Raw genomic sequence first — 57,411 nt, 5'->3', positions numbered from 1 at the left:
CTCCCGCACCTGTTTTTTCAGCTGCCGCACCTTGTCAAACTGCAGGTAGTACTGCCCCAGCAGATCCTCTAGCTGGCCGTACCTGTCCAGCACCTCTACGTGGCGGCTCTCATCTAAGAGCTGCTGGCTGTCGTGCTGGCCGTGTACGGTGATCAGCGTCTCCCCCAGCTCTTTTAAAATGGTCACGTTGGCCGGTCGACCGCCGATCTTGCAGATATTGCGGCCGTCCTTGAGTATTTCCCGGGTAATGAGCAACTGCCCGTCCTCGCACAGGTAGCCCAACTGTTGCACCTTGGCTATCGCCGCCGGCGAAATGTCCTCGAATACGGCACTGATGAGCGCGCGGTCGGCACCGCGGCGAATGATATCCTTAGAGGTGCGGTTGCCCAGGATAGCGTTGACCGCTCCGATCAGCATCGACTTGCCGGCGCCGGTCTCGCCGGTCAACACGTTGAGACCGGCGATCAGCTGTAAGCTGGCCCGCTCGATCACTGCTATATTTTCGATGTAGAGTTCCCGCAGCATCTAAATCCCCCCATCGGTGGTGTGGCGGCAGGTCCACTTTTTGATCTCTTGTCTTATCTATCGACTGATATATTTCTTTAATTCCTGGCACAGGTCTTTGGCACACTGCTCGTTGCGCATGAGGATAAAAAAGGTATCCTCTCCCGCCAGCGAGCCCACAAAACCGTTCCAGTGCATCTCGTCAAAGGCGGCGCAGGCGGCCTGGGCCAATCCCTTATAACAGGTCACACACACCATATTCATGGCGTAATCTACCTCTCGCAGGGCCTCCGAGATGATCACCGAGTAATTGAAGTCGGTGGCCTTGCTGTCGGTGCCCCGGTGTGGGACCGAGTAGCGGTAGGTCCCGTCCGACGACATCGATTTGACCAGGCGCAGTTCCTTGATATCGCGGGATATCGTGGCCTGTGTCACCTCAAAACCCTCTTTTTGCAAAAGGCCCAGCAGCTCTTCCTGGGTGTTGACGGCGTACTGTCCGATCAGTTCCAGTATTTTTGCATGGCGTTTGGCTTTCATTTACCGCCACCTCCCTATAAATTTTGTCTTGAGTACCTTAAAAAATTCCCGGTCCGAGAGCATGATGAACTGCAGTTTTTTCTTGGCCGCCTTCACCACCACCGCATCGGCGTTCTGCAACTGGACCGAGCGCTCACCGTCGATGGTCACGTACATGTCACCGCCCCGGCTGATGGGCCGTATGGTCAGCGCGTCGTTTTGCGAAAACAGGATGGGCCGCGAAAACAGCGAGTGGGGCGAGATGGGGGTGAGCTGCAGTGTGCGGATGGTCGGGTCGATGATGGGGCCGCCCGCCGACAGCGCATAGGCAGTCGAGCCGGTGGGGGTCGAGACGATGATGCCGTCGGCCCGATAGCTGGTCACCAGCTCCTCACCTGTATACACGTCCAGGTCCAGGATCTTCGACACCGTGCCGTTGGAGACCACTGCGTCGTTTACGGCGATATAGTGCTTTTTGCCGTACTGGCTGCAGATGCAAACGTCCAGTACCAGCCGCTTTTGGATCGAGAACTCGCCGGTGCACAGCTTTTCGAGCATATCCAGCTCATCGGGCTCTATCTGCGCTAAGTAGCCCAGCCGGCCGGTATTGATACCGATGAGCGGTTTGTCGTGCTGCAGCGCGTGTTTGGCCTGGTGCACCACCGTACCGTCTCCGCCGATACAGATGATGGCATCACATTTTGCCAGCGCCGTCTCCGCCGCGACATACTTTACCCCGGCAATGGGCAGCACCTCCTGCATGGCTTTAGCCATGTACAGGGTACTGCCGTGCTGTAGCAGCACCGCACAGGCGTCTGGCGTACACTCGGCAGTGCCGGTTTTTTCCAGGTTGGGCACCACAAAAAAGGTAGACATCTTCATAGCAAATCGCTCCGTATGTACAAAAAGAGTCAGTGAACAAATCAGGCCAGCACCTGGTGCGACTGCTCCACCACCTGCGCCGGGGCACCCAGATCAAACGGTGACACCTCTCCCTCGGTGCGCTGCAGCCACAAGAGGTACTCGATGTTGCCCTCCGGCCCCTTTACCGGTGAAAAGGTTAGTCCCTTTACACAAAAACCGTGCGTCTGCGCAAAGGCGACCACTTTCTCGATCACTTCCCGGTGGGTGCTCTGCTCCCGCACCACTCCTTTTTTGCCCACCTTTTCCCGCCCCGCCTCGAATTGGGGCTTGATCAAGCAGACGATCTGTCCTGCCGGGGCCAAGAAGTCGCGGACCACCGGCAACACCAGCGTCAGCGAGATAAACGACACATCGATACTGGCCAGGTCTACCGGCTCGGTCACCTGCTCGTGGGTCAGGTGGCGGATATTCTGCCGCTCCAGATTCACCACTCGCTCGTCGGTGCGCAACTTCCAGGCCAGCTGTCCGTACCCCACGTCGATGGCATAGACCTTTCGCGCGCCGTTTTGCAGCATACAGTCGGTAAAGCCGCCGGTAGAGGCCCCCACATCCATGCACACGCTGTCTTGCAGGTCGATAGCAAAGCAGGCCATAGCCTTTTCGAGCTTTAAGCCGCCCCGGCTCACGTAGGGCAGCGCAGTCCCGCGCACCTCTACCCGGTCGCCTTCCTTTACCACGTCACCGGCCTTGTCGGCTTTCTGTCCGTTTATATATACGGTGCCGGTCATGATGTAGGCCTGGGCACGCTGCCGCGACTCGGCCAAATTGTTCTGAGCCAGATATACATCCAATCTGGTCTTCTGCATGCTCTTCCCCCCTATTGCCGCAAAAAGTCTGTTAGGCTCGCGGCATCCAGTCCCAGCTGGCAAAAGTTTCGCTCCACCGCCGCCTGGGGCACGATGCCGTTATCGATCGCGCGGATGCGCACCTCGCCGCGGTAGCCGCGCTCCATCAGCGCCGCCGCTATGGCTGCGGCAACACCGCCGGCGCGAATGCCTTCTTCCACCAAATACAGGTGGTCATACTGCTGCATCATGTCCAGCATCTCGTCACTTACCGGCCAAATGCGGCACAGCCGCAAAATATCAGCCGGCTGCTCGGCCGTAGCTGCCAGCACCTGCGAAAAAACACGCCCGTAGGTGACGACCAGCCGATCGCTGCCGCATTTTTGCAGCTGATAGCCCTTTTTCAGATCGGTATCGCTCACCGGCAGCGACTCATCCTCCTTGCCGCGGGGGTAGCGCAGCGCACAGGGCCCCTCGATCTCGTAGATACAGTGCCGCAAACACTGCGAGAGCTCACGGTAGTTGACCGGCGAAAAGATCTGCATCCCCGGCACCTGAGTGAGCAGCGACACATCGTAGATGCCCTGATGGGTCTCTCCGTCCTGTCCCACTAAGCCCGCCCGGTCGATGGCGAACACCACGTGTGCCCCCTGTAGCGCCGTGTCGTGCAGGATCTGGTCAAAGCTGCGCTGCAAAAAGGTAGAGTACACCGCAAATACCGGCAATAGCCCGCCGGTGGCCAGCCCCGAGGCAAAAGTCACTGCGTGTTGTTCGGCAATGCCCACATCGTAAAACCGGTTGGGGTACTTGTGCTTAAAAAACTGTAAGCCAGTGGCGTATTTCATGGCGGCGGTGATCGCGCAGATGCGACTATCCTTTAGCGCCAGTTTTACCAAACTCTTGCCAAAAGCCGAGGAAAACGAGTTTTCCAGGGAAATATCGGGGTTTCCTTTTTCCAGGTCAAAGCTGGGCACACCGTGGTAGGCTCCGGGGTTCTCCTCGGCCTTGCTGTAGCCTTTTCCCTTCTGGGTAGCCACATGGATGACCACCGGCCGCGCCAGCCGCTTGGCCCGCTCCATCGCGGCGCACAGCTTATCGATGTCGTGGCCATCGATGGGCCCCAGATAGTCAAAGCCCCAGTCCTCAAAAAAGGTGGTGTGATAGATCATGGTCTTCAGCCGCGACTTGGAATTCTGCAGCACTTCCTTTACCTGCTTGCCCACTACCGGCGTGTGCTCCAGCGTGTTCGAGAGCCGGTCTTTAAATCGGTAATAGGCCGGCTTGGTGCGGATGTCCGACAGGTAGTTGGCCACCGAACCCACGCTCTTGGAGATAGACATCTCGTTGTCGTTTAAGATCACGATGAGGTTTCCCGGCGTCTTGCCAGAATTGTTGAGCGCCTCATAGGCCATACCGCCGGTCAGTGCCCCATCGCCGATGACCGCCACCACATAGCCCTCGTCGCCCTGCAGGCGCTTGGCCTCCGACAGGCCCAGCGCCGCCGAGATGGAGGTGCTGGCGTGGCCGGCCACAAAGGCGTCGTGTTCGCTCTCATACGGCTTGGGAAAACCCGACAGTCCGCCTTCGGTGCGAATGGTGTCGATGCGCGACAGCCGGCCGGTGAGCATCTTGTGGGTGTAGCACTGGTGCCCAACATCCCAGACGATGGCATCTTTGGGGGTGGTAAAGGTCTTGTGCAGCGCCAGCGTAAGCTCCACCGCTCCCAGATTCGAGGCCAGGTGCCCACCGTTTTGCGACACCACCTGAATAAGCTTTTGGCGTATCTCACCGGCCAGAGCGTAGAGCTCGGCAGTATTGAGTTTTTTTACGTCGGCCGGACTGCCGATCTTCTCTAATCTAGACAAAAGCGTCACCTTGTTTTATATAGTCACCGGCGGCAAGATCCTCTTGGGGCAAAACCGCAACCCAAATCCGCCAGCACTCTTTAAAATACTGCGCTGCAGCCTAGGGCTGGGCGCGCAGGGCGCACCAGATCGGTGCGCGGGCCGCGGGGATCCGCCGTGTTTCGGGTCGCCACTGCGCAGTGGTCATCAGTTCTCTCTGTCGGTCAGCCGCCAGCACAGCGAGGCCAGATATTTGCCGTTTTCCGGAGCTACCACCTGATATAGCCTCTCGATGGCGTCGCTGGTCAACTGGCGCACTGCCTCCTGTGAGCGCTCTAAGCCGTACAGGGTAATAAAGGTTGTCTTGCCCTGTTGGGCGTCGCTGCCAATGGGCTTACCCAGCTTTTGCTCGTCGCCGGTGGCGTCCAGAATATCGTCTACAATCTGAAAGGCCAGCCCCACCTTGCGGGCAAAGTCGCCCAGTATCTTCAGCTCTTCATCACCAGTATGGTCGGCGGCCACTGCACCCAACTGGGCGGCCACCGCGATAAGCGCCCCGGTCTTTAACCGGTGCATCTGCTCCAGTACCTCGGCCGGCGTGTCGCGGTTTTCCCACCCCAGATCGATGACCTGACCGCCGATCATGCCGTGGCAACCGGCAGCCTCAGCCAGCAGCTTTACCGCCAGCAGGCCCTGCCGGGCTCCGGTGTCGGCTGTGGCCAGCGTGTAAAAGGCGTGGGTGAGCAACCCGTCGCCGGCCAGCAGCGCATTGGCCTCGCCAAAAACCTTGTGATTTGAGGGCTTGCCCCGGCGCAGATCGTCGTCATCCATACAGGGCAGGTCGTCGTGGATGAGCGAGTAGGCGTGCACCATCTCCACCGCGGCGGCAAACGGGAGCGCCGCCTCCACTTTGCCGCCCAGCGCCCGGCACACCTCCATACAAAACAGCGCCCGCACCCGTTTGCCACCCGACAGAAGGCTGTAATTCATGGCGTCTATCACATCCCGGTACAGCGGGCTGCCGGCACTGATACTGCCGCGCAGATAAACTTCCAACAGGTCTAGGTCGGTCTTGGTGATGGTGTCAAAGTCCATTGGTACCCTCCCCCAGGGCCACTTCTTCTATCTTTTCCTGCGCTTTCTGCAGTGTGCTGTAACAGCTGGCAAGCAGTTTCGCCGCCTGGGCGTAAGCCGCAAGCGACTCATCCAGCTCCATCTCTCCCTGCTCCAAACGGGCTACGGTCTGTTCCAGCTGGACCAGATCCTCTTCAAAACTGGCTTTTTTCTTGGCCGGCATCAATCTTCCCCCTTCCAGGTCTGCTGCACTGTACAGTCGGCGCCGCCGCGGGCAAAGCGCAACAGCAGCTTGTCCCCCGGCTGCAGTGTCGCGGCATCGGTGATGGTCTTTCCATCTTTGCTGGCAATAGCCCAGCCCCGCGCCAACACACCGGCTGGGTTTAAGCTCTCCAGCTTGCCGGCTGCCGCCTGTAGCTGCAACTTCTTTTTTTCGGTCAAGCGCGCCACCGCCAATGCCAAGCGCTCCTTTTGCAGGTCCAGCTGCCGGCGGTAACGGTCGATATCCTTTTGTGGGTGCTGGGTCTGGCAGCGCCGGCGCAGTGCGTCGGTCTGCTGCACACACAGCTGCAGTTTCCCCTGTATAGCCGCCTGGGCCCGTCGCCCCAGCTGTTCCAGCTGCAGGCGAATATCCCCCAGATCGGGCACCGCCAACTCCGCTGCCGCCGACGGGGTGGGGGCCCGCATATCGGCTACCAGGTCGGCCACTGTAAAGTCGATCTCGTGTCCAATGGCCGAGATGATGGGTACCGGGCAGTTGTAGATAGCCCGGGCGATGCGCTCGTCATTAAACAGCCACAGGTCCTGCTGGCTGCCGCCGCCCCGGGCCAGGATCGCCAGATCAAAGTCCGGACGCTGCGACAGGTATTCGACGGCCCGCACGATTGTCGGCACCGCCCCCTCCCCCTGTACAGTGACCGGCAAAAGAGACAGCTGGCACAGATCGTACCGGCGGCCGATCACCTGCAAGATATCCTGCAGAGCCGCCCCGGATTTAGAGGTGATGAGCGCAATGTGGCGGGGGAACGCCGGCAGCGGCTTTTTGTGGGCCGCATCAAAAAGCCCCTCTGCCGCCAGCCGCTGCTTGAGCTGCTCAAGTGCCACCTGCTGGGCGCCGACCCCGTCGGGGATGATCTCTCTGGCGTACAGCTGGTAGGCGCCGTCGCGCTCAAATACGGCTATATCGCCGCGCACGATGACCTGCATGCCGTCCTGCGGGTCAAACTGCAGCTGGGCCGCCGCCGAGCGGAACATCACCACTTTCAGCGAGCTGCCCCCATCCTTGAGCGAGAAGAACAGGTGCCCGGTCTTAAAATGCCGGTGAAAGCTGTGTATCTCGCCCCGAATGAGCACGTCGTGCAGCTTGCGGTCCCCCTCCAGCAGCGACTTGATATAGCGGTTGAGTTGAGTGACGGTGAGCGCAGAGCTAGGCATAAACGTTCTCCCCCTCGGTATCGCGCCGCCCGGCATGGGCGCGGCGCGCCAGCAGCGCCACGCCGGCCGCGTTGTCGGCCGAGAAATCAGCCGGGGCAAAATAGCCGTCGTACTTCTCCCCCATCGCCGCGGCGATCAGGCTGTTGCTCATCACGCCGCCGGCATACACCACCGGCAGGTCGCCGTAATGCTGCAGCAGTCTCGCAGTCATGCCGTCCAGCGCAGCGCATATGTACTCGATGCAGTAGCGAGCCACGTCCTCTGCCGGCGCCCCCCGGTCCACCATTTTCTGGCACTGGTTCTGCACACCCGAAAGGCAGCAGTCAAAGCCTTTGAGCACCGGCTTTATATGAAAGCGCGCCATGCTCTGGCAGGCCAGCGCATCCAGCTGCTTCCCGGCGGGAAACGGCAATCCCAGCATACCGCCCACCCGGTCTACCGCCTGCCCCGCCTTTAGGTCGAGCGAACCCGCCACCTGGCTGGTCTTTAAAATGCGCGTGTCGTCAGGGGTCACCAGCACCGCCTCGGTGGTGCCGCCCGACAGGTGAAAAGCCAAAAACGGTGCCTCTAACAGGGGCATGGCCCCCGCCCCATACAGGGCGGCCATAATGTGCCCCTGCTGGTGCGCCACCCGGTATACCGGCCGGCAAAGCAGCTTGCCAAAAACGTTGGCCAGCCCCTCCCCCACCAAAAAGCAGGGCATGTACGAGCCCTCGATATCCCGCGGCCGGGCCGATACGCCGATAGCAGAGATCTCCCCGGCGGAGAGATCAGCCATCAGCTCCTGCTGTAGCAGCGAGAAGTTCTTGGCGTGCAAAAAGCAGGCGTCGCTCTGGCGCAGCCCCAGCTGACCGTCTTTGACCGGCAGCGGCAGTCGAACGTTTTTGCACACCTGCCCGCCCTCATCACACAGCGCCAGCGAGGTGGTGTAGTTGCTGGTGTCGATCCCCAAAAAATAGCGCATCGCCGGTCACTGCTCGCCGGCAGTTGCGGGCTCCGGCTGTTCATCGGCCTCTGTGGCTGCCGACTGGGGCAGCTCTTTAGAGATTGCCCCCAGTATCCCGTTGACAAACGAGAAGTCCTCGTCGTTGCCGTATTTTTTAGCCAGCTCCACCGCCTCGTTGATCGCCACCCCGACCGGGGTCAGCGCAAAGGTCATCTCGCACACGGCAATGCGCAAGATCGCCAGGCACACGTGCGAGAGCCTGTCCATTTTCCAGGCCTTCAGGTGGCTGCTGATCTTCTCGTCGATCTGCTCCTGATGGTTATTGAGCTCGCTGAGCACCGTGAGCGCATAGGTGCTCATCTGCAGTTCTCCGCACTCCTCAGCTTTCTGCACGATCTCGTCGATGGTCTCCTCGGTGAGAAACGACTTCTCAAAGGCCAGTATAAAGGCGGTCTCTCGCGACTGGGTACGGGACATGGGTAAGGTGGTCATAATCATTTCCTCGCTTGATGGGTTTTGGTTTACAGGCGATGCGCGCCACCGGCCGGCAGGTCCCCACATAAAACACACCCCCCGGTCAGCTTCGGCGGGAGGGTGGTTTTCTAGGGTGCCGGCGCACCTCAGGCGCAAAATACACTTCCGGCCCACCGGGCGTTGTGCCGTCAGGCGGCGTCGCATCCCATATATTCTCTGTTTTTATGTCTGCTGGCAGCGGTCCGCTCTAGCTCTGAGGAGCGGCGTCAGCGGGCTGGGCGATGCCCTGCACCACGATATCCACTTTCGATACAGTGATGCCGGTCATGTTCTGGATGGCGCTCTTCACGCCGTTTTGTACCGCCAGCGACACGTCGGGGATGCTGGCCCCCTGGTACAGGTCCAAAAACAGCTCCACGGTGGCGATGTCGCCGTTTAGCTCAATGTGCACCGGGTGCTGTTTAGCCGCCTTGGCCAGCAGCCCGGAAAAATTTTTGTTCTCGGTGGTGACTGCGGCCACCCCCTCGACCTCCTGGGCGGCGAACTGGGCAATAGTGGCCAGCACGTCCTCCGAGATCTTCAGGTTGCCAACGGTCTCTCTGGTGACATTTTCATTCATGAAGGTAGTCCCCCTTTTTGATCGGCGTCATCCGCCCGACGCACAGCGCGGCGGTCCGCCCTTTACTGGCAGCAGTCGGGCCCAGCCCAACACGGCACTATACAGCTGCTGTGTATAGATTTTGTCAAAAATGCATACAGGCCCACTTGGGGCCATGTCTACAGCCGGCTATCTGCATAAAGTACGGCTGTATGTATGCAACTATTATACCACAAAAAGCACGGGAGACAACTAATTTACCTCAACAATTGAAATATTTTCTGCCTCCACGCTGGCCTCTCTGATCACGATCTCCTTGATCTGATTGGCGGTCTCCGGCGTCAGGCCCTCGGTCTTTACCACGATATCGGCCTTTTCGTCGTTTAAATAGACCAGGCAATCCTCAAAGCCTTTGGCCTTCACCAGCGACTCGATCTTGCTCTCGCTCTCGATGGCCTTCACAATGTACGAGAGCTCGGCGGTGAGCTTCTCCTTCTCGTCGGCGGTGATCGAGGCGTCTTTCAGCGACTTCTGCAGCTTATCCAGCGCCTCGTCGCGGGTCTTGGTGCGGTTGGTGCGCGCCTCGGTAAAGTACTTGGTGCTGCTCTTGGCGGTGCTGGCCTGTTCTTTGGTGCCCATGTTCTCGTCTTTTTCACTCTTCTTCGAGCTGGCTTTCGACTTGGAACTGGACTTTTTGGCCGCGGTCTCCTCGGCCTCTTTCGAGCTGCCGTCGGCACTGGCGGTACCGTCTTTTTGCTCGTCGCCGTTTTGCGTGTTCACGTACTCGGCCTCCCCGTAATTGGCACTTACATCCAGCGAGTCGGTGATGGAGAAATCGTTATCGGCTTTGGCAAACTGCCAGTTCAGATAGATCGCCACGCTGAGCGCCAGCACCAGCGCCCCCAAGATGACCTGCTTTTTTCCTGCTTTCATAATCGAGCTCCTTTCTTTCCAGCGGCGTTTTCAGGGTGTGATACCGCGCCCGATCGACCGCCGCTGGGGACAATCGGAACAATCTATGCCAAAAGCGGGAGAGACCCGCTCCGAGGCCGGTGTTTGATCGCCTATTTTTTCTGGGTGATGCACACCCGGTTCGAGGGGATATCCAGCAGCGTGGTCACCGCGTCGAGCACCTGGCTCACCACCTCGCTGTCGCCGCCGCCGGCGCACACGATGAGCACGCCTTTTACCAGCGGCTCCGAGGTGCTCTGGACCAGCGCGTCCTTTTGCCCGTTCTCCCCGTCGATGAGGATACAGCTCTTCTCCAGGCTCTCGCGGCTCGACACCCGGCTGCCGTCCGAGGAGTCGGTCGACTTTTTCTCCTCGTACACGTAATTTTTTTCCTCCGAGCGCTCCAAAGTGATCATGATCTCCACCTCCCCCACGCCGTCGATATGCGAGAGGATATCCTGCAGCTCGGTCTGGGTCTTATCCAGGTAGCCCTGCTGGCTCTGGCCCGTTTCTGCCGTGTCGCCGGCGGATGTCTTTTTGCCCGCTCTCTCCCCGCCGAGCACGCTCGACAAAAATATGAGGAGGATGCCCACGATGCCCAGCAGCACGATGAGCTTGGTCTTATCTGCCTTTTTAAAGAGAGCTGCCAGTTTACCCGTCATCATCTTGCACATCCTCCTGTACCGCCGTGGGGATCGAGAAGTGATCCTGTACCTTTTGGGCAGTCTGTCCGCCCTGCCCGTCCGGGGCGGTGATTTTGATTTCTCTAATATCTATGCTGCCATCCTCTAAAGCATGAACAGACACCTCTACTTTTTCATAATCGAGCCCCTCCTGCTGCAAATAGCGCTCTACCTGTCCCGCCAGGTTTTGGGCGGTCAAACGGGCGATCTGGTCGCTCACAGCGGTGGTGTCGGCGCTGATGGTGCCGTCCTGGTACACCGCCGGCATATCCGGCAGCTCGCCGTTTTTCAGGTACACCAGCGGCTGCAAAAGGCAGGTGATGAAAAAGATATTGACCGCCACCTTGTATATGGTCTCCATCCCCTTAGAGGGGGCGATAATGTGCAGCGTGCCGGCACAGATGCAGGCGATGCACAGAGAAAATCCCCACTGCTTAACGGTCTCGATCATGTCAGTCCCCCCTGTCTATCCGCTCACTGCCGTCATCATAATGGTGGTGGTGATGACGATGAGCAGACTGTATGTCACGCACAGCGCCGTCACCACCGACAGGCAGTTGCCAATGCCCTGTAAGCTCTCTTTCATGCTGTTTACCCCCAGCGTGTCACAGAAGAACCCACCGATCCACAGGGCCAGCTTGTACAGCAGACAGCGGCACAGCAGCGGCAAAAAGGTGATAAGCACCGCCAATATGCCAAATACCCCCACCCCGTTTTTGAGCAGGTGCAGGCAGGAGTAGACCGATGTCATCGCGTCGCTGACGGCGCTGCCCACGATGGGCACCAGATTGCCCACCAGCAGTTTGCCGGTCTTTAGCGCCAGCGAATCAGAGGCCCCGCCCACAAAGGTCTGCATCGAGAGGATCCCACAGAAAATGGTCAGCAGCGCCGACAGCAAAAAGATGATGGTGTTTTTGATGCCCCGGGTCAAGCTGGCGATGTGCAGCCCATCGTATAGGCTGCCGGTCACCGAGAAAGCCAAAAATAGTCCCAGCAGCGGCACGATGGTGTTGGTGCAGATCGCGCTCACCCCCTGCACCACCAGCATGAGCAGCCCTGAGTAGGCCGAGCCGGTGATGGGTTGCCCCGAAGCGGCGATGACCGTCCCGTATACCGGCACAAAACTGGCGATGAACTGGTTGCAGGAGCTCAGCGCCTGCTGCAGGTCCTTGATGAGCGAGAACACCGGCGCAATGGCCGAGGTGGCCACGCACAGCGCCGCCACCGCCGAGATGACCGAGGAGTAGTTGGCCGAAAACAGTGTGGTCTTCATGCTCTCGGCCACCGCACACACCAAAATGGTGATGATGACGATAGCCAGCAGGGCCAGCGGTTGGGTCACCGCCTCTTTTAACTGGGTGTAGATGGTGTCGAGCACCTTTCCCGGCTGCAAAAAGTCCAAAAAACTGCCGCTGTCCGCGGGGTCGTCCAGCCCCTGCTCATCCAAAATATCTCTGGTCTGGTCGGGCAGCTGGTCAAACAGCTCGCCCACACCGGTGTCGTCATACTGCTGCTGTAAAATATCCTGGGTGTCGGGGGCGGTATCTCCCTGCTCCCCGGCGGCCGCCACCCGGCAGCTGCCGGCCGCCCCCAGTACCAGCAGCAGTAGCAGCACTGCCAGCTGTCTTACGGCTCTCTGCATCGCGGGGTCCCCCCTCTTTGGTCGCTTACACATCTTTTGCTATTAAAAGATCAGGTCGTCCATCAGCCCGGCTATCGTGCCCAGCATCGGCATCGCAATGGCCAGTACCGCCACCTTGCCCGCCAGCTCCACCTTGGTGGCGATGGCCTGCTGACCGGCATCTTTGCAGGTGTCGGCAGCCAGCTGGGTGATGTAGCAGATGCCCAGCGCCTTTAAGAGCACCTGGATGCCCTGACTCACCTGTTCGCTCAGCTGTGCCACCGCCAGTACCTGCCGAATGACCGGCAGCAGTGTCAGCAAGATGTAGCCGAATATCAGCACCCCGGCGCCGATGGTGATGGCCAGCGAGGTCTCGGGGCTGTACTTTTTTAAGGTGAGCGCTAAAATGGCCGCCACCAGCCCAAACATCGCCACAGAAAAGATGTTCATAGCCCCTACCTTACAGGTCAAAAATGCTCTTGACGGTATCAAACAGCGTACTGATCTCGCCGATGAGCATCATCAGCACCACGATAAGGCCGGCCAGTGTGGTGAGCATGGCCTGCTCCTCCCGCCCCGAGCGTATAAGTACCTGGTTGAGCACCGCCACGATGATGCCGATGGCAGCGATTTTAAAAATAAGATCTACATCCACTGCTTTGCTCCTTTTCTCCCGCCGCCCCTTACAAAATGACGATGGCGGCTGCCAGCCCGCCCAACACGCCCAGCGTGCGGTACATCTTCCCGTTTTTTTCATAGCGCTGGCGGCTCTCCGCCAGCAGCTGCTCCAGTCGGCTCACCGCCAGCGCCGTGCGGTCTACCTCCACCTCGCTGATCTGCGAGCCAAAGCTCTGTCCAAACTCCCGCAAAATGCCCCGCAGCGCCTCGGGCTGTCCCTGCAAACAGCTGCAGCTGTCAAGAGCCTGTAAAAAACTGCTGTCAAAAGGCTCCTCCCGCATGTACTGCAGCGTCAGCGGCAAAAAGTCCAGCGCGTCAAAGCGCTCGTCTTCCCGGCACCGCTGCAGCAGCGATGGGGCCGGAGTGCCGCCGTATCGCAGCTCGTCTTCGATCTCGCGAAAAAACTTGATGAGCGTTTGCACCAGCGCCACCTGCCGCCGCAGCTTGCCCGAGCACTGGATGCCCCACAAGCTGCCGCACAGCAGCAGGCAAAAGCCGCCGGCCAGCCGCATCACGATGCGCCCTCCAAAAAACGCCCGGTCACGGCAAAGCTGCCGGGCTCCACCTGCAAGATGCGCTGAAAGTAGCCCTGCCGCAGCAGATCGCGCAATACCGGGTTGCGCTGTAAGTCCTCCAGGTCACGGCCGTGGGCGGTGGCGATGACCTGCACCCCCGATACTGCACACCGCTGTAGCGGCAAAATGTCCTGCTGGCTGCCGATCTCATCGCAGATAGCAATATCCGGCGACATGGTCCGCACCGCCTGCTCCAGCCCCCGCACCTTGTCAAAATAGCTGAATACAAAAGCCGAGGCGCCCAGGTCGTTTTGCGGCTGACCGTAAAAACAGTTGGCGATCTCCCCCCGCTCGTCGATCACCGCCACCTTGTAGTAGCGCTCCTGCCCCCCACACAGCCAGCGGATGATGCCCCGCAGCAGGGTGGTCTTGCCGCTGCCCGGCGGGCCCACTACCAGCGTGCTGCCCATGCCGTAACGGCGGTAAAAGGCGGGCACCTCTTGGCAGAGGGGGATATCGCCGCGGGCGATGCGGATGTTGACGGCCGAAAATTCCTGCATGCTGTGCTCGCCGGCTGCCGTCTGTATGTATTTACCGGCCAGACCGATGCGGTGCCCGCCCTGGATGGTCACGAATCCCTGCGCGATCTCGCGCTGGTAGGAGTAGAGCGAGTACTCACAGGCGGTCTTTACCGTCCCCTGTATCACTTCAGAGCGCGCCACCGGCCCATCTGGGTGGGGCCGCGGCAACACCCGGCTGTCCGGCCCCAAAAAGTAGAGGCCTTGTCCCATAAATAAGCCCACTGGGGCCCCCATCTGCAGCCGCACCTCTTGGCAGCGCTGTCGCCACTGGGGCTCTATGTCCAAAAGCTGTTGCCGCAGCGCCCGGGGCACGACGCGCACTGCCTGGGCAAATGCCTGTACGTCACACATCATTCATCGCTCCCCTCTCTGGTAGTACTAACAATATATGTACAAGCCCTCAAAATAGAACTGGTACCGGCCCCGCGCCTGTCTGGTATTTCGCTGTATCCTGTCCCGGGTGTGCCCTGTACCGGTGTATCTTTCGCATGCAAGGCCTGTCTTTCTCCCCATATTTATGCTGCGATGGGCCCACAGATACCTGCCAAAAAGGTCCGTATCGCGGCCGGCCATCTCTTTTCCCTGCCGGCGTCGCGGCCTGCGCCCATCGCCGCCTGCGCCCCTGTCTCCATTCGGCAAAAAACGGTCGGCGCAGTACTGCTGGGTACTGTTGGGTGCTGCTGAGTCCGGCCTGTTTCACAGTCTTTCAGCTGTTCACCCGGCCGCTGTTCTACTTGCTACAAGCAGTCAGCTGGTCTTGTACTGCCTCCCACAAAGCGGCCGGTGCTCTGTTGGGTGCTGCCCGCGCTCCCGGCCGACCTGTTCCAGGAGCGTTGCTGCACTACCCGTTTATGCGGCTGCTCTTTAAAAGCGCCCCCACAATATGGCCGGTCCGGCCCCAACAGACGGCGCGCCGACCACTGCCCACCGCCCACGGGGCCTCTGCCGCCAACTCTCTTGGCCCTGGTCACGGTGCGGTCGAGTCGGTCTCTCCGGCGGGGCTGCAGTTCCTCACCGCCAGTTTTCCGGCTCTGCCAACGTCGCTGCCGCCAGCGGCACCTTAGCGCTGGCCGGGGCCGAGCGCCTTTTTAACATCTCCATCTGGCCGGGTATGTCGGAGCTGATACGGCAGTGGGTATCCCGGCACAAGCCACTGTCACCGCTGGGCTCCGCTAAACTGGTATCGTTCCCCACCCTGTCGAGGGAGCCGTCGTCTCTTCGCCGCTATCGCGCTCTGTTATGCCTTTAAGCTCTGCTGCCGTCGAGGATCTCCTTAAAAATTCTTTGCAAACTATCCGCGTGCCTCGCCTATCTCACCTACAGTCTGGCCCTGCTGTGTGCCGCTCGCCGTCCAAATCGCCCGCTGGTCTCACTGAAGGGCAGGTGCCCGCCCCCAAAAGTCGTCTCACAGCTCTTGGCGACTGATTACCAGAGGAGTGCCGGCTGCTCTCGCGCCGATCTATCCACCCAGCCGGGTGCCGCCGCTCTGCAACGGGTATTGGGCAGTTTAAAGCCCTGCCGATCCACTGCCATCAGCGGTGTTCACGGCGATCACACCGGCGATCACGGCGATGGCCGCACTGGTCTGGTGGCATGTAAATAGCCGTGCCGCCCACATCATCAATAGCGACAACGGCGGCGATATTTGCGGCCTGTATCTGAAGTAAATATGCCTTTTGCTGTAAGATCAGGACCGGATCTCTGCCAAACACAGCGCGCGCTTTGAGACTACCGGCCCCACGCCCCAACCGGTTTCCCAAGCAGCGCCGCGCTTTACCCCCCTTCACTGTCGGCGATCAGCGCCGCCCCTATTGGGTCGCCCGGCAAAGTGGCGAAAATCTTACCACATGCTCTATAGCCGCCCTATAAAGGCGGTGTAGATCTGCCGGCCATACCGTAAAGCTATGTATCCAGGTGTGATCTGCCCCCATGAGGACTATCCACGAAAACGCAAAAAACACAGCGTGCATCTCGCATTTTTAAAGCTGTTTTCAGGTTACTTTGTGGCTGCTTTCAGGTCGGGCAATTTCCCCCAAAACAGTTGCCGCTGTCCCCGGCACCCCCCATGTCGGCCATCCCGCCAAACTGCCCGTAAAGCCCAATGGCCACCGCTCCTTTAGCCGTGTTTCATTATTTACATTTACTTCCCCCGGCGGCTACCCTCCCGCCCCTTTTATCCAGACGATACCCCACCTGCGGTCGCTTCGGCCCTTGCCGCCATTTGGGCCAGCCAAAGCGCCCACGATCTCATCCAAAAGCACACCCGCCACCAGGTACACCTCTATCGGGATTTTTAATATAGGCAGGTATCCGTGCCCCGCACCGCATCTCACCGCTTTCCCTTTAACAACAAAAAAGCGGCGAGCTCACGCTCGTCGCTTTTTACATTCTCGGTATGCTCTTTCAGTACAGCTGTCAGATCTTTTTCTCCAGCAGCTCGCGCAGCACCGCAGGGTTGCCTTTGCCTTTCGACAGCCGCATGCATTGGCCCACCAAAAAGCCCAGTACATTGGTCTTGCCGTTATGGTAGTCCTCCACCGCTTTGGCATTGTCGGCCAATACCTGTTCCACCACGCCCTCCAGAGCGGAGGTATCGCTGATCTGGGCCAGCCCTTTTTCTTTCACAATAGCCGCCACATCGGCGTCGGCACAGTCGATGATCTCCTCCAGCACCGTCTTGGCAGCGGTGGACGAGATGGTCTTGGCCTCTGCCAGCTTGATCATCTCGATGAGCGCCGTCGGCTGTAGCGCCAGCTCATCTATCTCGCAGTTTCGCTCGTTGAGTGTTTTCGAGATATCGCCCAGTATCCAGTTGGAGATCGAGCGGGGGCTCACGCCGCCAATAGCCAGGCAGGCCTCAAAGAACTTGGATTTCTGGATGTTTTCTGCCAGCAGCGTGGCCTCGATCTGGGGCAGCTGGCAGTCTTTCATGTAGCGCTCTATTTTCTGGTTGGGCAGTTCGGGAATCTGCGCTTTCAGCTCCGCCACATGTTCCTCGGTCACATAAATGGCCCGCAGGTCCGGCTCGGGGAAATAGCGGTAGTCCTGGGCGTCCTCTTTCGAGCGCAGCAGCACGCTCACACCTTTGGCGTCATCCCAGCGGCGCGTCTGCTGCTCCACAGTGCCGCCGCTCTCCACCAGTTCTATCTGCCGGGCGATCTCGTACTCAATGGCCCGCACCGCGCCGCTAAAGGTGTTTACGTTCTTCATCTCGCACCGGGTGCCAAACTCCTTCGATCCCTTGGGCATGATGGAAACGTTCACATCGCAGCGCAGCGAGCCCTCCTGCATCTTGCAGTCCGAAATATCCAGGTACTGCAGGATCGACTTGATGGTCTCCAGGTATGCCTTGGCCTCCTCCGAAGAGCGGATATCCGGCTCCGACACGATTTCGATGAGCGGTACACCGCAGCGGTTGAAGTCCACCAGCGATCCCGAGAATTTCTCGTCGTGGATGAGCTTGCCGGCATCCTCCTCAATGTGGATGCGGGTGATGCCCACCCGCTTTTTTTCTCCGTTTAGCATAAAGTCCACGTAGCCGTGCTCACAGATGGGTATGTCGTACTGCGAGATCTGGTAGGCCTTGGGCAGGTCGGGGTACATGTAATTCTTGCGGTCCTGCTTGGTGATGTTGTTGATCTTGCAGTTGGTCGCGTGTCCCATAAGGATGGCGTAGTCCACCACCTGCTTGTTCAGCGTGGGCAACGTCCCGGGCATGCCCAGGCAGATGGGGCACACCTGTGCGTTGACCATACCGCCAAAGGCGTTTTTACAGCTGCAGTAGATCTTCGATTCAGTAGAGAGCTCGGCGTGAACCTCAAGACCGATAACTACCTCGTATTCCATATTCTCTCTCCTCCTCTAACCGATCTGGGGCAGCGCATAGTGCCAGCCGGTCGCTTTTTCATAGGCGTGTCCCGCCGACAGCAGCTTGTCCTCGCCAAATTTGGGGCCGATCAGCTGCATGCCGATCGGCAGCCCGGCGGCGTCCTTGCCGCAGGGCATGCTCAGTGCCGGCAGCCCGGCTATGTTCACCGTCACCGTACAGATATCCGATTTGTACATGGCCACCGGGTCGTCCACGTTCTCGCCTAACTTAAAGGCGGTGGTGGGCACGGTGGGGGTGATGAGAAAATCACACTGTGCAAAGGCCTGCTCAAACTCGCAGCACAGCTGCCGCTGAAAGGCTTTGCCCTTTTTGTAATAGGCGTCAAAGTAACCCGAGCTCAGCACATAGGTGCCCAGCATGATGCGGCGCTTTACCTCATCGCCAAAGCCCTCGGTACGCGAGTTGACGTACATATCCGTCAGGCTCTCATACTCCTTGGCGCGGTAGCCGTACTTCACCCCGTCAAAACGGGCCAGGTTCGAAGATGCCTCCGCCGACGAGATGATGTAATAGGCAGACAGCGCATGTGCCGTCGAGGGGATCGATACCTCCACCACCTCGGCGCCCAAGCGGCGATATGTATCGGCCGCTGCCAGCACCGCGCTCTGCACCTCCTGCGACACGCCTTCGCCAAAGTACTCTTTTGGCAGGCCAACGCGCATCCCGGCCACGTCTTGATCCAGGTAAGCGCGGTAGTCGTCGCGGTGCGCACAGTCTGTCGAGGTGGCATCCAGCTCATCCTTGCTGGTGATCACGCTCAGCAGCATAGCCACGTCCTCACAGCTGCGCCCCATCGGGCCGATCTGATCCAGCGAGGAGGCAAAAGCCACCAGCCCGTAGCGGGATACCGCCCCGTAGGTGGGCTTTAGCCCCACGACACCGCAAAACGCAGCCGGCTGGCGAATCGAGCCGCCGGTGTCCGAGCCCAGCGCCAGCGTGGCCTCGCAGGCAGCCAGCGCCGCCGCGCTGCCGCCCGAAGAGCCGCCCGGCACTCTCGTCAGGTCGTGGGGGTTCTTTGTCTTTTTAAAGTGCGAGTTCTCGCAGGAAGAACCCATGGCAAACTCGTCCATATTCACCTTGCCAATGGTGATGAGTCCCGCCTGGCGCAGCTTGTCCACCACCGTGGCACTGTAGGGGGGCACAAAATTTTCCAGCATCTTCGAGGCACAGGTAGTGCTCACCCCCTCGGTGCAGATGTTGTCCTTCACCGCAATGGGCACCCCGGCCAGCGGCGGCAGTTTCTCCCCCGCCGCCCGGCGGCGGTCGATCTCGGCCGCCTGGGCCAAAGCGTCCTCCCGGCACAGGGTCAAATAGGCGTCTACCTGTCCCTCTACTGCGTCGATCTGCGCGTAGATGTCCTCCACGATCTCGGTCGCCGTGCAGCTGCCGGCAGCGAGCATCTCGGCCAGTTCGGCCGCTGTCTTTTTATAAAGTTCCATCTCGGTCTCTCCTCCCTACTCGCTCACCGTCTTGGGCACGACCACACAGCCGGCCTCTACCTGCGGCGCACCGGCCAGCAGCTTTTCCCGGGGCATCGAGGGCTTTACAATGTCCTCGCGCAGCTCCATGGCATCGGCCGGGTCGGGCCGCTGGTCAAAGTCCTTTTGCTCCGGCAGTGATTCCACCATGGCGATAATGTCCTGCATCTGTTTTTGGTAGCGGGCAAAGTCTTTTTCCTCGATCTTCAGGTTTGCCAACTTGGCGATATGCCGAATATCGATATCCATACATAGACCTCCTGTATTTTGTGCACGCAAACGCGGCCTTGAGACTGCCAGCACTACTGCTGGCCGATCATCTGCAAAAATTCATCCTCGCTCAGCACCGGTACGCCCAGTGCCTGGGCCTTCTCCAGCTTGCTGCCGGCGTCCTCTCCGGCGATCACGTAGCTGGTCTTTTTCGATACGCTGCTGGCTGCGGCACCGCCGTTTTGCTTAATAAAGGCGGTGATCTCGTCGCGGGTGTAGCGCGATAGCTTGCCGGTGACTACAAATTTCTGCCCGGCCAGCGCATCGCCTTTTTGGCTCTGTGCGGCAGTGGTGTTCACCCCGCCAGCCCGCAGCCGCTCTATCAGTTGCCGATTTTTCTCCTGAGCAAAGTAGGCGACGATGTTCTGGGCCATTATGTCGCCGATGTTGTCGATGGCGCTCAGCTCCTCCTCGGTGGCTGCCATCAGCTGGTCGATATCGCCATACCGCTCACATAGCAGCTCCGAGGCCCGGTGCCCTACATTTTTAATGCCCAGCCCAAACAGCAGCCGCGGCAGATCGTTGTGGCGCGAGCGCTCGATGGCGTCGATGAGGTTTTGCGCCGCTTTCTCTTTAAAGCCCTCCAGTGCCAGCACCTGATCAAAAGTCAGTCTATAGAGGTCGGCAAAATCGCGCACCAGTCCCGCCTCCATCAGCGCCTTGACGATAGCCGGTCCCAGCCCGTCGATATCCATGGCCGCCCGAGAGGCAAAATGTACCAGACTGCGGTAGATCTTGGCCGGGCAGTCGGGGTTGGGGCAGATAATGGCCGATTCCTCTTCACTGCGCCGCGTCTCGGTGCCGCAGGCCGGGCAGTGGTGGGGGATGGTATAAACCTGACTGTCGGGCGCGTGCTCTTTTACCGCCACCACCTCGGGGATGATCTCCCCCGCCTTGCGCACCACGATGGTGTCGCCGATACCGATCTCTTTTTCAGAGATAAAATCCTGGTTGTGCAGCACCGCCCGCGACACGGTGGTGCCCGCCAGCTCAATGGGGTCAAACAGCGCCGTTGGCGTCAGTGCACCGGTGCGCCCCACATTGATCTCAATGTCCCGCAAAACAGTCTCTTTTTCCTCGGGCGGGTACTTGTAGGCCACCGCCCATTTGGGGCATTTGGACGTCGAGCCCAGCTCCTCGCGCTGGTGCAGGTCGTTTACCTTTACCACCGCGCCGTCGGTGTCAAAGGCCAAACTGCCGCGCAGCTGGCCGATCTGCTCAATGCGGTCGACGATGTCGTCAGTGCTGCGGCACACCACAAACTCGGGCGATACCAAAAAACCCTGTTCGGCCAGCCATTCCAGTGTCTGGCTGTGGGTGGCAAAGGTCTTCCCCTCTATCCGCTGCAGGTTAAATACAAAGATCGACAACTTGCGCGCTCTGGTGATCGACACATCTTTTTGCCGCAGCGAGCCCGCCGCCGCATTGCGGGGGTTTTTAAAGGGCTTTTCCTCGTCCTCCAGCTGCTGTTTTACCAGCGCCGCAAATACCTTTTTGGGCATGTACACCTCGCCGCGTACCTCCAGCGGCCCCTTGAACGCGATCGTCTTGGGGATACTGCGGATGGTGCGCAGGTTCACCGTGATGTCCTCGCCGACTACGCCGTTGCCGCGGGTCGAGCCCCGCACCAGTTTGCCGCCGTCGTATTCCAGCGAGACCGACAGCCCATCGATCTTCATCTCCACCACATAGTCGCCGTCATAGCTCTCCTGCAGCTTGTCGCAGAACTCCCGCACCTGCTCCACCGAGAACACATCCTGCAAGCTCTCCATCTTTACTGCGTGCGTTACCTTTTCAAACTGCGACGAGCTCTCTCCCCCCACCATCTGGGTGGGCGAATCTTGGCTTTTCAGCGCGGGGTATTCCTCCTCCAGCGCGCGCAGCCGCTGGGTCAGCTGATCGTAGTCGTAGTCGTCTATCTCCGGGTCATCTCGGTTGTAATAGCGGTCGTTGTGGTAGCGGATCTGCTCCTCCAGCTGCCGCATCTCCTGCTGTATCTTTTCGGTATCTGTCATGGCTGTGCCTCCCTGCGTACATACTTGTATAGTATATCATAAGCAGTATGGTTTTTCCAGTGGCCCAGTATACCAAAAATACCGTGTGCAGCACCGCTCGCACCTATCTGTGCCCACCCGCCTAAAAGCCGCCTGCAATCGGTCCGGCAGGCGGCTAAAAAGGCGTTATTTACAATTTAGTAACAATTTCACTGCTGCTGCGGCCGGTTGGCATAGTCGTTTATTTTGCCGATCGTCGAGCTCTCGTCCCCAGTCACATGGGTAAACTGGCTGGGTGCCGCGCCCACGATGACCGTCTCTACCAGCGGGTAGCTGGTGGTAAATTCGGTGGTGGTGATGTAGCCGGGAATGACCGCCGTCAGCGATATATTCACCTTTAACACCATCTGATGGCGCGTCTGGTTGATGCCCGCCGAGTCAAACTGGTCCACCACTTCGCTCTCCACATAGGTGGCCGGCTGTACCCGCAGGTTCACTTTGGGCCCTACGCCCTGCAAGATCTGGGTCCCCAGCAGCGACCCCACCGGTATCTGGATGTTCTGCATTTCCAGCTGGGCCATCCCCTCATTGATCTTTTTGACGATGTTGGCCTTAAAGGTGTTGATAGCCACCGAGTTGGCCTCGATGCCGATGATCTTGTGGTCTTCATCGTACAGGATCTCCGAAAATTTGTCGTAGGTCAAGTGCTCCTGTTGGGTGTAGTAGAGGATGGCATCGTTGACCACGTCGGTGGCGTAGCTCTTGGCCTGGTAGGCGGCAAACGACTGGACCACCGGCCGCAACTGTCGGTCGATCAAAAAAATGCCCACTCCCAAAATGCCAAATAGCAAAAGTAAGCGGCACAGCCATGCCCGGCGATGTGCGCGTTTTCTCCGCTGCAATGCGATCCCTCCCCACTGGTGTTTTTATACCCCAGTCTATACAAAAACACAAAGTTTGGTACCGCTTTTTTGCATTTTTCTCCCCTTAATGGCTCAAAACTGCTCTCAAACTGCCCCAGATCACACAAAAGAGCCCCGGCGCTCATGCCCGCCGGGGCTCTTTTTGGCTCTATATTTTAGATAGAGATGCAGTGAGCGATCTCCAGCAGCTTGGTCTCGATGCCCTTTTTCATGGACAGTGCCTCGTTGATCTCGTAATCGACGATCTCACCGTTTTTCATGGCCACTACCCGGTTGCCGATGTTCTGGGTAAGCAGCTCCACTGCGTGGTAGCCCATCTGGGTCGCCACAACGCGGTCGCGCAGCGTGGGGCTGCCACCGCGCTGTACGTGACCGAGCACGGTTTTGCGGGTGTCGATACCGGTGTTGTCGCGGATGATCTGAGCGATCTCCTCCGCCTTGCCCACGCCTTCGGCCACCATCACGATAAAGTGGTGTTTGCCGCACTCCTGGGCGTAACGGATGCGTGCCAGCAGGTCGCGCTCGGGGTCAAAATCCTGCTCGGGAACTAAGATCACCGCGGCGCCGCAGGCAATGCCGGTATTCAGGGCGATATGCCCCGCCCGGCGGCCCATTACCTCTACTACGCTGCAGCGGGAGTGAGAGTTGGCAGTATCACGCAGTTTGTCCACCATCTCAACGACAGTGTTCATGGCGGTGTCATAGCCGATGGTATACTCTGAGCAGGCGATATCGTTATCGATGGTGCCGGGAATACCAATACAGGGGGTACCTACATTAGAGAGGTCCTGGGCGCCGCGGAAAGAACCGTCGCCACCGATGACCACCAGGCCGTCGATGCCGTTTTTCTCGCAGATCTCGTGTGCCTTGATCACGCCGGCCATCTCTTTAAATTCTAAGCAGCGGGCAGTGTAGAGCACCGTGCCGCCGCGCTGAATGATTTCCGAAACCGAGCGCATGCCCATATCGATAAACTCTTCGTTGAGCAGACCGGCATAACCGTGCATGATGCCCTTGACCTTTAAGCCCTTGGACAGAGCAGTGCGCACCACTGCGCGGATGGCCGCATTCATGCCCGGCGCATCTCCGCCACTGGTGAGAACGCCAATGGTCCCAATCTCTTTGTTGCTGTTCATTTTAAATACCCTCCTATAAGGTATAACATTATCCCATAGAATTTATTGTACACTGTGAAAAATCATACTGTCAAGATGGACGACTGCGAATTCACTTGCATTTGACAAATTTTTCACCAAATTGCCGCCCCATCTCCTGCAGCAGCGCATCCGACAGGTCCACAAACAAGTTGCGGCTGGCCTTGAGCGCCTTGCGGGTATCGGCAAAACAGATGATCAGGGGGTGTGCGCCCCGATGGCGCAGTGCGATCTGCCGCACCTGCTCCACCCCCTCCGGCGTGTTCTGCGGCAGCATCACATACAGCGCCTTGGCCGGGACCGTTTCCACAGGTACCTCTGCCGGCCCGGCGCGCCACTGTCCTAGTGACCGGCCCTGCCTGGCGCCGGCAGGTGCCGGGGTGCGCTCAGCTTCCTCGGTCGTCTGCACATACTCACAGATGATCTTGGGAGATTCCTCCTCCCTGATCGAGAGCCGCCCCCCCACCACCAGGATCGCATTCTCCTGCAGCAGGCCTTTACAGCGCTGCACCACGTTGGGAAAAACCAGCATCTCCAGGCTGCCGGTACGGTCCTCGATGTTGCAAAACATCATGGTGGTACCGCTCTTGGTAATTTTTGTGCGGGCGGTGTCGATTACTACCAGCAGCTTGACCAGTGTGTTATCGCGGCTGTCGTCGGCGTCCAAAAGCGGGGCGATCTGCTGAAAACGGTGCTTTTTTACGTAGTCGCGGTACTCATCTAAGGGGTGCGCTGACATGTAACAACCCAGTATCTCCTTTTCCATGCGCAGTTTTTCGTGCAGTGGATAGTCCTCAAGCTCCCGATGGATAAAGCTGTCCTCCAGCCGGTCTCCTTCAGCTCCATCTTCTGCCGGCACCTCGAACAAGTTCAGCTGCCCCTCTACATTTTTGCGGTCCCGCTCCTCGATGTAGTCAAAGATCGGCTCGATAGCAGCCGCTTGCGCACGGCGGTTGGGTTCCAGGCGGTCAAAGCAGCCGCATAGCACCATGCTCTCTACCGATTTGCGGCTAAGCTGCCTGGTCAGCACTTTTTTCATGCGATTTATAAAATCATAGAGCGACAAAAAAGGGCCGCTGATCTGGCGCTGGGCCACGATCTCCTCGATAATGCCCCGACCAAGCCCCTTAATACCCAGTAAACTGTACTGGATAGCCTGCTGGTGTACAGCAAAGCCGAGGTCGCTCTCGTTGACCGTGGGCGGCAATACCTGAATGCCCAGCGTGTCGCACTCGGCAATATATTCAGCCACCTTGTCGGTGTTGCCCAACACGCTGGTCAGCAGTGCCGCCATAAACTCCCGCGGGTAGTGGCATTTTAAGTAAGCGGTCTGGTAGGCCAAAAAGGCGTAAGCTGCCGCATGTGATTTATTAAAGGCATAGGAGGCAAAGCTCTCCATCTCGCTCCAAATATCCAGCGCTGTCTGCTCATCGATGCCGTTTTTGATGCAGCCCACACACTGACTGTCTGGGTCATCATCGCCGTACAAAAAGCGCTGTTTCTCCCGCATCATCACGTCGTGCTTTTTTTTAGACATGGCCCGGCGGACCATGTCTGACTGGCCGTAAGTAAAGCCGGCCAGTTTGCGGCAGATCTCCATCACCTGCTCCTGATAGACGATGCAGCCGTAGGTCACGTCCAAAATATCTTTGAGCAGGGGGTGCTTATAAGTCACATCTTGGGGGTGTTTGTTGTTGTGGATATAGCGCGGAATCGAGTCCATCGGTCCCGGCCGGTACAGCGAGATAACGGCGATCAGATCCTCAATACCGGTGGGCTGCAGGTCGGCCAGTACCCGCTTCATCCCGCCCGATTCAAACTGGAAAATACCCACACAGGCGCCCGATGAGAGCATTCGATAGGTCTTTTTGTCGTGCAGATCGATGTCGTTTAAAACAAAATCGGGCTGCCATTTTTTGATCGCCCGCTCGGCGTCGCTGACCACCGTCAGAGTGCGCAACCCCAAAAAGTCCATCTTTAAAAGGCCCAGCTCCTCCAGCGTGGTCATGGTGTACTGGGTCACGATCTGCCCGTCGGTAGACTGTAGCGGCACGTAGTAAGATACCGGCATACGGCTGATCACTACCCCGGCAGCGTGAGTAGAAGCATGCCGCGGCATCCCCTCTACTTTGCGAGCCATATCGATGAGTTCCTTGGCAGTGGGGTTTTCATCGTACATCTGCTTTAGGTCAGAGGATAGCTGCAGTGCCTCGTCGATGGTGATCTTCAGCTGCATGGGTACCAGCTTGGCAATCTGATCGCAGGTGGCATAGGGCAGCCCCATCGCACGGCCCACATCGCGCACGGCTGCCCGCGCGGCCATGGTGCCGAAGGTAATGATCTGCGCCACGTGATCCTCACCATATTTCGAGATGACATAGTCGATGACCTGCTGGCGCTTCTCATAACAAAAATCAATGTCAAAGTCGGGCATACTCACCCGTTCGGGATTTAAAAACCGCTCGAAGATCAGATTGTACTGGATGGGGTCGATTCCGGTGATCCCAATACAATAAGCCGCCAAGCTGCCAGCGCCCGATCCGCGCCCCGGTCCCACCGGGATATCATGGCGGCGGGCGTAATCGATAAAGTCGTGCACGATGAGGAAGTAGTCTACATACCCCATCTGAGTGATCACCTGCAGCTCGTAATCCAGCCGCTGGCGTATTTCGGGCGGGCAATCTTCTCCGTATTTTTCGGTAAGGCCCTGGTAGCACTTATCGAGGAAGTACTGCTGGTTGTCGCCGGTAGGCGAGTGGAACTCCGGCAGCTTCGTCACGCCAAACTCGAACTCGATCTCACACATATCGGCGATCTTGCGGGTGTTGGCTATGGCCTCAGGCAGGTAACCGAACAGGTTCTCCATCTCCTGCTGGCTCTTCACGTAAAATTCCTGCGTCGAAAACTCCAGCCCGCTCTCGTCATCCACCGTTTTGCCCAGCTGGATACAGGTCAGCACATGCTGCATCTTGCTGTCTTCCTGCTCTAAGTAGTGGCAGTCATTGGTGCACACCAGCGGCAGATCCAGGTCTCTTGCCAGCTTGATAAGCTGGGGGTTTACTTCCATCTGCTGCTGGATACCGTGGTTTTGCAGTTCGATATAGTAGTGGTCTTTGCCAAACAGCTCTTTATAAAATTTGGCCGTCTCATAGGCTTTGTCAGGATCTCCCTGTAAAAAATAGCTGGGTACTTCCCCGCTGATACAGGCCGACATGCAGATAAGCCCCTCAGAGTGTTCTCTGAGCAGCTCGTGGTCGATACGGGGCTTCTTATAAAAGCCATCGATATAGGCCTGGCTCACCATATAGATAAGATTTTGGTAGCCGGTGTAGTTTTCGCACAGCAATACCAGATGATAGTTCTGGCTGTCCCGTCCGCCTGTCTTGTCCTGACGGCTGCGGGGGGCCACATAGCACTCACAGCCAATAATGGGTTTTACCCCTTTTTGCTTGGCTGCCTTGTAAAACTCGATAGCGCCGTACATCACCCCGTGATCGGTGATGGCCACTGTGTCCTGCCCCAGGGCCAACACCCGATCCATCAGCCGGTTTATGCGGCAGGCGCCGTCGAGCAGGCTGTACTCGGTATGCAGGTGCAGGTGGACGAATTGGTTGGTCTTTTCCATGATCGCGCCTTTCTGTGGGTGTGTCAGTCGATGGGCTTGTCCGCCCGTTCCTCCCGCAGCGCCTTGGCGATGCTGCGGATCTTGGCCAGCCGGTGATTGAGGCCGGATCTGCTGATAGAGAGCCCACCTGTCGCCAGCAACTCTGCCAGCGACATGTCGGGGTTTTGCAGCCGCAACATGGCCACTGCGCGCAGTTCATCGCTCAGCCGATCTTCAGCGTGTTGGTCCAGAAGATACTGAATGTCCTCCACCTGCCCCGCTGCCGCCGACACGGTCTTATCGATGTTGGCGGTCTCACAGTTGGTAATGCGGTTCACTTGGTTGCGGATCTCTTTGTAAATCTTCACATTCATCAGCTGCACGGCTGACATAGGGGCGCCAAACAGGGTCAGCAGTTCCTCTATCTCGCCGCTGTCCTTAAAATACAGCACATGGCTGCCCTGCCGCCTGGCATATTTGGGCACGAGACCCACTTTTACAAACTGGGGCATCAGGTCTTTTGTCAGGTTGGTGCGGCTGGTGACCAACTCCAAATGATATTCTTTCTGCGGGTCGGTCACTCGCCCACAGCTCAAAAAGCAGCCAGCCAAAAAAGCGCGCACACAGTGCTCACAAACAAAATTCTGCTCCTTTATACGCACCGACACTTCTCCCGGCTGGTGCCCAAACGCGGCCAGCAGCCCTCTTACCTCTTCGCGGTCGACGATATGCAGCGCAAATACCGTGCGCCCACTACTGCTGCTCCGCTCGATAACATATGCACAAAAGCCGTCTCCAAACAACTGCTTAACAAAAGTCTTAGCAGTGGTGGCGACAGCCTCGTTATCGGTAGTCAGCGCTATACCCTCTTCGCCAAAGCTGTGGCTGCACAGCAGCAGGCCATACAGCATGGCCCGCACACAGCAGTCGCCAGAGGGAAGGTTTTTGCAGATCTCGTCTTTTACATCTCTCGAAAACGACATGGGCACTCCTTGGGGTAAGCGGTACGGCAGCTCAGCGGTCTTTCAAAATATCGCGGTGGGTCACTTTTGACTTATAGCCCTTTTCGCCAAAGTGTCGGCAAATGGTCTCGGCTATGGCTACCGAGCGGTGCTTGCCGCCGGTGCAGCCAATGCCAATAACCAGCTGGCTCTTGCCCTCCTGCTGGTACAGCGGCACCGTAAAGTCCAATAGATCCAGCAGCTTGTTCATAAAGTCGCGGGTGACCTGTCGCTCAAACACATAATCGTATACCGGTTGATCCAGCCCCGTCTGGTGCTTGAGCTCGTCGATATAAAACGGGTTAGGCAAAAAGCGCACATCAAACACCAGGTCGGCCTCTACCGGCACGCCGTATTTAAATCCAAACGACAGCGTACTCAGCTGAAAAAACTCACTGGATGACTCGGCAAATATATCGATGATGCGCTGCTTGAGCTGAGAGATGGATAAAAGCGAGGTGTCGATGACATAGTTGGCCCGCTCTTTGATGGGCGAGAGCATCAGCTGCTCGGCCTGCACCGCCTTTTCCAGCGATCCCTGGGCCACATCCAGAAGTGGATGGCGGCGCCGGGTCTCTTTGTACCGGCGTACCAGCACATTGGCAGCACAGTCCAAAAACAGTATCTTCACATCGATGCCGGTGCTCCTGATCTGGTCCAGCTGTCCCACCAGTTCATAGAAAAAATCCCCCGAGCGGGCATCTGCCACCACGGCGACTTTGCTCACCTTGCCCTCGGTCTGGATGCAGACCTCAAAAAAGCGGGCGATCAGGGCCGGCGGGATGTTGTCTATACAGTAATAGCCCATATCCTCCATTACGTTTACAGCCTGCGACTTCCCCGCCCCTGAAAGGCCGGTGATAACGATCAGTTCCACGGTGTCTATGCCCCCCTTATCTCTTCTATATCCCGGCAGCCGGTGCCCGGCCACACATCTCATCTCGGCTCTCACGCTCTAGTGGAGGATCTTTACCTCGCGCTCCAGCTTGATGCCGGTCTTCTCTTTTACGATGGCCTGCACGCGGCGGATGAGCTCCAGCACATCTGCACAGGTGGCGCCCCCGGCATTTACCACAAAGCCACAGTGCTTCTCGCTCACCTGGGCGCCGCCGACCTTGAACCCGCGCAGGCCGCACTCGTCGATCAGCGCCGAGGCATAACCGCCTACCGGCCGCTTAAAGGTGCTGCCGGCGCTGGGCATATCCAGCGGCTGCTTGTCATAACGCCGTCCCAGCAGGTCGTCCATCTTGGCCCGTATCACCGCTGTTTCGCCTGGCTGCAGCTGGTACTCCACGCTGGTGATCACGCATTTTTTACCGGTGAAGTAGCTGTGCCGGTACGAAAAATCACAGGTCTGTCGGTCGATACATCCGGGTCTCCCGTCCTCCACATACCACACCCGGCTAATGACATCTTTCATCTCGCCGCCATAAGCACCGGCATTCATATAGGCCGCGCCCCCGGCGCTGCCGGGTATGCCCCAGGCAAATTCCAATCCGGTCAGACCACCTGCATAGGCGGTGTAGCAAACTCTGGAAAGCGAGGCCCCAGCCGAGGCCACCAGCGCATTGCCCCGCACAGTGACCTGCGCATAGCGGTTGGTACAACACAGGATCACCCCGCGGTACCCCTCGTCGGGCACGAGTATATTCGAGCCGTTGCCCAGCACAAAAAAGGGCAGATCACTGCGCTGCAGCCAGCTGGCCAGCTGCTCCATAGCCGCATCGGTCCGCGGCACAACATACCAGTCGGCTGCGCCCCCTAAGCAAAATGTGGTGTGTCGGCTCAGCGGCTCATCCTGCAAAAGCACACAGTCCTGGCCGCTGGCAAAATCGATAAAGTTTTGATAGTTCAAGTGGTTTCCTCCCGATCGCGTCATATCCTGCCCGCCTCAGCGCGGGGTCACTGTAACTGTATTTAGTAGACCACCGGGATATGCCGGTTCGACAGAGCGCGCTTAAACCGCTCCAGATCGGTGTTGATGATGAGTTCCGGCGGAAAATCCACTTCCCGCAGAAGATCCAGGGCGATCTGTACGTCCCCCACGTTAAACGGCGAGTGAGAGTCGGAATTTACCACGACCTCCACTCCATGCTTTGCGCACAGTTTTGCCACATAGCGCATATTTTCCTTGGCGCCGGCACGGAAAGTGAAAGAACTGGCGTTAAACTCGATATATTTGCCGCTATCTTTAAATTTGGGCACCACATAGTCGTAGTCAAACTTAAAATTGTTGGGGCCGGGGTGACCAAACACATCGATGTACGGGTTTTTGAGCATTCCCAAAATCGCCTCGGTGTGCTGTTCGACGGTACCGGGCTTTATGGCCTCGGGGTGAAAAGAGGCCACCACCCAGTCCATCTTTTTGAGCAGGTCTTCCGGCAGATCGATGTGCCCCTCGTAATCGATGATGTTGGTCTCAGCCCCAGTGAGCACCCGCACTCCCTCGATGTAGTTGGGAATGAGGTGCAGGTTAAAAAAGTGCCACACATGGGCCGCGTCGTCCATGGCCGGGGCGTGGTCGGTCATGGCGATGCACGACAGCCCGTGTTTGGCCGCATAGGTGGCCATCTCGATGATGGTCCCATAGGCGTGACTGGAGGCGATCGTATGGGTGTGCGTATCTGCGACGATGTTCATATTTTACATTCCTCCGGGAGCGTTATCTTTCTGTATTTTGTGTGGATAGCAGGCTGTATCGGCATACTAAAAGAAGTCGATATCCTGTTCTTCGGCCTTCTTCACGTCATCGAGCATACCCAAATTGGTGAGCAGCTGCCTTGCGGCGTTGTAACCCATGCGTTTCTGGCGGTTGTTCATGGCCGCCACCTCGATGATAATGGCTAGGTTGCGCCCGGGCTTTACCGGAATATCCAGCGACGGGATATTGATGCCCAGTATTTCGGTGTGGGTGTTTTCCAGACCGATGCGGTCATAGTTTTTTCCCTGCTCCCAGGGCTCTAGGTGAATGATCATATCCACCTTCTCGCTCATTTTGACCGAGCCGATACCAAATATGCGGCGCACGTTGACGATACCGATGCCTCGCAGCTCCACAAAGTGGCGGATGTTGTCCGGCGACTGGCCCACCAGCGTGGTGGCCGAGGTGCGCCGCAGCTCCACCGCGTCGTCAGCTATCAGTCGATGGCCGCGTTTTACCAGCTCTATTGCCGTCTCGCTCTTGCCTACGCCGCTCTCGCCTAGCAGAAGGATTCCCTCGCCGTACACCTCAACCAGCACCCCGTGCCGGGTGATGCGGGGCGCCAGCTCCACGTTCAGGTAAGAGATCAGCCCCGACATAAAAGCCGAAGTGGCCTCGCGGGTGCGCAGCAGCGGCACCTGGTACTCTTTGGCCGCCTCGATGGCCGCCGGAAAGATCTCCAGCCCGCGGGTAAATACCACCGCTGCCGGCTTGGCCTTAAAAAAGCGAAAGAGACTCTTCTCGCGAAATTCCTCGGTGCAGTCCTGCAGGTACGAGTACTCCAGATTGCCGATGAACTGGATGCGCCCCGCGTCAAAAAAGTCGTGGTGACCGGCCAAGTACAGGCCGGGGCGATTGATATCAGGGGTGGTGATGAGCAGCTCCTCGGGGTTTTGGGGCATATTCACCGCCTCTAAATTGAATTTTTGTATCAAGGTAGAGAGCTTTACACTAAAAGTCGCCATTTTATGGCCTCCTTATCCGTTATGACAACGGGCATTTGTCCCTTCTATAAAAAGCATCGCGCAAAAAAATGCAGATATATACAAATCTATTATATAGTAGTTGTCCCCCGCTTTCAACAGATAGTTTGCCGCCGCCAAACAGATTTTGTCACTTCCGTAAGAAAGATTTTACCAGATCGTAAGAATTGCCGATTTGTCTTGCATTTGTCAGTATGGTATAATGTGTAAAGTCAAAATGATAGCTAAAGCCTGTTTGCCCCTACAGTGTGGCCAACAGGCCTGTACCGAGGTCATGTAAAGGGTTTTGCGGCACCTGCCCCCGGGCGGGAAAAGCCTGACCACAAGCAGTTGGCGACCGACAGCGCCGACCGTTTCACTTTTAGCACACTGCCGGAGAATGGATCGTTTAAGTTATGAGGATAGCGCTGTTTGTAGAGACGTACCTGCCCTATATCAACGGTGTCGTCACCCACGTGCACGCACTGAAGACCGGGCTGGAAATGCTGGGCCATAAGGTGCTGGTGGTCACCGCCGACCCGGCCGTACACCACCACAAAATGGAAGATGGCGTGCTGTACTGCCCCTGCAAAAAGATCAAAAAGCTGTACGGCTACGGCCTGGCCAGCCCCATGAGCCGCCGTCGCGAGAAGTTGTTGAGCGAGTTTCATCCCGACATCATCCATGTCCACCAGGAATTTGGCATTGGCCTGTTTGGCTTTCAGTACGCCAAGCGCCACAAGATCCCCATGGTCTACACCATGCACACCATGTACGACGACTCCCTGTATTACGTGGTGCCCAAAAAGCTGATCCCGGCGGCCAAAAAGATCGCCGGCAAATACCCCCGCATGTTCGCCCGCCGCGCCGTGCAGGTTACCGGTCCCTCTAAAAAGGTGTCCGAATACCTGCACAGCCACGGGGTCACCAAGTCCATCAATGTGGTGCCCAATCCGGTAGAGCTCGATATGTTCAGTGTCAAAAAGGCAGATTTAGATCAGGTGGCGTCCATTCGGCAGCGCTATCACTACGCCGAGGATGACTTTGTGGTATGCTTTGTGGGCCGTATCGGTCGTGAAAAAGGGCTCGATAATCTGTTCGAGATGTGGGCTGAGAGTCTCGCCGATCAAAAACACCTCAAGCTGATGATCGTCGGCGACGGCCCCGACCGCCCCCGTCTCATCGAGCTCAGCCGCCAGCTAGGTATTGGCGACCAGGTCAACATGATCGGCAAAGTCGAGCACGAGGATCTGCTCAACTATCTGGTGGCCTGCGACCTGTATGTCACTGCCTCTACCTCCGACACCAACTCCATCTCCATGTTGGAGGCCATGGCTGTGGGCCTGCCGGTGGTGCATATCCGCGATGATCTCAACCGCGGCCAGGTGGTCGAGGGGGTCAACGGCTTTATCTTCAGCGATGCCAAGAGCCTGCGCAAAAAAGTGATGGGTTACTGGCAGATGCCCGAAAAAGAGAAAAAAGCATTTAAAAAGTCGGTGGTGGCCTCGGTGCAGGATTCCGGTGCCAAGACCCTGGGCGAAAACCTCGAGCGGGTGTACCTCAACGCGCTGCAGGGCAAATGATCATAAAATATCTTTAGAGCGGGCCGATCAGCTGTATTGGCCCGCTCTTTTACAGCCAATTTCGACGCGGCTGCACCCATTACCGTCTGTCATCAGCGCACAATCTTGCCTTTTGCCCGTAATTCATGTACATCACACAGCAAAAGGCTAAAATTGTGTCATTTTTTTGAGAATTTACTTGATTTGTTCACATCTGCTGCTTATAATGATAAATCGTGTGTGAAAACTTGGCGCTATCAGCGGGCAGTGATCTGGGTGCGACTCCCGTATCTTCTGCCCGCTTTTTACGGGAAAAGCGCCACCGTCTCTTGTACAGGAGGAAACGCTCATGAACAAAACGTACGATGTCGCCATTATCGGCGGCGGTCCCGGCGGGCTGATGGCCGCCTACCGCATCGCCCAAAACGACCCCTCTCTCTCGGTGGTGCTCTTTGAAAAAGGCCATGCGCTGAGCGACCGGGTCTGCCCCCTGGTCAGCAAAAAGGTCGACAAGTGCATCAAGTGTCGCTCCTGTGCCATCATGGAGGGGATGGCTGGCGCCGGTGCCTTCTCCGATGGCAAATACGTCATCTCCACCGAGTACGGCGGCTGGCTGACCGATTTTCTCGCCCCCGAAACAGTCATCGATTACATCGAGCAAGCCGATGCGATCCTGGTCTCCTTCGGCGCCACGACCGAGCGCTTCATGCCCAATAACGAGCTCAAAAAGCTGTGTATCCAAAACGATCTGCACATGTCGCAGGCCCAACTCAAGCACCTGGGGACCGACGCCAACTTCGAGACCATGTTGCACCTCATCGACAGCCTGCAGGGCAAAGTCGATATCCGCACCGATACCTGTGTCACCGACGTCGACCGGCACACCCATCAGATCAACTTTACCAGCGGTGGACAGGCCGATACCGTCTCTGCCGACAAGATCCTGTTCGCCGTCGGTCGGGTAGGCAGTGGCTTTTTCTCTGACTGGTGTCAAAAAAATGATATTCCTCTCGAGAATAACCAGGTAGATGTGGGCGTGCGGGTCGAACTGCCCTCCATGATCTGGGAGGACTTCTCCCGCAAGATCTACGAGCCCAAGATCTGGTACCGCTCCAAAAAATACGGCGATGTCACCCGTATGTTCTGCTTTAACGAGCGGGGCCATGTGGTCACCGAAAATACCGCCGGCATCCTCACCGTCAACGGGCACTCCTACCGCGATGAGGCCCGCAAAACTCAGAACTCCAACTTCGCCCTGCTCTCTACCACCCGTTTCACCCAGCCCTTTAACGCCCCCATTGAGTACGCCCGCCACGTGGCCAAGCTGGCCAACATGGTATCTGGCGGCAGCGTGCTGGTACAGCGGCTGGGCGACCTGGAGGCCGGCCGCCGCACCGATGAGAAGCGGCTTCGCGACTCCACCACCAAGCCCACTCTAAACGCCGTGGCCGGCGACCTCAGCCTGTGCATGCCCAAACGCCAACTCGACAATATCATCGAGACGCTGCACGCCCTCGATAAGATCGCCCCCGGTACTGCCAACCACGATACGCTGCTCTACGGCATCGAGTGCAAGTACTACTCGGCCCGCCCGGCCGCCGACGATTTTGAACTGACCGGATGCCCCGGCATCTATGCTCTCGGTGATGGAGCTGGCTTTACCCGCTCTCTGTCGCAGGCCTCGGCCAACGGTCTCTACATTGCCGATAAGATCTCGGCCAAAAAATAATTTTTGCTTATCCCATAAATATAAAACGCCGCTGTACGACACAGAGCTGTCCGCAGCGGCGCTTTTTTGGTCTTAACGACAACTATCCATTTTTAGGTGCAGCCATTCCAACTGGGCCGATAAGCTCTCCCCATCACTGCCCGGCAAGCTCCAACGCGGATATATCCTCCCCGCTCACTCTTTTTGCACCTTTACCTCAAACGATATGGCCTGTTCATCTCTGCCCTCTAGCGGCGGCCAGCCCCGGCGGCGGCACTGCTGTAAGTAGTCGGCAACCGCCCCTTCCAGTGGTTTGGCCTCTATCTCCTGGGCCGTATCGGTCCACACCGTCACTGCCGGGGTCCCGGCAGTCAGATCGGTAGTGGGCAGCGACGACACCACCAGCCCCCACCGGCTCTTGTAGTCGTGCAGGCGCCGGTTGAGCAGCAGATACCCCAAATAGGTGTCCTCCTCCAGCAGTGTCACATCGTCACCCTGTACTCGCAGCGCCTGAGGTGTAGACAGTCCCAGTGGGCTGCTATTCAGTACCGGCAGTACGCAGACCTCCCCGGCGCAGTCGATGAGGTCACAAAAACCCAATCGGCTGCTCTGTTGTTGGGTGATCTGGGTCAGTGCCTGGTCAAAATCGCCGGTGTAAGCGTACAGCTTGGCCCCCGGTCGCAGGTCCATCTCCTCAATACAAAAGCGGCGTAGGACCTCACGTCCCCGCTGCCGCAGCAGTTGTTCCTGTACAAAGATCTGGTCGATACCGTCAAAGAACACCTCTTTGTAGCGCAGATTCTCTACCAGCTCATGCACGTCGCTCCCCGCAACGGTCAAGAAGGTGTTTTCCTCTGGTTGGATGATTTCCAGCTGCGCTTGCAGTCCGCCATCTGATACCTGCGACAGCGCCAGCGACTTGACGATCTTGCGCTCGCCGATCTCGGTGCTGCTCACACAGCTGGTCAGCGCCAGCGCGGTAAGTGCGGCGAGTACCACTGCCGCGAGCTTACCTTTTTTTCTGCCCATCATCAGCGCTCCCCCCTTCGCCTCTTAACAGTCGCCAGCAGGTAACAGACCGGCAGCAGCACCAGTAGTAAGCTGGGATAGCCGCTTTTAAACAGCAGCGCGATCAAGTCGTAGATGCGCTGGCTGCTGCAGCCGATGATCGCCGCTGCAGTTACCACTGCCAAAAAGACGATCGCCGTCTTTTTATATGCCCGCTGCGGCACCGCCGTCTGCAGTACAGAGGCCATTGCTGTCAGCAGCAACACGACCCGCACAAACGATACCATCACCCACACCACCAAGTAAAACGAGTCCAGCCGCTGCAGTACCGACAGGTCCGAAAATACCGCCAGCGCATAAAACGGGTAGTTGCGGGTGGCTGCATAGGGCCCCAGCGCCAGGTGGACCAGCAGCGACAGGCCCACCGCTGTCCCGGTAGATAAAAAGAAGTATTTCTTAAAAACGCGGCTGCTCTTTTTCTCCTGGTGCTGCATCAACAGCAGTGCAACGAGCAGGTCTATATTTCCCCGCAGCGCCCCCCAAAAAGCAGTGGCGGTATCGCCCAGATTAACCGAAGAATAGCTGTACAGTGACGGCGGGTCGATGTTGGGCAGCGTGCCCAGCAGCACGATAGCCAGCGATACCGCCGTCAGCGCAAAGATCAGCGTGCCGGTACGTGCCAGACTCTCTATCCCCACAAGTAGCCCAAACAGCGCCACCCCCAAAAAAGGCAGCAAAAATACCAGGTAGTTGGTCTGGGTATAGATCTGCCGGTGGATGAACGAGGTGAACCCGCACACTGAATGTACAGCTGCCAAACCCAAAAACACTGCCGCCAGCCAGCTGAATACAATGCCCACCACACGGTTTTGCTCCAACAAAAACTCGCCGAGGTTATGCCCCAGCCGTCCGCGGATGGCAAAGTACAACATCCCAATACCCAGTGCAGCCAGATTTCCCAAAACCAGCCCCACGATCGAGGAACCAAACCCGACTTTGGCGCCTTTGGGGGTATAATAAGTCAGGTAAGAAAATAAATTCGATAAAAACAGCAGCAGCACCAGCTGATTTTGGCTGATGTACTGTTTACCTTGTCGCACAGCTGCTCACCTCCCCTGCTCGCGTCCATCTTTGGGCGCTGTGCGGATAGACGAGCCGGGCATATTTTGTACTTTCGAACGGCTGTTTTGCAGTTGCCGCCACCCAATGCGAAAAAATACATCCCGAAATACCGAGTGCCCAAACGGCGAGATGGGGCTGGTGTAGGGGATACCGAAGGTATTGATGGAACACAGATTTAACAGCAGCACCACCAGCCCCAGCGAGATGCCGTAAATGCCCAGCAATCCGCCCAGTAAAATAAAGGCGAATTTTAAAATGATGACCGGCTCGTACAAGTTGGGCACCACAAAAGAGCTCACCGCTGTCAGCGCCACGATCAGCACCATCGGCGTACCTACCAGCCCGGTCGATACCGCTGCATCGCCGATGACGATAGCCCCCACGATGCTCACCGCGTGGCCTATAGCCTTAGGCAGCCGCAGCCCAGCTTCCCGCATGATCTCAAATACCACATGGATGATGAGCGCCTCCACCATCAGCGGGAACGGCGTGTTTTTCTGTGCCTCGATAATGTTTTGCAAAAGCTCCCGATGGATCAGTTCCGGGTGATGGGTCACCACCGCCACATAGCTGCCCGGCAGCAAAAAACTGATGAGAAAGGCAAAGAATTTTAAACAGCGGATAAACGAGGCATAGTAGGGCCGCTGGGTGTAGTCGTCCATCGACTGAAAATTTTCCGAAAACAGGTATGGCGCCACCAGCGCAAACGGGGTGCCGTCAACAATGATGCCCACCCGGCCCTCCATGATCTTGCCGCACAGCGTATCCGGCCGCTCAGTGCTGCCCACCCCCGAAAACAGCGACACCGAGTGCCGGTCTAAAAATGGGGTGATATAGCCGCTGTCCAGGATCGCCTCCAGCTTTACCGAGGCCAGGCGCCGCCGCAGCTTTTTCAGTACCGCCGGGCTGGCCTTGTCGGTCAGGTAAACCAAAAACACATCGGTCTTTGATTTGGTGCCCAGAGAGAGGTACTCAAATTTTAAGGTGGGGCTCTTCATGCGGCGGCGCACTAGCGTCAAGTTGATGCGCGCCGCCTCCACAAAACCCTCGCGAGAGCCGCGCATGTTCTGCTCCCCCGACGGCTCCGACACCGAGCGAAAGTTAAACCCCTGCACCCCCATGGCAATACCTTTGTCACAGCCATCGATGAGCAATACAGCAAAGCCAGACATCATAAACTGCATCACCTCGTCGGTGGTCAGTACGATCTTCTGGTCGGCGGCCAGATAATCGGCCGTCGTCAGCTCCACATATAGCTGTTGGGCACTGGGGTATACCTGATCCCGGTACTCCCGCAACGGCTCTATGATCAGCTCGGCCAGCGTACTGATGCTCACCATCCCCTCACAGATGAGCAGCTCACAGCGAAAACCGCCCAACTGCAGCGGCTTATTGATAAAATCAGAAGAGTTCTGCATAGCAGCGCGCATCGATACGATGTTTTTCGTTATGTCTGTCGACAGTCGATCCATCCTATATCACCTCGCCTGGTAGTGTAGACGAAAAGCACGCGGCTCATACAGAGGCAGCCGCGCCCGCCCACCGCCAAATATCAGGTGCATAATCTATTCGGCGGCAGCCGATACTAGCTGCAGGTGATGTTATGTTAGTATTGATCATACGCACGACCATACTTTATCTGGTGATCGTGGTAGCTCTGCGGCTGATGGGCAAACGGCAGATCAGTGAGCTGCAGCCGTCCGAACTGGTGACGACACTGCTCATTTCCAATATCGTGTCTCTGCCCATCGAGAACACCGATATCCCGCTCCTGGCCGGCATCCTGCCTATCCTGCTCATTATCTGTTTCGAAGTGTTCCTCTCCTTTTTCTCCCTCAAGAGCCGCGGCTTTCGCAAATTGGTGACCGGGTCGCCAGTGGTGGTCATCCGTGAGGGAAAGATCGTCCAGCAAGAGCTCAAAACACTGCGCATGACAGTAGAAGACCTGATGGAAGAGCTGCGCCTCAAAGACATCTTTAAACTGGAAGACGTCTATTACGCCATTGTCGAGACCAACGGGCAAATGAGCGTACTGCCCCGCTACTGTGTCACCCCCGTCAACAACAAAGACATGCAGCTTCAGGGCAGCGACGACTCCCCGGACATCGTGCTGGTGAGCGATGGAAAAATGCTCTACCACAACATGCAGGAGATCGGGGTCTCCTCCGACTTTATCCTCGAAAAAGCCGGTGCCAGCAACTGCCGGGTCGAAGACATTTTTCTCTTGACCTGCGACGACCACCGCAATATCAAACTGGTCAAAAAAGAGCAGGTACAGTAAGGAGGTGCACCAATGAAGCGCATACTGATCTCGCTGCTCATCTTCTTGGGTTGTGTGGCCATCGCAGTTACCTCCACCACAATTCTCACCCAAAAGTACGAAAAGCTCAGCGAGGAGCTCGATGACGTGGTGCTGCTGGCCCAGTCCGAGGACGAATCGCTGTACCGGCAAAACGAAAAACTCCTCAAGACCTGGGAGGAGTGCAAGCCCACCATCAGCCTGTTCATCAACCGCAAATACGCCGAGGAGCTGGCTACCTCCATCTACAAAATGCAAGGCTATCTCGAAAAGGGAGACTATGCCCTCTATCTGGGCGAGACGTACTCCCTTAAATCCAGTCTCGATCACATCTTAAAAGGCGACAACATGTCTCTCGAGATATTTACCTGATCGCCAACTAAAAAAGAGAGCGAAACTACCGGCTGGCTCACCGGTAGTTTCGCTCTCTTTTGCTCTTTTTTGATCCGTAAAACTACTTCTGGCTCTTCTCCCGCAGTGCCTGCAGCTCGGCCATAAAGGTATCGATATCGCGAAACTGCCGATAGACCGAGGCAAAGCGCACATAGGCCACTTCATCGATGTCCTTGAGTTTTTGCATCACACATTCGCCGATCTCGGTAGAGGTCACTTCCCTCTTCATCGAATTTAAAAAGCTGTTCTCGATCTCAGCCACCAGATTTTCCAGCTGGACCAGCGCAATGGGCCGCTTTTCACAGGCATGGACCAGCCCGTCGAGCAGCTTGGCGCGGCTGAAAAGCTCTCGCGACTTGTCCTTTTTGATCACCATCAGCGGCAGACTCTCCACCACCTCGTAGGTAGTAAAACGGTTGTGGCAGCTTAGGCACTCCCGGCGTCGGCGTATCTTCTCGCCGTCGTCGGTGGGGCGCGAGTCGATCACCTTGCTCTCGGGGTGGGCGCAATACGGGCATTTCATGGCGGGTAAGCATCCTTTCCGGGCAGCCGGCAGGCCAGTTGTCCAGTTTTTAATAAGAAAATCATATGCAACTATTATAACACGCGGCGTGTCCCCACGTAAACAATAAAAGAGAAGTGCTGTACGTAGACGGCACTTCTCTTTTATATAGCTATTTCTTTTTGGCTTTGGGAGCCAGCTTTTCCGCTGCTTTTTTCTTGGCTTTGTGCTCCTGCCAGGTTACCCACAGCGGGCCGCTGATGCACACGCTCGAGTACAGGCCCGAGATCATACCGATGATCATGGGGAAAGCAAAGGTAAAGATCGAGTCCACACCGTAGATCAGCGCGATGATGCACACAATGACCATTGCGGTCACTGTAGTGATGGTGGTGTTTACTGTACGGGTCATGGTCTGGTTGATGCTCAGGTTCACCCGCTCGGCAACAGACATCGATCTGTGTATGCGACTGTTCTCGCGGATGCGGTCATAGATCACGATAGTCGCATTGATGGAGTAGCCCAAAATAGTCAGCACCACGGCGATAAAGCTGTCGTTGAGCGGTATGCGGCACAGCACGAACACCGCAAAGATCACGAACACATCGTGCATCAGCGCCACGACCGACATAACACCAGCCGACCAGCCGCCGATCTTGCGAAAGCGGAAAGCGATGTAGAGGATCATCAAAATAGCGCCCACCGCCACCGCGGCGATACACTTGATAAAGAACTCACTGCCCATTGAGGCGCTCACCGAGTTGATGGACTCCTGCTGGATGTTGTTGTCGGGAAACTTCTCCTGCAGTGTCTGCAGCGCCGCCTCTACCTTGTCGGCCTTCACATTCTTTTTAGCCCCCAAGGTGGCGATGATGTTGTCTTTCTTGGTGACGGTATTTTCCGACAGCTGGGTCTTCAGCTGTGCGTCCAGCGCCGCCGAGAGCTCTTTGGCAAAGGCGCTCTCGTCCAGCTCGCCGTCAAACGAATAGGTGATGATAGAGCCACCGGTAAACTGGATGTCCATCTTCACTCCAAAGATTAGGGCAAAGACCACCGTAAAGACGACGATGAGGGATGAGATGGCAAAGAATATCTTCTTCTTTCCCACGATATCGAGATTACGCTTCATCTTTTTTACCTCCAAACAGCCATTTTTTATCAAAACACCTAAACTTGGAGAGCGAGCGGACCATCAGCCGCGAGGCGGTCACGCCCATGATGAAGTTCATAACCACACCCACCAGCAGCGTGTAGCCAAACGAGTAGATGGCGCCGGTGATAGCTGAGGGGAAGAACTGGAAGATGGGGTTTAGCAATTTGGCAAACAGGCTCGATGGCGGGCCAAAGGCACCCATCAAGATCACCGCCACGATGACCATGGTGATGTTGCTGTCAAAAATAGCCGAAAAACTGTTTTTAAAACCTGACGTGACAGCCGCCCCCACCGATTTGCCTGCGCGTATCTCCTCTTTGATGCGCTCGGAGGTGACGATGTTGGTGTCTACGCCCATGCCCACCGCCAAAATGATACCGGCAATGCCCGGCAGAGTCAGCGTAAAGCTGGGGAACGGTCCAAAATAGCCCGATACGGCGGCAAAGGCGCCCGCCACCTGCCCCACCAGAGCGATGCAGGCCACCACGCCCGGCAGCCGATATACAGCGATCATAAAGATGCACACCGCCACAAAGGCGATACCGCAGGCCAGTAGCATCGCGTCTTTGGCGCCCATGCCCAGGGTCGGGTTGATGGAGTTATAGTTGTCGGCAGTAAGAGCAAAAGGCAGCGCGCCGGCATTGATCTTGTCGGCTAAGTCCTTGGCGGTCTCGGCTGTAAAGTTGCCCGAGATGGTGGCCACCCCGTTGGGGATCTCCTCGTTTACCGCCGGCGCGCTGATGCGGGTGTTATCGAGCCAGATCGAGATCTGCCCCACACCGGCCAGTTTTTTCGTGGCAGCGGCAAACTTCTCCTTGCCGCTGTCATTGAGCTCCAGCTGTACCACGATCTCCTGATTGTTGGGGTTCTGGCCGGCCTTGGCGCTCTTCACGTCCGAGCCGGTGAGGATGATATTCTCCGCCGTCACCCCGGTGGGATTGCCGCTCGAATCGCGGTTGTCCCCCTCACGGAAAGTGAGCTCGGCCGTCTCGCCCAACTCCTTGATGGCCGCCTCGGGGTTAAAATCGGTCTCGTCGTCTTTCCAGGGAAAACGCACGATGATGCGCTGATTCTGGTAGTCGGTGTAGACCTCGTTGTCGGTGATGTTCTGGGCGATGAGCCGCTGCTGGATGATCGATTCCGCCGCGGCCAGCTCGTCTTTGGTCGCCTTGGTGCCCTCGGGCGGGGTAAAGGTCACGTCCACACCGCCGCGGATATCAATACCCCAGCGGATGGTGTCCACACCCTTGAGTATCGGGGTCTTGACGTCGCCGTACTGGCTGGTGATGCCAAACAGTGCAGTGTAGGCCAAGAACGCGATGAGAGCCGCAACGACGAAGAACGTAGCTTTTCCTCTCTTTTTCACTTGGGTTTCCTCCCATGCCAAATTTGGTAATATACCTGTCACGACCGCCTACCGAAAAGCGGCAGACGGTCGTGCAAATTACCGTATACACAACGTTTATTATATTGAAAACCGGATAAAAAGTCAATAAGCGCCCCCGTGCAGGCCAATCACTGCCGGCCGTCGGCCATATACAGCAGCGCATTGCAGATGCAGGCGGCAATATTGCTGCCCCCCTTACGCCCCCGGGCTGCGATACAGCACAGCCCGCTCTCGATCAGCCACTCTTTCGATTCGATCACGTTGACAAAGCCCACCGGTACACCAATAATACCGGCCGGCTGCACGCGCCCCCGGCCAGCCAGCTCCACCAAATGTAAAAGCGCTGTGGGCGCATTGCCGATGGCAAACAGCAGCGGCCCCGAAAGCGCCGCAGCGCGCTCCATCGAAACCACCGCCCGCGTAACCTGCCGCTGACGGGCCTCAGCGGCCACATCAGAGTCAGACATAAAACAGTGTACCTGCCCGCCAAAACGGGCCAGTACCGTCTTATTGATGCCCGCTCTGGCCATCTGGGTATCGGTGACGATGTGCGCCCCGGCGCGCAGAGCCGCGAGCATCCGCTCTACCGCCCCATCAGAAAAATATAGATTATCAGCGTAGTCGAAGTCGGCCGAGGTGTGGATGCAGCGCTTGATGATCGGCGCCTGCCGGGGATCTAGCTGCCTTGGTCCCAGCTCCTGGGTGATGATCTCAAAACTGCGGCTCTCGATATCCGCTGGCCTTATATTCTCTATCTTCAAAATAGTGCACCGGCTTTCTCTGTCTCCTGTGCGGGCGGCAGCCCCCGCTCTACGATCTCGTAAATAGCACGCATATCCAGGGCCTGCCGCAGCCCGTCGGCCAGCAGATCGTACTGCCGCTCCTTAAAGGCCTGCATATCGAAGGCCTGCACATCGCTGTCGTCGAGCCCTTTTTGCCGCAGCAGCGCCGATACCACTGTACCGGCAATACCCGGGCTGTCAAAAAAGCCGTGCAGGTAGGTGCCGTACACATTGCCTTTGTGCACCAGGGGGCAGTCGCCGCTGGTGCGGCCCATGTGGATCTCGTACCCGCTGTACGCAAGCCCCGAAAGACCGGTAAAGATGCCCCCCACGGCCGGCAGCCTGCCCTGCACCTGGGTGCGGTGCTTTTGCGGGGCAAATACCGTCTCTCCATCCAAGAGTCCCATCCCGGCCATCTCGCCGCCGTGCTCCACACCATCGGGGTCGCACAGGCCACTCCCCAACATCTGGTAGCCGCCGCACACACCCAGCACCGGTTTTCCACGGGCCGCGTGTTTGCACACCGCCGCCTCTAGCCCCGACTGCCGCAGCCACCGCAGGTCATCCATGGTATTTTTGGTTCCCGGCAAGACGATCAGATCCGGTTCTGCCAATTCCCGCACGCTGCCCACGTACCGCAGCGACACGCCATCTATATACTCCAGCGCGTTAAAGTCGGTAAAGTTCGAGATGCGCGGTAGCCGCAGCACGGCAATGTCCACCAGCGCCGGGCGCACAGCGGCGGTAAAGCGATCACTCAGGCTGTCCTCGTCGTCTAACTGCAGCGGCATATAGGGCACCACCCCGGCTACCGGCACGCCGGTCAACCGCTCTAAAGTATCCAGCCCCGGCTGCAAAATAGTCACGTCACCGCGAAATTTATTGATGATGGTGGCTTTCACCAGCGCCCTCTCGTCGGGGTCCAGCAGCATCATCGTGCCCACCAGCGCCGCAAACACACCGCCCCGGTCAATGTCCCCCACCAGAAGCACCGGCGCGCGCGCCAACTTGGCCATGCCCATGTTGACGATATCCTGCTGCTTCAGGTTGATCTCTGCCGGGCTGCCGGCCCCCTCGATGACGATGATGTCATTTTCTGCCGCCAGCGACCGGTAGGCGCGCTCTATATCCGGCACCAGCGCCGCCTTGCGGGCAAAGTACTCCCGGGCGCTCATGTTGCCCCACACCTCACCGCCCACGATCACCTGCGAGCCCTGGTCGCTGGTGGGTTTGAGTAAAATGGGATTCATGCGCACATCGGGCTCTATGCCGGCGGCCTCCGCCTGCATCACCTGCGCGCGCCCCATCTCCAGCCCGTCGGCTGTAATAAACGAGTTGAGGGCCATGTTCTGCGACTTAAACGGCGCCACCCGGTAGCCGTCCTGCCTAAAAATGCGGCACAGCCCCGCCGCCACCAGGCTCTTGCCGGCATTCGAGGTGGTCCCCTGTATCATAATTGCTCGTGCCATTTTGCCACCTCCTCTGTGGGGTCAAAAACAAATGTCGGCACCGCACCGGCCCAGTGCTTGCCGGTGCGGCAGTCGGTCCCGTGATCCGCCGTAACGATCAGCGCGCTCTGCGGCGGCAGCGCGCCGGCCAGCGGAGCCAGAAATTCCCGCTCGATGCGCTGTAAAAAGGCTGTCTTCTGCCGGCGGTCGCGGCGGGGAGCCGCCTCGTCGGCGCCGTTTTTATGTATCAGTACAAAGGGATAGGGCCTGGCCGCCTGCAGCGCACAGCGCAGCTTTTGGCTCAGGTCGGTATCCACTTCGGCAGTGCTGCCCGGCGGCACCAAACAGCTGAGTTCCAGCGCGCGCCCCAGTCCGGCCACCACCTCGGTGCGGCAAACCACTGCCCCCGGCGCAAGACCCAGTTGCGCGGCGGTGGGCAGCGGCGCATAGGCCGCCTGTCCCCAGGGCCACAGCCCATACCGGGCAACGAGCTGCCGCAAAAAGAGCTGCAGCGCCGGGTCCCCCGCTGTCGGCAGCAATAGATCCACACGCCGGTTCTGGTTTTGATGGGGGGCGAAGGTACATATGCCGCGCTCCAGGTGCCCCAATCCCGGCAGTACCAGCAGGTTTTTATAGCCACCCAGCGGTATCCAGCGCCCGGTATCCCCCAGCGGCGGCAGCGACCGGTAGCAGCTGGGCCCCAGCTTGCCCCCCGCCAGGTCGATGCCGTTACAGCGCAGCACCAGGTCCCCTCTGGCCGCCGGCTCCCCAGTGGCCAGCGCCTCCAGCCAGGCCCGGCCGGTCGGTACCTGGGCTGCTTTTACCCCCAACATAGTCAAAATACAGCACAGGCTGTCCGGCGTCATACCGGCTGGGGTGTGGCTGTGGGTCCAACGGTAATCCGCCCGCTCTAAAGTGGGCAGCAATCTGGCCTCATCCGGCATCATACCATCGATGATAAGCAGTACCGTGTTCACCGCTTCACCTCCTGGTGCAATGCAGCCAGCAGTCGCCGGCAGTCGCTTTCGCCGCGCACCGCTACCCGGTAGTCCCCCGGCTGCAGTCCTTCATAGTCGCGGCAGTCGCGGATGAGGATGCCCCGCTGCGCCAGCTTGAAAGCCAGCTGCGTATCTCCGACGCTAAACAGCAGGTAATTTGCCATCGAGGGGTATACGGTAAACCCCAGCCGCCGCAGTCCCTCGGTCAAAAGCCGCCGGTTCTTTTCTACCAGCAGCACCGTCTGCCGGCGGTGCTGCTGGCATTTGAGCGCCGCTATCCCGCTGACTGCCGCCACCGTCGAAACGCTCCAGGGCTGACCGGTGGCCCGTACCTGCTCGGCCAGCGCCGGTCTGCCACACAGCAGGTAACCCAGGCGAACGCCGGCCATAGCATACATTTTGGTAAAGGCCCGCAAAATACACAGCTGGGGCTGGTTTTGCAGTTGGGGACACAGTGAATAGCGCGTCTCCTCGGCCATAAAGTCCACAAAGCACTCATCTACCACCAGCAGCACCCCACAACGGCGGCAGCGCTGCAGCACCTGCTGTAGCAGCGCCGGGTCTGCAGGCATACCGGTGGGGTTATTGGGGTTACACAAAAAAAGCATGTCCAGTCCGGGCTCAATGGCCGCCAGTATTCCCTCATCCAGGGCAAAATCGCGCGCTCTTTTCAGCGGGTAATGCTCTGCCGAACAGCCCACCAGCGCCAGAGCCTGGGCGTACTCGGCAAAGGTAGGGGCCAGCACTAGCGCCCGTCGGGGCCGCCGCGCCAGCACCAGCCGAAAGATCAGGTCTGCAGCGCCGTTGCCGCACACGATGTTCGCGGCGTCCAGCTGGTGATAGTCCGCCAGCGCCCCACGCAGGTCCCGACACAGCGGGTCAGGGTAGGCGGCATAGTCGGGTATATGCTCCACAATGGCCCGCTGTACCTCCGGCGGCATCCCCAATGGGTTTATGTTGGCCGAAAAGTCACACAGCGGTTCTTCGGTGTCTCGGGGCGTATAGATATCGCCCCCGTGTATCAGCGGTCGCACCGCAGCCCATCCCCTCTTTTAAAAGTATAACATCGCCGCTGTCGCCAACAGCCGGCTCCCCCACAGCAGTAAAAACGCCAACGCCGAAGTGGTGTACAGCAGTCGGATCGCCGTGATGATATCCGCCGGTGTCACCGGACGCATATCGTCACCGATGGTGGGCTTAGCCACCAGCCGGCCAAAGTAATAGGCATCCCCCGCCAACTGCACCTGTAGTGCCCCGGCGGCCACCGCCTCGGTGCGGGCGCTGTTCGGGCTGGCGTGGTTTTTGCGGTCGCGGCGATAGATGCGCCGGGCGCCGGCACTGTCCAGCCGGCACAGTGCCGATGCCGCGATCATCAGCCAGGCCGATAAGATAGCCGGCAAAAAGTTGGCCAGATCATCCAACTTGGCGGCAAAGCGCCCAAACAGCAAATAGCGGTCGTTTTTATAGCCGATCATCGAGTCCAGGGTGTTGATGGCCTTGTACAAAAAACCCAGCGGCGCCCCGCCGATAGCCAGGTAAAAAAGCGGCGCCACCACCCCGTCCGAGGTGTTTTCGGCGATGGTCTCGATCACTGCGCGGGTAATGTGGGCCTCGTCCAAGCGTTCGGTATCTCGCCCCACGATCCACGACAGGTACTTTCTGGCCCCGGGCAGGTCGCCCCGCACCAGTGGCCGATACACCCGCCGGCTCTCGGTCGCCAGCGACTTGGTGGCCAGTATCTGGTAGCAAAATACCGTCTCCAGCGCCACCTGAGGCCAAAAGCCCCAGCTGCCGGCCAGCAGTAAAAGCCCCCACGGCAAAAGCAGCGAGATCGCCGTCACCCCCACCGTGAGTACCGCCCCGGCCAAGTACTCCCGGCGTGGCCACAGCCGCCGCAGCAGCTTTTCCCCGCGGGCGATCAAAAAGCCGATAAACTGCACCGGGTGGGGCAGACTGTGCGGGTCCCCCAGCAGCAGGTCCAGCAGATATCCCGCCGGCAGTGCTATGAGTATCGACATCTCTCTCCCCCCTTATTGTCTACAGCGGCCGTATCTCACTGGCCATCTGGGTCTCGGTATCAAAGTAAAAGCGGTAGCCGCCGCCGTTTTTGACCTGCCAGCGGTAAAAATCGCCGCGCGGCCGGCCGCATTGTTCCAGCACCGCCATAATGGTGCCCCCGTGGCAAACTACTGCGGCCCGCTCATCCCGGTAAAGGCCGGCGCAAAGCTCGGTAAATCCGCGCCAACACCGCCGCCGAAACTGCACGGGATCCTCTCCGCCGGGAAAGGCGGTACGCCCACCGCTGTCCAGCCACCGCTGATAGGCGGGGTGTCCGCTGAGTTGGTGGTGACTTTTTCCCTCGAACTGGCCAAAATCACATTCCCGCAGCGCCTCTACACACATGGCTTGCCGCTGGGGATACACGATCTGGGCGGTCTGCACGCACCGCCGTAAAGGGCTGCAAAATACAGTCTCTACCGTCGGGTAGCGCCCCCGCTGTCGATCCAGCTGCAGCTGCCGGGTGCTCTCGACACACAGCGGCTCATCGGTGCAGCCGATGTAGGCCCCCCGCCGGTTGCCCGCTGTCGCCCCGTGGCGGATGAGCGCGATCTCTACACGCACGGCAGTTCCCCCTTTACTGCAGTGGGGATGCCGCAGCACAGCCGCACCACCAGGGGCAGTTTGCCGGTCAGCCAGCAGCACAACCGCCCCACTTCCTCGCGCCAACGGCGCCGGTCGGCCTCTATCGGCACTACCCCGGCCCCCACCTCATCGCAGAGGATCACACAGTCCCCCCTCTGCAGGTAGGGCTGCAGCACTGTCCGGGGCTCTATCCCCTCCGCCAGCAGCCGCTTTACCAGCAGGTGCAGCTCGCCCAACACCGGGTACCGAGCTAATTGGCGCCAGTCGTCCCGCCCGCCGTCAAAAATATCCTGGGGCCGGTAGCCGAGCTGTTCAGTGTAGTGGCGCTTGCCGCTATACGCCGCACCAACGATCAGCGCTCTCATAAAAAGCACCCCGCCAGCGCCGCCACTGCCAGCAGCCACAGCTCGGTCACGCAGAGCAAAAAACCTGCCAAGTCGCCCGAAAGCCCGCCAAATTCCCGCATGCACATCCGCCAAAACAGCCAAAACAGCACCACACAGCCGGCCGCGGCTATCGCTGCCGCCCGCCAGTTGACAGCTGCCATAGTCAGCAGCGCCAGCAGCGCATATAAAAAGCTGGTAGCGCGCACCGTGTTTTTTTCAGCACTGTCTGAAAACAGATACACCAGCCCCTCTTTTTTGGCCATGGGAAAGCTCACCACCGCCGCAGCACTCATGCTGCGCGACAGCACAAAGCCCGCGCACAGCACCACCCACCACCGGGTATCGGCGGCAAACTGTCCGGCCAGCGCATAGCTTGCCAGCAGCAGCACCCCACAGTAGATCACACCAAAAGCGCCTACATGGGGGTCTTTCAGTATCTCCAGCTTGCGCTGCTTTTCCAGGTGTGAACCCAGCGCATCACAGCTGTCGATAAATCCGTCCAAATGGATCCCGCCGGTCAGCAGCAGTGGCAGCAATACCACTCCCCCCGCCGTCAACATCGCCCCCAGCGTCAGGTGGCGGCACAGCTGCAGCCATCCCCAAACTGCCGCCCCGATACAACCGCCCACCAAGGGGAAAAAGCACATCGCATACTTCATCGTGCTCTTCTTCCACTGCACCTGCGGCATAGGCAGCACCGAATACATGGTAAATGCGGTCGCCAGACCACCCAGCAGTTCTCTCACCACAGCGCCTCTCCTCTCAAAAAATGCGGCACCCCACATATCACCTCGGCCACCAGATCGCTCTGTCTTGCCAGTAGGCAGTTGATGCGCCCCAGCAGTTCGATATAGTGCCAGGTCTCGCTGCTGTACTCGTCGGCACTGGCCCCCACCTCGTTTGTCACCACGATCAGGTGGGTACACCGCTCGTACAGTGCGGTGATCCCCTGCAAAATGTAAGTATCGGCCCTGTCGCCGGCTCCGCCAGGGGCATAGAGTTCATTGGCCAGCAGGTTGCCCATGCATTCCAGCAGCACCGTATCACAGCCGCGGGTATGCAGTGCGCCGATATCGGTGTAGCGGTCCACGCTCAAAAAGCCTTTGTGTTGCCGCTGCTGCCGGTGACGTCGAATACGCTGGACCGCCTCGTCGCCAAACGGCTCCATGGTGGCCACGTACAGCTTGTTTTTCCCCCAGCGCTGGGCCAGCGTCTCGGCCAGCAGCGATTTGCCGCTGCCCGAGGGCCCGCAGAGCAGCGCCATCACGGTGTGGTCCCTCTGTTCTTGCGGTACGCTCGGCAGGCATCGACAAAACGCTGCGCGATCTGGGGCGCTCCCGCCCAGTGCAGATGGGGGTAACCGGCGAGTATCTGTCCCTTGGCAGCAACACACTCCCAACTGCGCCCGCCCTTTTTGGCTGTAAAGGCATCTCCATTACAGCTGCTGTCGGCATAGTGGAACTCATGGGCCATCACTTGCTCACCGGCTTTAAATAGCAGCGTATCTCTTTTGGCTGTCAACTGGTGGTAGCCAAAGCGGCATAATCTCTGACCCATACTGCTCTCGCCCGGCAGGATGCCGGCCATGGGCCAGCGCTCCCCATCCTGGTCGGTAATAGCCTGTTGCAGATACATAAAGCCACCGCACTCGGCGTAAATGGGCATATCTTCTGCCGCCGCCTGACGCAAGTCGGCCAGCATGCTCTCGTTGTGTGAAAGCTGCCGCCCGTACATCTCCGGGTATCCCCCAGGCAGGATCAACCCGCCCAGATCTTTTGGCAAGTGTTTATCCTTTACAGGAGAAAAAGGGACGATCTGTGCCCCACAGCAGCGCAGCAGGTCCAGGTTGTCCTGATAAAAAAAGCAAAACGCCGCATCCCAGGCCAGCCCTATCCGCACCGGTGCCGCTGTACTGGTCAAGTCTGGCCAAAGCGGCTCGGCGATAAATGGCCGCCCCGTCTTAGCCAGATCCAGTAGCCCCTCCAGATCTATCGAGCTCTCGGCCTCATCGGCCAGCAGATCCAGCTTGTGCTGCAGATCGGCTACCTCTCCAGCTGTCACCAACCCCAGGTGGCGGCTGGCCAGCACTGCCTGGGGCACCGGCGGTAAATAGCCGTAAACGGGTATCTCACAGTGCTGCTGCAACAGTTCCCGGTATACCGGAAACATGGCCGGCTTGCACCTGCTCAGGAGCAAGCCCTGCACTTGGTTGGGTGCAAAACGCAAATATCCCTCTACTAGCGCGGCCAGAGAGCGCCCCATCCCCCGCACATCTACCACCAGTACCGTGGGGGTACCGGTCAGCAGTGCCAGCTGGTTGGTCGAGTCCTGCTCTTCCATCATGCTGCGCCCGTCATACAGCCCCATCACACCCTCGATCAGCGATAGATCACACCCGCCCGCGTGGGCCGCCAATAGGTCACACACCGCTGCCGGCCCACAGAGCACCGTGTCCAGGTTGTAAGACGGCACCCCCAGTACCCTGGTGTGAAACATGGGGTCTATGTAATCGGGCCCACATTTAAAACTGTGCAGGCGCAGGCCGCGGCGCTGCAGAGCACGCAGTATCGCACAGGTACAGGTCGTCTTTCCCGCCCCGCTGCCGGTAGCAGCCAGCAGCAACCGGGGCGGGTTATAGGTGCCTTTCATCGCCCGCTTCGGCCACTTATGATATACACCGGGTTTTGTCCCATCATCATATGGCTCGCCCCCACTTTTTTGGCATTGGCCGCAGAAATACTGGTGATCTGCGGTTCTATATCGTGGCGCTGTAGTGCCTGTATGGCCCTCTGTAACGTCTCCAGTGTAATGGCGGTGATCACCAGACGGGCAGCGGGATTTTTAAGCAGCACTTGGTCGATGATATCACCCAGCTTTCCGCCGCTGCCGCCGATAAACACCGCGTCCGGCGGCGGCAACACTGCCAGCTTATCCGGTGCCTCGGCATCTACCGGTACTACGTTGTAGGCGCCCAGCGCGGCAATATTTTGCCGCAACAGCGCCAGCGCCTCCGGGTCTCGCTCCAGGGCGTACACAGTGCCCCGGCAGGCGCGGTAAGCGGCCGATACCGCCACCGATCCGGTCCCCGCTCCGATGTCGTATACACAGTCGCCCGGTGCCACCTCTAAATAGGCAAGGCACAGAGCGCGCACCGGCTCTTTGGTCATGGGGGCCGCCCCACGCACAAAGTCGCTGTCGTGTAAACAGCGGGCTGGGTCGCGGGCATCGGGGTTTTGTACCAGCATCACGCTCAGGTCGCCAAACGTCTGCTCAGCCAGTTCGGCCGCCGTGCCGGTGGTGATGCGCTCGCTCGGCAGCGCCAAATCTTCCCCCACTGTCACCGGCAGCTTCCCCAGGCCGGCTGCCAGCAGCTGGGCACACAGCTGTTGGGGCCTCAGCACTCCGCCGGTCAGGGCAAATACCTGCCGGTTATAGCACGCCCAGGGTACGATCTGCATGCCGCGGCCATGGGCACTCAGCATACAGGTGTCCTGGTAATCGACGCCCAGTCGCGCGCACAGCAGCTGCAAGCTGCTGATACCGGGTAAAAAGCACAGCTGCCAGCAGTCTTTGTACCGCTTTTGCAGCGAGGCGGCCAAACTGTAAAAGCCCACATCGCCCGATACCAACACGCCCCAGTCAGCGCTGTCCGGCGCTGTATCCAGCGCCGCAAATATCTCCGGCAGCCCCATAGACCGGCTGTTGGCGGCAAGCGCCCCCAGCTGGCGGTGCAGCCGCGGGGTGCACAGCAGCAGGTCGGTCTGTGCCATAGCTGCCCGCACCTCACCGGTCAAAAGTGCCAAGCTCCCCGGGCCGGCTCCCATAACCGTCAGCTTTCTCACAGCTCGGCCGACTCCGCTACCCGTTGGGCCAACACATCCGCTATGCGCGGGTCCTCACCCAGCGCCTTGCCCATGGTCACCGTCACCCCCGGGTGACAGTCACAAAAAGCCTGCACCTCACCGGGTATATCTTCTTTGATATGGATGCCCGAAAACAAAAAGTAGGGCACTACCCGCACGTGGTCCACCCCTTGGTCGACCAGCCTCTGCAGCCCAGTGGCAATATTTTTTTCTGAAAACTCCATATAGGCGCTCTCCAGCGGAGGAGTCACCTTCTGCCGCACCATCTCTATAATGGCCTCAAAAGTCTTTTCAGTGGTCTTTTCACGGCTTCCGTGGGCAACGATCAGCGTTCCGGTCATGCTTGTATCCCTCCAAATTGTCTAATAACTTCCAGTGTGCGGTCAAGGTCTTCCTGGGTGTGAGCGGCGCCCACAAACATCGCCTCAAACTGCGCCGGCGCAATGTAGATACCGCGGTCCAACAAAAAGTGAAAATAGCGGGCATAGGCAGTGGTGTCGCTTTGGCGGGCGGTGTCGTAATCAGTCACCGGCACGTCACTAAAAAATGCGCACACCAGCGACCCCACCTGGTTCACCTGGCAGTCGGTGTACTGGCGGATACCCGCGGCCAAATAGCGGGCCTTTTCCTCTATCTCGCCGTATATCTGGGGCCGGTCGCGCAGCTGGGTCAGTGTGGCCAGCCCGGCCGCCATAGCCACCGGGTTTCCTGACAGGGTTCCCGCCTGGTACACGCTGCCCACCGGCGAAACGAACTCCATCACCCGGCGTTTACCGGCATAGGCGCCTACCGGCATCCCGCCGCCGATGATCTTACCATAGGTGACCAGATCGGCCTCCACGCCAAAATAGGCCATAGCGCCGCCCAGCGCCAGGCGAAAACCGGTGATGACCTCGTCAAAGATGAGCAGCGCTCCATACTGGTCGCACAGCTGCCGCAGCCCGGACAAAAAACCGTCAGCCGGCCCCACTACACCCATGTTGGCCCCCACCGGCTCTACGATCACCGCCGCCACCTGTCCGGCATTCTTGGCAAACAGCTCCGCCACCGAGTCCAGGTCGTTATAGTTTGCCAGCAGCGTATCTTGGGCCGCACCGGCAGTCACACCGCTGCTGTCGGGATTGCCGGTCGTCAGTGCGCCCGAGCCCGCCTTTACCAGCATGCTGTCGCAGTGACCGTGGTAGCAGCCGGCAAATTTTATGATCTTGTCGCGGCCGGTATAGCCCCTTGCCAGCCGGATCGCACTCATCACCGCCTCGGTGCCGCTGTTTACCATGCGCACCATCTCCACCGGCTCCACCAGCTGGCAAATGAGCTCGGCCATCTGTACCTCCAGCTCGGTGGCCGCGCCAAAGCTCAGGCCGTTTTTCATGGTCTCCTGCACCGCCCGCAAGATCACCGGGTCGCTGTGCCCCAAGATCATCGGCCCCCACGACCCGATATAGTCGATATAGGCCTTGCCATCTACATCATATATGCGGTCGCCGGCCGCCCGGGCCATAAAGCGCGGTGCGCCCCCCACAGCGTGAAAGGCCCGCACCGGGCTGTTTACCCCGCCGGGCAGCACCTGTCTGGCCCGCTGGTATAGCTCTTCCGATCTGCCCATCAGCCAATATCTCCTCTCTGTATGGCGCCCGCCAGCTCTCTGGCGTAATAGGTGATGAGGATATCCGCCCCGGCGCGAAATACCGCCACCGCGCTCTCACACATCACCCCGTATTCGTCGATGAGCCCGGCGGCGGCCGCCGCCTTGGTCATGGCATACTCCCCGCTCACGCTGTAGGCGGCCAGTGGCAGATGGGTATGCTGCTTTACCGCCTGTATCACGTCCAAATAGGCCAGCGCAGGCTTCACCATCAGCAGGTCAGCCCCCTCTTTTACATCGGCCAGCGCCTCTTTGATCGCCTCCCGGCGGTTGTGGCAGTCCATCTGGTACGACTTGCGGTCGCCAAAGCTGGGAGCTGAGCCAGCCGCATCGCGAAATGGTCCGTAAAAGCTGGAGGCGTATTTCACCGCGTACGACAGTATGGGTAAATGGCCAAAGCCGGCCTCGTCCAGCGCCCGGCGAATAGCCTCTACCCGCCCATCCATCATGTCCGAGGGGGCCACCATGTCTGCTCCCGCCCGCGCGTGTGAAACGGCAATGCGCGCCAGATAGGGCAGTGTCTGGTCGTTGTCCACTGTTTGCCCGCTCAGTATGCCGCAGTGCCCGTGCGAGGTGTACTCACACATACAGATGTCAGTGATCAGGTACACGCGGTCGCCAAACTGGCGCCGAATGGCCCGCAGCCCCTGCTGGACTACACCGTCATCATCATAGGCGCCGCAGCCCACTTCATCCTTGTGCTCCGGCAGGCCAAACAGCAAAAACTTCGATACCCCACACTGCAGCGCCCGCTCGATCTCTTCGCCGATGCGGTCAGGGCTGCAGTGGTACTGCCCGGGCAGCGACGGTATCTCCTCTTTGATATCCTGCCCCTCTTTAATAAATACCGGCAGCACCAGCGCCTCGGCGCTCATACGCGTCTCCCGCACCAGTTCCCGCAACATGGGGGTGGTGCGCAGTCTACGTCCTCTCATCATAAGCCAACTCTCCCATCCATCTCAGCATGGCTGGTATCGTCGCCTCCGGCGACACCTCTACGCGCATGCCGCACGCGGCGGCAGCACGGGCCGTCTGTGGCCCTATACAGAGCGCGCGTATCGCGCGGCAGTCATATGTGCCCCCCAGCGCCGCCACCAGTCCCCGCACGCAGCTGGCACTGGTAAAAGTAACTGCATCAAACGCCGCCGGGTCAACACCGGTCACCGGCAGCTGCACCGTCTCGTACACGTCCAGCTTTTTGTGGGCAATGCCCGCGGCCGTCAAAATCTGCCCCAACTGTGGTGCTGCTACCCTGGCCTGTATCAGCAGCAGGTCGTCTTCTGGCCCCACCAGCCGCTGCTCCAGCAGCTGCTTAGCCAGGTCCTGTCCACTGTACCGACTGGGTACAAAGTCTGCCCGCAGCCCGTAGGGGCGCAGCGCCGCCGCCGTCTGTCGGCCCACGGCAAATAGTCTTCGGCCAAACAGAGCTCGTGCATCCTGTCTCTGCTGCCACAGCCGTTCCATAAAGGCCTCTACTCCTACGGCGCTGGTAAATACCAGTGCCGTATAGCGGCTTAGGTCGGGCCATAAAAACTCTAGCGGGCGGGTCTCTATGGTCGGGGCGCAAACAACCTCTGCCCCCAACTGGCGCAGGCCGTCAGCCATCTTCTGGGCCCCATCCCGCGAGCGGGTCACCAAAAAGCGTCTCCCCTTCAGGGGCAGAGCATCAAACCAGTCAAATTCATCGGCTAAGGCGCACACCCGCCCCACAATAATAAGCGCCGGCGACTGCACTGCGTTTTTTTGTACCGTATCCTCCAGTCGGCACAGTGCGGTGACAAAACGCCGCTGTTGGGGCCGGGTGCCGTTTTCTACAACTGCCGCCGGCATCTGCGGGTCCATCCCCGCCCGCAGCAGCCCCTCGGCGATCTCTCCTGCACTGGCTACCGACATCAAAAACAGCAGTGTACCGCCCAACCGCACCAGCGCCGGGTAATCGAGTTGCAGCTGCTGGTCTTGTCGCCGGTGCCCGGTAATGATATGTAAAGACGAGCAGAAGTCCCGGTGGGTCCCCGGGATCCCGGCATAGGTAGCCGCCGCTATGGCCGAGGTGATGCCCGGCACCACCTCAAAGGCGATACCCGCCTCCCGCAGGGCCTCCAGCTCCTCGCCGCCGCGGCCAAATACGAAGCTGTCGCCACCCTTTAGCCGTACCACCGGCCCCCCATTCTGGGCCTGCTCCACCAGTATCTGGTTGATGCGCCACTGGGGCACCGGGTGGTCGCCGGCGCGTTTGCCCACATCTATCTTTTTGGCCCCGGCAGGTATCATCGCTAAAATATCAGCGCCCACCAGCCGGTCGTACACCACCGTTTGGGCCGCCGCCAACAGCGCCGCCCCTCTCTGGGTCAATAATCCCTTGTCTCCGGGTCCGGCCCCCACCAGATACACTTTACCTGCCGCCACCA

General features: G+C 58.6%; 57 protein-coding genes (2 of these 57 running past the window's edge). 4 read left to right on the top strand and 53 right to left on the bottom strand.

Annotated features, from left to right (window positions below; all coding sequences use genetic code 11):
• From recN to hprK, 31 genes are all read right to left on the bottom strand, one after another.
• Positions 1–525: the 5' portion of a DNA repair protein RecN gene (gene recN, locus C6Y32_RS04135; protein ID WP_105203957.1), read on the bottom strand. It extends 1,149 nt beyond the left edge of the window; only the first 525 of its 1,674 coding nucleotides appear in the window; the start codon lies at positions 523–525; its stop codon lies off the left edge, out of view.
• Positions 526–582: 57 nt separating this feature from the next.
• Entirely contained in the window at positions 583–1,041 is a 459-nt protein-coding gene (locus C6Y32_RS04130; protein WP_105203955.1) for an arginine repressor, read from the bottom strand.
• Positions 1,042–1,902, bottom strand: a complete 861-nt coding sequence (locus tag C6Y32_RS04125) for an NAD(+)/NADH kinase (RefSeq protein ID WP_105203953.1) — start codon at positions 1,900–1,902, stop codon at positions 1,042–1,044. It lies immediately after the preceding gene.
• A gap of 41 nt (positions 1,903–1,943) precedes the next feature.
• Positions 1,944–2,750, bottom strand: coding sequence for a TlyA family RNA methyltransferase (locus tag C6Y32_RS04120; protein ID WP_105203952.1), 807 nt, complete (start codon positions 2,748–2,750; stop codon positions 1,944–1,946).
• Between the two features lie 11 nt (positions 2,751–2,761).
• Positions 2,762–4,594: a 1-deoxy-D-xylulose-5-phosphate synthase gene (gene dxs, locus C6Y32_RS04115; protein WP_243562518.1), complete on the bottom strand. Its 1,833-nt coding sequence runs from the start codon at positions 4,592–4,594 to the stop codon at positions 2,762–2,764.
• 186 nt (positions 4,595–4,780) lie between these two features.
• Complete coding sequence (locus tag C6Y32_RS04110; protein WP_105203948.1) at positions 4,781–5,668, bottom strand: polyprenyl synthetase family protein; 888 nt, start codon at positions 5,666–5,668, stop codon at positions 4,781–4,783.
• Positions 5,658–5,870, bottom strand: a complete 213-nt coding sequence (gene xseB / locus C6Y32_RS04105; protein ID WP_105203946.1) for an exodeoxyribonuclease VII small subunit — start codon at positions 5,868–5,870, stop codon at positions 5,658–5,660. The genes C6Y32_RS04110 and xseB overlap by 11 nt, the downstream gene beginning before the upstream one ends.
• Complete coding sequence (xseA, locus tag C6Y32_RS04100) at positions 5,870–7,081, bottom strand: exodeoxyribonuclease VII large subunit (RefSeq protein WP_164998131.1); 1,212 nt, start codon at positions 7,079–7,081, stop codon at positions 5,870–5,872. Before xseA ends, xseB begins: the two co-directional genes overlap by 1 nt.
• A complete protein-coding gene (locus C6Y32_RS04095) occupies positions 7,074–8,045 on the bottom strand; it encodes a tRNA (adenosine(37)-N6)-threonylcarbamoyltransferase complex transferase subunit TsaD (RefSeq protein ID WP_105203943.1) in 972 nt (323 codons plus the stop codon). Before C6Y32_RS04095 ends, xseA begins: the two co-directional genes overlap by 8 nt.
• A gap of 6 nt (positions 8,046–8,051) precedes the next feature.
• Positions 8,052–8,519 (bottom strand): transcription antitermination factor NusB, encoded by a 468-nt coding sequence (gene nusB, locus C6Y32_RS04090; protein WP_164998130.1) that lies wholly within the window; start codon positions 8,517–8,519, stop codon positions 8,052–8,054.
• 229 nt (positions 8,520–8,748) lie between these two features.
• Positions 8,749–9,120 (bottom strand): Asp23/Gls24 family envelope stress response protein, encoded by a 372-nt coding sequence (locus tag C6Y32_RS04085; protein ID WP_105203941.1) that lies wholly within the window; start codon positions 9,118–9,120, stop codon positions 8,749–8,751.
• Between the two features lie 231 nt (positions 9,121–9,351).
• Complete coding sequence (locus tag C6Y32_RS04080; RefSeq protein ID WP_105203940.1) at positions 9,352–10,032, bottom strand: SpoIIIAH-like family protein; 681 nt, start codon at positions 10,030–10,032, stop codon at positions 9,352–9,354.
• 131 nt (positions 10,033–10,163) lie between these two features.
• Positions 10,164–10,715, bottom strand: coding sequence for a hypothetical protein (locus C6Y32_RS04075; protein WP_105203939.1), 552 nt, complete (start codon positions 10,713–10,715; stop codon positions 10,164–10,166).
• The gene (locus C6Y32_RS04070; protein WP_105203938.1) at positions 10,702–11,184 is read right to left on the bottom strand and encodes a stage III sporulation protein AF; all 483 of its coding nucleotides are present in this window, start codon (positions 11,182–11,184) and stop codon (positions 10,702–10,704) included. Before C6Y32_RS04070 ends, C6Y32_RS04075 begins: the two co-directional genes overlap by 14 nt.
• 15 nt (positions 11,185–11,199) lie before the next feature.
• Positions 11,200–12,375: a stage III sporulation protein AE gene (locus C6Y32_RS04065; RefSeq protein WP_164998129.1), complete on the bottom strand. Its 1,176-nt coding sequence runs from the start codon at positions 12,373–12,375 to the stop codon at positions 11,200–11,202.
• A gap of 42 nt (positions 12,376–12,417) precedes the next feature.
• A complete protein-coding gene (locus C6Y32_RS04060; protein WP_105203936.1) occupies positions 12,418–12,804 on the bottom strand; it encodes a SpoIIIAC/SpoIIIAD family protein in 387 nt (128 codons plus the stop codon).
• A 10-nt stretch (positions 12,805–12,814) separates the two neighbouring features.
• Complete coding sequence (spoIIIAC, locus tag C6Y32_RS04055) at positions 12,815–13,009, bottom strand: stage III sporulation protein AC (protein WP_105203934.1); 195 nt, start codon at positions 13,007–13,009, stop codon at positions 12,815–12,817.
• 28 nt (positions 13,010–13,037) lie between these two features.
• Entirely contained in the window at positions 13,038–13,544 is a 507-nt protein-coding gene (locus tag C6Y32_RS04050; RefSeq protein ID WP_105203933.1) for a stage III sporulation protein AB, read from the bottom strand.
• Positions 13,544–14,482, bottom strand: coding sequence for a hypothetical protein (locus C6Y32_RS15270; RefSeq protein WP_105203931.1), 939 nt, complete (start codon positions 14,480–14,482; stop codon positions 13,544–13,546). The genes C6Y32_RS04050 and C6Y32_RS15270 overlap by 1 nt, the downstream gene beginning before the upstream one ends.
• Positions 14,483–16,543: 2,061 nt before the next feature.
• Positions 16,544–17,974 (bottom strand): Asp-tRNA(Asn)/Glu-tRNA(Gln) amidotransferase subunit GatB, encoded by a 1,431-nt coding sequence (gatB, locus tag C6Y32_RS04035; RefSeq protein WP_105203927.1) that lies wholly within the window; start codon positions 17,972–17,974, stop codon positions 16,544–16,546.
• Positions 17,975–17,989: 15 nt separating this feature from the next.
• Positions 17,990–19,456 carry an Asp-tRNA(Asn)/Glu-tRNA(Gln) amidotransferase subunit GatA gene (gene gatA / locus C6Y32_RS04030; protein ID WP_105203925.1) on the bottom strand — a complete coding sequence of 489 codons (1,467 nt, stop codon included), beginning with the start codon at positions 19,454–19,456 and terminating at the stop codon, positions 17,990–17,992.
• 15 nt (positions 19,457–19,471) lie between these two features.
• Positions 19,472–19,744 (bottom strand): Asp-tRNA(Asn)/Glu-tRNA(Gln) amidotransferase subunit GatC, encoded by a 273-nt coding sequence (gatC, locus tag C6Y32_RS04025; protein ID WP_105203923.1) that lies wholly within the window; start codon positions 19,742–19,744, stop codon positions 19,472–19,474.
• 53 nt (positions 19,745–19,797) lie between these two features.
• On the bottom strand, positions 19,798–21,780 hold the full coding sequence (gene ligA / locus C6Y32_RS04020) for an NAD-dependent DNA ligase LigA (protein WP_105203921.1): 1,983 nt from the start codon (positions 21,778–21,780) through the stop codon (positions 19,798–19,800).
• A gap of 188 nt (positions 21,781–21,968) precedes the next feature.
• A complete protein-coding gene (yunB, locus tag C6Y32_RS04015; protein WP_164998128.1) occupies positions 21,969–22,661 on the bottom strand; it encodes a sporulation protein YunB in 693 nt (230 codons plus the stop codon).
• A 176-nt stretch (positions 22,662–22,837) separates the two neighbouring features.
• Positions 22,838–23,818: a 6-phosphofructokinase gene (gene pfkA / locus C6Y32_RS04010; RefSeq protein ID WP_105203917.1), complete on the bottom strand. Its 981-nt coding sequence runs from the start codon at positions 23,816–23,818 to the stop codon at positions 22,838–22,840.
• Between the two features lie 91 nt (positions 23,819–23,909).
• Complete coding sequence (locus C6Y32_RS04005) at positions 23,910–27,461, bottom strand: DNA polymerase III subunit alpha (RefSeq protein WP_105203915.1); 3,552 nt, start codon at positions 27,459–27,461, stop codon at positions 23,910–23,912.
• A gap of 23 nt (positions 27,462–27,484) precedes the next feature.
• Positions 27,485–28,423: a DNA-binding protein WhiA gene (gene whiA, locus C6Y32_RS04000; protein WP_105203913.1), complete on the bottom strand. Its 939-nt coding sequence runs from the start codon at positions 28,421–28,423 to the stop codon at positions 27,485–27,487.
• 31 nt (positions 28,424–28,454) lie between these two features.
• Positions 28,455–29,318, bottom strand: coding sequence for an RNase adapter RapZ (gene rapZ / locus C6Y32_RS03995; RefSeq protein ID WP_105203911.1), 864 nt, complete (start codon positions 29,316–29,318; stop codon positions 28,455–28,457).
• Between the two features lie 78 nt (positions 29,319–29,396).
• Entirely contained in the window at positions 29,397–30,296 is a 900-nt protein-coding gene (gene murB, locus C6Y32_RS03990; protein WP_243562515.1) for a UDP-N-acetylmuramate dehydrogenase, read from the bottom strand.
• Between the two features lie 62 nt (positions 30,297–30,358).
• On the bottom strand, positions 30,359–31,081 hold the full coding sequence (locus C6Y32_RS03985) for a phosphatase (RefSeq protein ID WP_105203903.1): 723 nt from the start codon (positions 31,079–31,081) through the stop codon (positions 30,359–30,361).
• Between the two features lie 66 nt (positions 31,082–31,147).
• A complete protein-coding gene (gene hprK / locus C6Y32_RS03980; RefSeq protein WP_105203901.1) occupies positions 31,148–32,107 on the bottom strand; it encodes an HPr(Ser) kinase/phosphatase in 960 nt (319 codons plus the stop codon).
• Between the two features lie 413 nt (positions 32,108–32,520).
• On the opposite strand from hprK, the gene C6Y32_RS03975 reads away from it, so the two are divergent.
• Together C6Y32_RS03975 and C6Y32_RS03970 are read left to right on the top strand one after the other, a co-directional pair.
• The gene (locus C6Y32_RS03975) at positions 32,521–33,687 is read left to right on the top strand and encodes a glycosyltransferase (RefSeq protein ID WP_105203899.1); all 1,167 of its coding nucleotides are present in this window, start codon (positions 32,521–32,523) and stop codon (positions 33,685–33,687) included.
• Between the two features lie 328 nt (positions 33,688–34,015).
• Positions 34,016–35,395 (top strand): NAD(P)/FAD-dependent oxidoreductase, encoded by a 1,380-nt coding sequence (locus tag C6Y32_RS03970; protein WP_105203897.1) that lies wholly within the window; start codon positions 34,016–34,018, stop codon positions 35,393–35,395.
• 174 nt (positions 35,396–35,569) lie between these two features.
• Here C6Y32_RS03970 and C6Y32_RS03965 read toward each other — a convergent pair whose 3' ends face one another.
• From C6Y32_RS03965 to C6Y32_RS03955, 3 genes are read right to left on the bottom strand one after another with little or no spacing between them, the layout of a single operon-like run.
• A complete protein-coding gene (locus tag C6Y32_RS03965; protein ID WP_105203895.1) occupies positions 35,570–36,406 on the bottom strand; it encodes an SET domain-containing protein in 837 nt (278 codons plus the stop codon).
• A complete protein-coding gene (locus tag C6Y32_RS03960; protein ID WP_105203893.1) occupies positions 36,406–37,482 on the bottom strand; it encodes a GerAB/ArcD/ProY family transporter in 1,077 nt (358 codons plus the stop codon). The genes C6Y32_RS03965 and C6Y32_RS03960 overlap by 1 nt, the downstream gene beginning before the upstream one ends.
• Positions 37,483–37,488: 6 nt before the next feature.
• Positions 37,489–38,976 carry a spore germination protein gene (locus tag C6Y32_RS03955; protein ID WP_207204803.1) on the bottom strand — a complete coding sequence of 496 codons (1,488 nt, stop codon included), beginning with the start codon at positions 38,974–38,976 and terminating at the stop codon, positions 37,489–37,491.
• A 131-nt stretch (positions 38,977–39,107) separates the two neighbouring features.
• On the opposite strand from C6Y32_RS03955, the gene C6Y32_RS03950 reads away from it, so the two are divergent.
• Positions 39,108–39,785, top strand: coding sequence for a DUF421 domain-containing protein (locus C6Y32_RS03950; RefSeq protein ID WP_105203891.1), 678 nt, complete (start codon positions 39,108–39,110; stop codon positions 39,783–39,785).
• A 12-nt stretch (positions 39,786–39,797) separates the two neighbouring features.
• Positions 39,798–40,175: a DUF4363 family protein gene (locus C6Y32_RS03945; protein ID WP_105203889.1), complete on the top strand. Its 378-nt coding sequence runs from the start codon at positions 39,798–39,800 to the stop codon at positions 40,173–40,175.
• Between the two features lie 82 nt (positions 40,176–40,257).
• Here the strand turns inward: C6Y32_RS03945 and nrdR are convergent, their stop codons facing one another.
• The 19 genes from nrdR to hemC all read right to left on the bottom strand — a co-directional run.
• Positions 40,258–40,719, bottom strand: coding sequence for a transcriptional regulator NrdR (nrdR, locus tag C6Y32_RS03940; RefSeq protein WP_105203887.1), 462 nt, complete (start codon positions 40,717–40,719; stop codon positions 40,258–40,260).
• 151 nt (positions 40,720–40,870) lie between these two features.
• Positions 40,871–41,827, bottom strand: a complete 957-nt coding sequence (secF, locus tag C6Y32_RS03935; protein WP_105203886.1) for a protein translocase subunit SecF — start codon at positions 41,825–41,827, stop codon at positions 40,871–40,873.
• The gene (locus C6Y32_RS03930; protein WP_105203884.1) at positions 41,817–43,217 is read right to left on the bottom strand and encodes a preprotein translocase subunit SecD; all 1,401 of its coding nucleotides are present in this window, start codon (positions 43,215–43,217) and stop codon (positions 41,817–41,819) included. Before C6Y32_RS03930 ends, secF begins: the two co-directional genes overlap by 11 nt.
• Positions 43,218–43,366: 149 nt before the next feature.
• Positions 43,367–43,999 (bottom strand): precorrin-8X methylmutase, encoded by a 633-nt coding sequence (locus C6Y32_RS03925; RefSeq protein ID WP_243562513.1) that lies wholly within the window; start codon positions 43,997–43,999, stop codon positions 43,367–43,369.
• Entirely contained in the window at positions 43,996–45,489 is a 1,494-nt protein-coding gene (locus C6Y32_RS03920) for a cobyric acid synthase (protein WP_105203880.1), read from the bottom strand. Before C6Y32_RS03920 ends, C6Y32_RS03925 begins: the two co-directional genes overlap by 4 nt.
• Entirely contained in the window at positions 45,471–46,445 is a 975-nt protein-coding gene (locus tag C6Y32_RS03915) for an alkaline phosphatase family protein (RefSeq protein WP_105203878.1), read from the bottom strand. Before C6Y32_RS03915 ends, C6Y32_RS03920 begins: the two co-directional genes overlap by 19 nt.
• A complete protein-coding gene (cobD, locus tag C6Y32_RS03910) occupies positions 46,442–47,500 on the bottom strand; it encodes a threonine-phosphate decarboxylase CobD (RefSeq protein ID WP_105203876.1) in 1,059 nt (352 codons plus the stop codon). The genes C6Y32_RS03915 and cobD overlap by 4 nt, the downstream gene beginning before the upstream one ends.
• Positions 47,501–47,518: 18 nt before the next feature.
• Positions 47,519–48,484: an adenosylcobinamide-phosphate synthase CbiB gene (cbiB, locus tag C6Y32_RS03905; RefSeq protein WP_105203874.1), complete on the bottom strand. Its 966-nt coding sequence runs from the start codon at positions 48,482–48,484 to the stop codon at positions 47,519–47,521.
• Positions 48,485–48,503: 19 nt separating this feature from the next.
• Positions 48,504–49,088, bottom strand: coding sequence for a histidine phosphatase family protein (locus tag C6Y32_RS03900; RefSeq protein WP_164998127.1), 585 nt, complete (start codon positions 49,086–49,088; stop codon positions 48,504–48,506).
• On the bottom strand, positions 49,079–49,474 hold the full coding sequence (locus C6Y32_RS15090; RefSeq protein WP_129589381.1) for a bifunctional adenosylcobinamide kinase/adenosylcobinamide-phosphate guanylyltransferase: 396 nt from the start codon (positions 49,472–49,474) through the stop codon (positions 49,079–49,081). Before C6Y32_RS15090 ends, C6Y32_RS03900 begins: the two co-directional genes overlap by 10 nt.
• Positions 49,471–50,241 (bottom strand): adenosylcobinamide-GDP ribazoletransferase, encoded by a 771-nt coding sequence (locus tag C6Y32_RS03895; RefSeq protein ID WP_243562511.1) that lies wholly within the window; start codon positions 50,239–50,241, stop codon positions 49,471–49,473. The genes C6Y32_RS15090 and C6Y32_RS03895 overlap by 4 nt, the downstream gene beginning before the upstream one ends.
• The gene (locus tag C6Y32_RS03890) at positions 50,238–50,759 is read right to left on the bottom strand and encodes a bifunctional adenosylcobinamide kinase/adenosylcobinamide-phosphate guanylyltransferase (RefSeq protein WP_243562532.1); all 522 of its coding nucleotides are present in this window, start codon (positions 50,757–50,759) and stop codon (positions 50,238–50,240) included. Before C6Y32_RS03890 ends, C6Y32_RS03895 begins: the two co-directional genes overlap by 4 nt.
• Positions 50,759–52,144, bottom strand: a complete 1,386-nt coding sequence (locus tag C6Y32_RS03885; protein WP_105203866.1) for a cobyrinic acid a,c-diamide synthase CobB — start codon at positions 52,142–52,144, stop codon at positions 50,759–50,761. The genes C6Y32_RS03890 and C6Y32_RS03885 overlap by 1 nt, the downstream gene beginning before the upstream one ends.
• On the bottom strand, positions 52,141–53,337 hold the full coding sequence (gene cbiE / locus C6Y32_RS03880) for a precorrin-6y C5,15-methyltransferase (decarboxylating) subunit CbiE (protein WP_105203864.1): 1,197 nt from the start codon (positions 53,335–53,337) through the stop codon (positions 52,141–52,143). Before cbiE ends, C6Y32_RS03885 begins: the two co-directional genes overlap by 4 nt.
• Positions 53,334–53,699: a sirohydrochlorin chelatase gene (locus C6Y32_RS03875; protein ID WP_105203862.1), complete on the bottom strand. Its 366-nt coding sequence runs from the start codon at positions 53,697–53,699 to the stop codon at positions 53,334–53,336. The genes cbiE and C6Y32_RS03875 overlap by 4 nt, the downstream gene beginning before the upstream one ends.
• A complete protein-coding gene (gene hemL, locus C6Y32_RS03870) occupies positions 53,696–54,964 on the bottom strand; it encodes a glutamate-1-semialdehyde 2,1-aminomutase (protein WP_105203860.1) in 1,269 nt (422 codons plus the stop codon). Before hemL ends, C6Y32_RS03875 begins: the two co-directional genes overlap by 4 nt.
• Positions 54,964–55,941: a porphobilinogen synthase gene (gene hemB, locus C6Y32_RS03865; protein WP_105203858.1), complete on the bottom strand. Its 978-nt coding sequence runs from the start codon at positions 55,939–55,941 to the stop codon at positions 54,964–54,966. The genes hemL and hemB overlap by 1 nt, the downstream gene beginning before the upstream one ends.
• Positions 55,925–57,409: a uroporphyrinogen-III C-methyltransferase gene (cobA, locus tag C6Y32_RS03860; protein WP_105203857.1), complete on the bottom strand. Its 1,485-nt coding sequence runs from the start codon at positions 57,407–57,409 to the stop codon at positions 55,925–55,927. The genes hemB and cobA overlap by 17 nt, the downstream gene beginning before the upstream one ends.
• Positions 57,396–57,411, bottom strand: the 3' end of a protein-coding gene (gene hemC / locus C6Y32_RS03855; protein ID WP_105203855.1) for a hydroxymethylbilane synthase. It continues 872 nt past the right edge of the window; the window shows 16 of its 888 coding nt (coding positions 873–888); the start codon falls outside the window, past its right edge — the gene reads right to left on this strand; its stop codon occupies positions 57,396–57,398. The genes cobA and hemC overlap by 14 nt, the downstream gene beginning before the upstream one ends.

Origin of the sequence: Neobittarella massiliensis (ex Bilen et al. 2018) (assembly GCF_900289145.1) — a bacterium.
Lineage (GTDB): Bacteria > Bacillota > Clostridia > Oscillospirales > Ruminococcaceae > Neobittarella > Neobittarella massiliensis.
This window is presented reverse-complemented; position numbering and strand designations above follow the sequence as displayed.

Coding starts and splice junctions, on each gene's coding strand:
- C6Y32_RS04130 (WP_105203955.1), bottom strand. CDS start 1,041: ATGAAAGCCAAACGCCATGCAAAAATACTGGAACTGATCGGACAGTAC.
- C6Y32_RS04125 (WP_105203953.1), bottom strand. CDS start 1,902: ATGAAGATGTCTACCTTTTTTGTGGTGCCCAACCTGGAAAAAACCGGC.
- C6Y32_RS04120 (WP_105203952.1), bottom strand. CDS start 2,750: ATGCAGAAGACCAGATTGGATGTATATCTGGCTCAGAACAATTTGGCC.
- C6Y32_RS04110 (WP_105203948.1), bottom strand. CDS start 5,668: ATGGACTTTGACACCATCACCAAGACCGACCTAGACCTGTTGGAAGTT.
- xseB (WP_105203946.1), bottom strand. CDS start 5,870: ATGCCGGCCAAGAAAAAAGCCAGTTTTGAAGAGGATCTGGTCCAGCTG.
- xseA (WP_164998131.1), bottom strand. CDS start 7,081: ATGCCTAGCTCTGCGCTCACCGTCACTCAACTCAACCGCTATATCAAG.
- C6Y32_RS04095 (WP_105203943.1), bottom strand. CDS start 8,045: ATGCGCTATTTTTTGGGGATCGACACCAGCAACTACACCACCTCGCTG.
- nusB (WP_164998130.1), bottom strand. CDS start 8,519: ATGACCACCTTACCCATGTCCCGTACCCAGTCGCGAGAGACCGCCTTT.
- C6Y32_RS04085 (WP_105203941.1), bottom strand. CDS start 9,120: ATGAATGAAAATGTCACCAGAGAGACCGTTGGCAACCTGAAGATCTCG.
- C6Y32_RS04080 (WP_105203940.1), bottom strand. CDS start 10,032: ATGAAAGCAGGAAAAAAGCAGGTCATCTTGGGGGCGCTGGTGCTGGCG.
- C6Y32_RS04075 (WP_105203939.1), bottom strand. CDS start 10,715: ATGATGACGGGTAAACTGGCAGCTCTCTTTAAAAAGGCAGATAAGACC.
- C6Y32_RS04070 (WP_105203938.1), bottom strand. CDS start 11,184: ATGATCGAGACCGTTAAGCAGTGGGGATTTTCTCTGTGCATCGCCTGC.
- C6Y32_RS04065 (WP_164998129.1), bottom strand. CDS start 12,375: ATGCAGAGAGCCGTAAGACAGCTGGCAGTGCTGCTACTGCTGCTGGTA.
- C6Y32_RS04060 (WP_105203936.1), bottom strand. CDS start 12,804: ATGAACATCTTTTCTGTGGCGATGTTTGGGCTGGTGGCGGCCATTTTA.
- C6Y32_RS04050 (WP_105203933.1), bottom strand. CDS start 13,544: ATGCGGCTGGCCGGCGGCTTTTGCCTGCTGCTGTGCGGCAGCTTGTGG.
- C6Y32_RS15270 (WP_105203931.1), bottom strand. CDS start 14,482: ATGATGTGTGACGTACAGGCATTTGCCCAGGCAGTGCGCGTCGTGCCC.
- gatB (WP_105203927.1), bottom strand. CDS start 17,974: ATGGAATACGAGGTAGTTATCGGTCTTGAGGTTCACGCCGAGCTCTCT.
- gatA (WP_105203925.1), bottom strand. CDS start 19,456: ATGGAACTTTATAAAAAGACAGCGGCCGAACTGGCCGAGATGCTCGCT.
- gatC (WP_105203923.1), bottom strand. CDS start 19,744: ATGGATATCGATATTCGGCATATCGCCAAGTTGGCAAACCTGAAGATC.
- ligA (WP_105203921.1), bottom strand. CDS start 21,780: ATGACAGATACCGAAAAGATACAGCAGGAGATGCGGCAGCTGGAGGAG.
- pfkA (WP_105203917.1), bottom strand. CDS start 23,818: ATGAACAGCAACAAAGAGATTGGGACCATTGGCGTTCTCACCAGTGGC.
- C6Y32_RS04005 (WP_105203915.1), bottom strand. CDS start 27,461: ATGGAAAAGACCAACCAATTCGTCCACCTGCACCTGCATACCGAGTAC.
- whiA (WP_105203913.1), bottom strand. CDS start 28,423: ATGTCGTTTTCGAGAGATGTAAAAGACGAGATCTGCAAAAACCTTCCC.
- C6Y32_RS03985 (WP_105203903.1), bottom strand. CDS start 31,081: ATGAACATCGTCGCAGATACGCACACCCATACGATCGCCTCCAGTCAC.
- hprK (WP_105203901.1), bottom strand. CDS start 32,107: ATGGCGACTTTTAGTGTAAAGCTCTCTACCTTGATACAAAAATTCAAT.
- C6Y32_RS03975 (WP_105203899.1), top strand. CDS start 32,521: ATGAGGATAGCGCTGTTTGTAGAGACGTACCTGCCCTATATCAACGGT.
- C6Y32_RS03970 (WP_105203897.1), top strand. CDS start 34,016: ATGAACAAAACGTACGATGTCGCCATTATCGGCGGCGGTCCCGGCGGG.
- C6Y32_RS03965 (WP_105203895.1), bottom strand. CDS start 36,406: ATGATGGGCAGAAAAAAAGGTAAGCTCGCGGCAGTGGTACTCGCCGCA.
- C6Y32_RS03955 (WP_207204803.1), bottom strand. CDS start 38,976: ATGGATCGACTGTCGACAGACATAACGAAAAACATCGTATCGATGCGC.
- C6Y32_RS03950 (WP_105203891.1), top strand. CDS start 39,108: ATGTTAGTATTGATCATACGCACGACCATACTTTATCTGGTGATCGTG.
- C6Y32_RS03945 (WP_105203889.1), top strand. CDS start 39,798: ATGAAGCGCATACTGATCTCGCTGCTCATCTTCTTGGGTTGTGTGGCC.
- nrdR (WP_105203887.1), bottom strand. CDS start 40,719: ATGAAATGCCCGTATTGCGCCCACCCCGAGAGCAAGGTGATCGACTCG.
- secF (WP_105203886.1), bottom strand. CDS start 41,827: ATGAAGCGTAATCTCGATATCGTGGGAAAGAAGAAGATATTCTTTGCC.
- C6Y32_RS03920 (WP_105203880.1), bottom strand. CDS start 45,489: ATGGCACGAGCAATTATGATACAGGGGACCACCTCGAATGCCGGCAAG.
- cbiB (WP_105203874.1), bottom strand. CDS start 48,484: ATGTCGATACTCATAGCACTGCCGGCGGGATATCTGCTGGACCTGCTG.
- C6Y32_RS15090 (WP_129589381.1), bottom strand. CDS start 49,474: ATGAGAGCGCTGATCGTTGGTGCGGCGTATAGCGGCAAGCGCCACTAC.
- C6Y32_RS03890 (WP_243562532.1), bottom strand. CDS start 50,759: ATGGCGCTGCTCTGCGGGCCCTCGGGCAGCGGCAAATCGCTGCTGGCC.
- C6Y32_RS03885 (WP_105203866.1), bottom strand. CDS start 52,144: ATGAAAGGCACCTATAACCCGCCCCGGTTGCTGCTGGCTGCTACCGGC.
- C6Y32_RS03875 (WP_105203862.1), bottom strand. CDS start 53,699: ATGACCGGAACGCTGATCGTTGCCCACGGAAGCCGTGAAAAGACCACT.
- hemL (WP_105203860.1), bottom strand. CDS start 54,964: ATGGGCAGATCGGAAGAGCTATACCAGCGGGCCAGACAGGTGCTGCCC.
- hemB (WP_105203858.1), bottom strand. CDS start 55,941: ATGATGAGAGGACGTAGACTGCGCACCACCCCCATGTTGCGGGAACTG.